The organism is Stappia sp. BW2 (genome assembly GCF_008107695.1).
Lineage (GTDB): Bacteria > Pseudomonadota > Alphaproteobacteria > Rhizobiales > Stappiaceae > Roseibium.
The window spans coordinates 1-57,671 of the sequence record NZ_VIRG01000052.1; the positions used below are offsets into that span (position 1 = coordinate 1).

A 57,671-nucleotide genomic window follows, 5' to 3' on the forward strand; every position below is an offset into this window, starting at 1 on the left:
TCAAGAGGAGGACCATGAAACAGCGGCGCTTGCAGCACGCCAAATCCGCTGCTTAACTGAAACCCAGATGTGCCAGACCCTCCTTTAGTCAGGCCGCTTGATGTCTCAATTTACCTGACGACGGACAATCTCTCAAATAAAACCAGCAGAATTCTCGAAGGCGACGAACTTACATTTGTGACGTTCTGCTCTGTCGGGAACCAATCCGAATTCAAATCTCGGAAAAAAGGGCCTCAAGATCGTCCCACAGGTCTGCTGGGTCTTCGGTGCCTATGCTGATCCGCAGTATTGTCCGGTCGTACCAAGGGGTCACAAATTGTCGGGTGTTGCTTACGCTCATAGGGGCAACAAGGCTGCGTGTTCCACCCCAACTGGCACCAATGGCGAAGATGCGCAATCGGTCGAGGCCACGATTGAGGCCAGCTTCGGAGTCGGCAGGCAGAACAACAGAGAACAAGCCATTTGCGCCGGCAAAATCCCGTTTCCAGATATCGTGACCTTGATTGCCGGGAAGGGCAGGATGTAGAACCTCGCCGATATTCCCCTTTGCAGATAGCCGCTCGGCAAAATCTAGCGCTACTTTGCCGGCATGGGCCATGCGTATCGCCATGGTCTCCATGCCCCGAAGCGCAAGCGAAGCCTCGTCGGGTGAAACGCCCAACCCAAGCATTTGCATTGTACCGCGCAATTTTTTTCGGAGATCCAGGTCGGAAACGCTGATTGAACCAAGCAGCAAGTCTGAGTGCCCGCCTGCATATTTGGTCAGCGCCTGCATCGAAAAATCGACGCCGTGTTTCAGAGGCTTGAATAGCAAGGGTGTTGCCCAGGTATTGTCAATGCCGGTTTTGATGCCATGACGTTTGGCCTGGGAAACAACATAAGGCACATCCTGAACTTCCATCGTAGTTGAACCCGGACTTTCCAGCCAAATAAGTTTGACTGACGGGTCGATGAGATCTTCGAGATCGGAACCGTCAGGATGGTAGACACGGACCGAATTTCCCCGAGGCTCCAGAAAGTCCATACATAGGCCCTTCACAGGAGGATAGACGGAATCTGGTATCAGAACCGTATCACCAGGCTTGAGGACGGTGAGCATAATGACCGCGATTGCGGTTTGGCCTGACGGTAGCAGAACCGTTCGAACGCCGCCTTCAAGCGCCGTCAGTTGGGCTTCGAGAGTACGTGTCGTCGGGGTTCCGTGCAGACCATAGGAGTATCCGTCCAGGTTGCGTTGTCCACGGTCGGCATATGCTGCAGCGCTGTCGAATACGATGGTTGATGCCCGATATGTGGCGACCGCCAGACTAGAGAAGCCCTCCTCGGACACATTTGGATGAATGGTGCAGATTGACGCGTCACGCATGGAAATCTCCTGATTGATCTCACGCTATGGCATCAAATACAGTGTAGAAAATCTACTGATCTAACGGCATATGTATATGCGTGGATGTAATAGGTAGTTCATGAACTTCAGGCTTCTCGAGGCGTTCCATACGGTGATGATCTCCGGCTCAACGGTACGTGCCGCCGAGCTAATGAGAATAACTCAGCCAGCGGTGAGCCGCAGTATTGCCGAACTGGAAGTATCCCTTGGCTTCAGTCTATTCGACCGTGTTCGCGGTCGACTTGTTCCGACACCCGAGGGACAGTTGTTTTTCCGTGAGGTCAATGAGAGCTACAAAGGGTTGGATCGGCTTCGTGCGGCTGCGGCGACAATTCGCGACTTTGGTTCCGGGACGCTGCGCATCGGCTCGCTTGCTGCGATGAGCACATCGCTCCTGCCGCGAGCCATACAGCAATTCAGAGTGAGTAACCCGAAGATCAAGATTACCTATCAAGTCTCCAGTTCAGCTACGATCCGAAACATGGTGGCCGACGGAAATCTCGATATCGGTCTTGCGGCTGACGAAATAGACACCGCTGGAGTTGATGCTCAACTTTTTGCCAGCTCACCCGGTCTCATCGCCATGGCGCACGACAATCCATTGACACAGAAGAGTGTTGTCTCCCCGGAGGATCTTGCATCCGTGCCCTTCATCGGTCTTTCACCAGAAGATCGCGCTCGGCGTCGCCTGGAAGATGTGATGCGGGATGCAGGTGTGGATCTGAGCGTCATCGTTGAAACTCCAAACTCCTCCAGTGCCTGCGCCTTGGCTCTGAGCGGAGAGGCGGTCGGTCTGGTACATCCGATGGCCACGGAAGGATTCATAGAAAAAGGGGGGGTACTTCGACCGTTTTACCCCGAGGTGCCGTTTCGCACCTATATCGTCTTCAGGCCTGACGCCCAAAGAGCAATCCTGGTACAGAAATTCACGACTATTCTCTACGAGATGCGCAATCAATTCGCTGTTGTGACTTGAAGATTTTGCATAAACTGAACGGTGCTCGGGTTTCTTGATTACTATGCCTCTTAGAAATGACTGCTAGAAACCGGACAGGGCCCCTACCTGCCGTTCATCAGCTTATATGGCGCTGCGATGCAACCCGTCGAAGCCGCCATTCACTGCACCCGCGAAGATGGGTGGCCGCCAGGTGCCGGCAACGCGGACATTTATGCCGTTGAGAAATCTACAAGATTTTGTGCTATCGTCAGGTTTTCGAGGGTTGGAGAAACCAAAATGACGTCTACCCAAGGTGGATGCCTGTGCGGAGAGCTCAGGTACGAGGTTCAAAAGCAACCAGCGAGAACGACCATGTGCCACTGCAAATTCTGTCAGCGGGCCACCGGTGGCGCATACTTGGTCGAACCGGTTTTCGAGAGCGCGGATTTCACAGTAATCCGAGGCACACCAAAGCGTTACACACATCTATCCGAGGGTAGCGGAAAGAAAGTTTATATACATTTCTGCGACAACTGCGGAACAAAGTTGTTTTTGACTTTCGAGCGTTTCGAAGGTTTCGTCGGCGTTTACGGTGGAACGTTGGACGACCCCAACTGGCTGAAAATTACCCCGGAGAACTCCAAGCATATATTCTTGGGAGTTGCTCAGAGGGGTACAGTAATTCCGCCGCATTTCGACACCTTCGACAAACATGCAACTGAAAATGATGGCACTCCGATAGCCGCGACTGTCTATGACGAACCTCACATCATTGGGAAGATGTGACGCGGTTCTACTTCCGCTTCGGGCTCCAAGCGGCCTTGCGGCCGCGCGGCGGGCCTGCCATATCCGGTTGATACGGTTACGTCGCTTCCGGCCCGGAGCTGTCGTTCGCCTGGTTCCACTTCGCTGTGGTGCGGCCAGTGGCAGGAGACATTCACTGCAACTGCTCAACCAGGTAATTCGGCAAGGTCGGCAGCGCGAGACAAAGCGATCATTCCAACGTGGAGCCTGATGTCGGCTTACAGTAACGCGGTACCAAGCATGATAATCGCATGCGTCCCCCACCGGCCGTTCGTGATCTTCGCCGCTATCTCGACTTTAATCCGTCCATGAAGATGTTGACGACGCGCCTGGTGTGATCGGGGCGGGCAGTTCTGGCGGGCATGGACAGGTTTGCGACTGCGCTGATGATGTCGTCGGCATCGAGGTCCGTGCGGATTTCACCAGCTTTTGCGGCACGTTCGAGAAGCTGGCTTAGCGCAGGTCGCAACCGCGCATCAAAATAGGCGGGCAGCGTCTCAAAAGCAGGATTGCCCGAATGCAGTGCGCTGGCCAACCCGCGCTTGGTAGCTATGAACTCCGAATATCGATGCAGCCATGCCGCAAGAGCCTCCAAAGGTGGATGGTTTTCCGCCAAGGCGGGCGCGGCGTCGGCGCAGGAATCGACCTCGTTGCGGAAAACGGCGGCGATCAGGTCACCGCGCTTTGGGAAATGACGGTAGAATGTGCCGGTGCCGACACCCGCCTTGCCCGTAATATCGCGAACCGGCGCATCTACCCCCGAGCTTGCGAAAACGTCCCTCGCTGCCTGTACCAGGGCGTTGAAACTGCGCTTCGCATCGGTCCGCCTGGCCCGGTCTTTGGTGTCCGACCCGTCCGGTTCGGTTGGGTGTTCAGATGACATAGGCCATCACCTCTTGATAAACGGAACATTGTTCCATATATGGTGGACGGAACAATGTTCCGCTTTCTTGGATACCGCATCGCGATGGCTTTGGCCACAGCTTCACACGGCAAGGAGATCGTCATGCCAAATAAGGAAATTGCCCTCGTCACCGGAGCCAATAAGGGCATCGGCCTTCAGATTGCGACGGAGCTCGCCGCAATAGGTCTGACAGTGATCATTGGCGCGCGAGATCCAGAGAAGGGAGCAAAGGCCGCCAATAGCATCGAAGGCGACATTCATGTCGTCCAACTCGACGTCACCGACCGAACCTCTGTCGAGGCCGCGGCTGCGTATATCGGCGCAGAGTTCGATCATCTAGACGTGCTGGTGAATAATGCCGGGATCGTGCGGCCCGGTTCGTCCAGCGATCCTTTCCCGACCGACTTCAGCTTCAACGATCTGACCAAGGCACCGATGGATGCGGTTCGCGAGGTCTGGGAAACGAACGTCTTTGGTCTTATCACCGTGACGCAGGCGATGTTGCCGCTGCTGCGCAAGAGCGCGGCGGCGCGGATCGTCAACATAGGCAGCACAGGCGGATCGCTGTCCTGGAATTCCAGACCCGACAACGATCATCGCAAAATGTTCGGCACCTATTCGACCTCGAAGTCGGCGGCGCATGCGGTATCGCTCGCATTTGCGTTCGCGCTTGAAGAAGAAGGTATCAAGGTCAACATCGCTTGCCCCGGCCATACGGCGACGGCGCTCAATAACTTTTCTGGGGCGCGCAGTATCCAGGAAGGCGCGCGCGAAGCGGTGCGATTGGCGATGGTGGGACCGGATGGACCGACTGGCACATTTTCGGACGAAGACGGTCCGGTCGAATGGTAGTGGTGCATGCAGCCGTTCGCTGCGCCGAAGAACTTAGGTAGTTTGGACTCTAAGCGGACTTGCGGCGCCACAGCATCCCGATCCTGACCTTGGCTGGTGTCTGGTCGACACAAAAGGCCCACTGCTGCCGTTCGACCGGTTCCACTTCGCTGCGATGCGGCCAGTCGAAGGAGACATTCGCTATAACTGCTCAACCAGGTAATTCGGCAAGGTCGGCAGCGCGGACATAGTGTGAGTTCGCTGTGCCTGCGCCAAAGACTGCTTTGAAGTTTCTTCTGCATCAAAGTCGGCCAACCCTGACAGCAACGCGGCTCTTATTGTCATCTCGTCGCAATTGGCTTGGCAATCTGTGAAATACGTTGGAATTTTCTTCGATACGCAGCGGGTGAAATGCCGACGCCCCGCTTAAATACCCGACGGAAGGAAGCAGGGTCTTCGTAACCAACTGCACCACCAACATCGTCTACAGCTTGGACATCGGTTTCAAGCATCTGCTTCGCTTCTTCTATCCTGAGCGCCTGAACATATTCTATGGGGGCAAAACCAGTTACGGAACGGAATCGGCGTGAGAAGGTCCGAGGGTTCAGGCCGGATCGTTGAACCATTTGCTCGACCGGTTTAGTGAGGGCGTAATTGTCAGCTATCCAAACCTGGCAGTCAGAAATTTGCGCATCCGAGGTTTCCATTGGACGCGTCATGACTGAGTAAGGTGACTGGCCTTCGGAGTGGCCACTGATCAGAAAAACCTTGGCGGTTTCAATCGCATGCTGGTATCCGCAAAACTTGGCGATCAGGTAGACAGCCAGGTCGTGCCACGCGCTGACCCCACCCGCCGTGACAATGCGGTCAGCTTCGGCGGCCAAACACAAGATGGATTCATTGCGAAAAGCGACTTCCGGATAGTTGCGTTGAAACATATCACGGTACGCCCAATGCGCTGTCGCCTCTTTCCCGTCCAAGAGCCCAGCTTCCGCAAGAAGCAGAGATCCTGAACAGACGGATGTAAGCATAGCCCCATCCATGTGCATCTTTTGCAACCATGAAATTTCGCGGGGGTATCGACCCTTGGGTACATCGTAGATCGACGTGTACATATCACAAATAACAACGGCATCAGGTGTCGCTTGATTGTTGGCCGACATGTGCGGTTCAACCGGAATATTCCCGATACAATGAAACGGTTTGCCGTCTGCCGACGCAATCTTGATGTCCAACAGTTCGTCGCCTGGCGACCCTGACACCATGTCGGAATAAACGGCACCTACAGATTGCAAGACATCATATAGCCCATAGAGAACGGATGCTGATGTTTCTGGTGCGGCAAGCAGCACGATCAGGGGCTTCTCAGAGCGTTTCATTTCTCACCTTGTCAAATTCGGCACGGTATTGACAGATTTTGCATAGTCATCTGTCCAGTATGCCTTGTGCTTGACCGTAATGCCACTCCGCACAGCCATTTTGTCGGGATAGCCTGATCTCACGTTTTGAAAAGGAAGAACAAAATGGATGACTCCATGACCAGGTTGGATACGCCGACACATAAGTTCGGTGGTGAGATGATTGGCCCAGAAGACGCACGGTTTGATGATGCGCGGGGTGTTTGGAATGCGATGATTGATCGCCGCCCTGCGCTGATCGCCCGGTGCAAGACAACTGACGACGTGCAGACTGCGGTCAAGCTCGCGGTTGCCCGTGAGCTGCCCATTGCAATTCGTGGTGGTGGACACAATGTTGCGGGCCATGCCGTCTGTGACGGTGGCGTCGTGATCGACCTTTCGCATATGCGCGGAGTGACGGTCGATGCATCTGCACGGGTGGCAAAGGTGCAAGGCGGCGCGTTGTGGCGTGATGTGGATGCCGCCACGCAGGCACATGGCCTGGCGACACCGGGTGGCTTGATTTCAGACACTGGCGTCGCGGGATTGACGCTATCGGGTGGCATCGGATGGCTGCGCGCTCAGCATGGTTTGGCAATCGACAATCTGGTTGCCGCTGATGTGGTCACCGCCGATGGATCTTTGATCCATACAAGTGCGGACGAGAACCCCGAGCTGCTATGGGCGTTGCAAGGTGGTGGCGGCAACTTTGGTGTCGTGGTCCAGTTCGAGTTCAAGCTGCACTCTATCGGTCCGGAGGTCATGTTCGCGGCCCCGATCTACCTGGTCGAAGACGGCCCCGAGCCAATTCGCGCATGGCGCGACTTTCTTGCCGAACATGGCGATAGAGTTGGGTCGCTATGCGAATTTTCCACCGCAGGGGGCGAGGATTTCCCCGAGGAGCACTGGGGCAAGCGGGTCTATACGCTGGCGTGCGTCTTCAATGGGGACGCCGCTGAAGGTGAAGCGCTCCTTCAGCCCCTTCGCGAGCTTGGCGAAATGTCGACCGATTTTTCCGGGCGAATGAACTACTGTGATGTGCAACAACTGTTCGACGCGCTCATGCCCGCCGGAGATTTTCGCTGCTACTGGAAAGCCCGCTATCTGACTGATCTGAAAGATGAGATGATTGACCTTGCCATGGCCAACGCTCTGGCAGCGCCTTCGGATAACTCACTTTCATCGCTTTGGAACTTTGGTGGAGCGACTGCGAAAGTAGCAGCGGACGCTACTGCGTTTGGCGACCGATCCATGGGGTGGATGTATTCACTGGATGGCGTGTGGTCCGATCCCGGTGACGATGATGCGAACATTGCCTGGTCTCGTGAAGGCTGGTCCAACTCCGAACGATTTGGCCATCATGGTCGCGCTTACCTTAACTTTCCAGGACATGGTGAAGACAACGCGGCGCTGACACGGACAAGCTTTGGACCAAGCTATGAACGGCTTGTTGAAATAAAGACCAAATACGATCCGCAAAACCGGTTCCGCTTCAACCAGAATATCGCACCGGAGACTTAAGATCAGCGCACCTCCTCGCCAACGACACACATCTCGAAGAAGGCAAGCCTGACGAACTGGCACACCGGCAGGTTGATATTCGGGCGGCCTTCTCGAAAACAAATGTCTTTGGCGACTGTTGTGGCACCGATTACCGGCAGGTGTCGCAGGTTCGTAGCGCGATATCGCGGCCAATTGTTGCGACAAGGGTCGAAACCGGGACCACAGCGCGCGCTATCCAAGATTCAATCGGCAATAGAGGAGGCGTGAAGCGCGCGCCTCCGCGCCTTCAATTCCAGTAACGGAGACCGCCATGCTTCGCGCATTCATCATGATGTATGCCATTGCATCCTACGTCGCCTTCCTGGCGGTATGCCTGTGGCTTATGGCATTTCTGCTTGATGTCGGTTCTATCCGAACCAACGAAACCGGCACACCAGCGATTCATGCCGCGGCAATAGATGTTCTGCTGATTTCGCTGTTTGGCTTGGTCCACAGCGTGATGGCGCGACCGGCGTTCAAGCGGCATTGGACAAGGATCATCCCAAAAGCGGCCGAACGCGCCACCTACGTTTTGCAATCCTCAGTGCTATTGGCGGTGATCATGCTGTTCTGGCAACCAATTCCTTTCGTGATCTGGAACGCTGAAGGCGCGGCCAAACTCTTGATGCTGGCCGTCTTCTTTGGTGGGTGGGGGTTGATCGTGATCGCCATCTTCGCCCTTGACCATTTTGAATTCACCGGTCTGCGCCAAGCCTGGAGCCATTTTGACGGCTCCGCGATACCCACTCCCCTGTTCCGCACACCGCTGCTCTACCGGATCGTGCGCCACCCGCTGCAACTCGGCATTGTGCTGGTGGTCTTTTCCGTGCCGGAATTGACCGGCGGCGGTCTGCTCTTCGCGAGCTCAATGCTGGCCTACACCCTGATCGGTCTTCGGTTCGAAGAGCGCGCCCTTCTGCGCGAATTCGGTGAGGAATACGCCGTTTACCGCCGGCGCGTGCCGATGCTGGTGCCGCGCCTGCCAGTGATATCGAGCGCAATTGCGAAACACCGCACGTGACAATTTCAACGAGGCGCGTCGGTGTGCCTTATTTTCTGAAAGGAACATAACATGTCTAATACACAGACCCGTTTACCACACCAAACGGACTGCATCTTCCTGACCGACGGCGGATCAGAAACTTGGCTTATGTATAAGCGCGGGTTCGAACTTTTGAATTTTAGTGCCTTTCATTTGCTGAACGACAAACCGGCAACTGCAGCATTGCGGGAATACTACGCCGCATTCGCCCGTGTGGCGGTGAAGCTTGGAACGCCCTTCATCTTTGACAGCCTGACCTATCGCGCAAGTCGAGACTGGGGGGCATTGCTTGGATACTCCACCGAAGGGTTGGCAGAGATAAACCACAAATGCATCGAACTCTATCGCACATGCGCCGCCGAGGCAGGTTTGGCGAGGGAAAACATAGTCCTAAGCGGCTGCATCGGGCCAAAGGGCGACGCCTATAAGTTATATAAAGGTCTCTCGGCCGAGAGTGCCGAAAGCTACCACCGAGAGCAGGTTGATACGTTCAAGGCTGCTGGTGCAGATATCATCACAGCGCTGACGCTAAGCACGACGGCCGAGGCGATTGGCATCGCAAGGGCCGCAGCCGAAGCTGGTATGCCATCGGTCATAGCCTTTACGATTGAAAAAGACCGCAAGCTTCGCAGTGGCGAAACGCTTAAAGAAGCGATCCAGACAGTCGATGCTGCGACGTGCAATGCACCCGCTTACTATATGATAAATTGTGCGCATCCCGTGGATTTCGGCCCCTCACTGACGGGCGAGCCTTGGGCAGACCGCATCCGCGGCCTGCGGGCCAACGCATCCTCTTTGGATCATGGGACTTTGTGCAAGTTGGGTCATCTCGACGAGGGCAACCCGGATGAGCTGGCTAGGCAGTATGTTGGCATCCGCTCCGCGCATCCGAAAATGAATGTCTTTGGCGGGTGTTGCGGCACGGATCATGTTCATGTCGAGACAATCGGCCGGGCGCTGTTGGCTGCTTCATAAGGCGGTTTTGACCCAATCCTTGGATCCCGCCCTGTTGGGATCCGTTCCCCCGATAGCCCTGAAAGGCTATCTTTGAAAAGAACTTCACAATGACTTTGATGAAACAGCCTTGGTTGCGACGGGAACGTTCATTCGCTTATTCGAATGTTCTGAGGTTGGGCGTATCTGGTGTCCGGATCGCGCTGACGGTAGGAACAGTTTTCGAGGCCGTTCTCACCCCTCTAGCTTTGCGCCGACACGGATTCACCACCGTTTTCCTGCCCCGAGCGAAGGGGTACGCAGTGTAACAAAGATCCGGGCAACCGTATTGGGGTTTGGCGCTGTGTTGATGTGGGCATTGCTTGCGCTATTCACGGTCAAGACTGTTCCGCTTCCCCCTTTTCAACTGACCTCAATGGCCTTTGCGATTGGTGGAACGCTTGGCCTGTGCTGGATCGTTGTCAGGGGTGATGTACGGTCTCTCAGTAAGGTGAGCTGGAAGGTCTATGCCTTTGGGACTGGGGGGGTGTTCGGCTATCATTTCTTTTATTTCTCGGCTTTACGCCTTGCACCGGCCGCAGAAGCGGGGCTTATCGCTTATCTCTGGCCGCTCCTGATCGTGTTGTTGTCGGGCCTTCTCCCCGAAGAGCGCCTCAAATCAGGGCATATTGTTGGTGCTCTGACTGGTTTTGCAGGGGCGGCCATCATTGTCACTCAAGGCGGAACACGTTTTGAAGCGAGCGGCGCATTGGGGTACGTGTTGGCTCTTTTGTGTGCTTTCACGTGGTCCAGTTACTCTGTCATGTCTCGGAGGTTTGGCCTGACACCGACTTCTAGCGTTGCAGTGTTCTGCCTGGCAACGTCGGTCCTGTCTGGCATCGCTCATGTGGGTCTTGAGACGACAATCTGGCCGGTTGAACCAACTGCCTGGCTTGCTGTCATTGGCTTGGGCGTCGGCCCTGTCGGACTGGCATTCTTCGTGTGGGACGTGGGTGTGAAACACGGCGATATTCAAATATTGGGCGTCGCGTCCTATGCTGCCCCGCTGCTTTCAACATTTGTTCTCGTGGTCGCCGGTATCGCCGACATGACGTTGGCATTGCTTTTGGCAAGTGTGTTTATCACACTTGGGGCTGTCCTGGCCGCGCGTGCTAGCCGATCCAAGGCATAAGGGATGGCGTCATTTCTGACATTCGCCATGTCGCTGAGAGTCGGCAAAAAGGGCTCGGAGTTGCCGTGTGCTACATCGCCCCCAAGGTCAGCAGTGGGCCGTGACTTGCCTTGCCGCTTTGCGTCCCCATTCGCGTCATTCACAAATTTACATCAAGGTCCTGAAACCGGTCATTCAATTTTGCTCTTATCGGCACCGAATCATATAGTCCGCGTCACATCTGCGTAGCTCGACCGCGCCGGGTGCCGGGCGTGAAGGCTGGAATTTGATTGGAATTGAGCTTCTCAGCTCTTCAAGGGCCTTCGTCCGTCGCGATAGGCATTGCCGGCCGATATCTGTGAGCCGGTCATGAAGCTTGCGAAGATCGGTAGACACGCAGCGCCCAGAACGCCGGAATTCGTTCCGAGGGTCGAGGCCTTGAACGGGGCATTGGGAAGCCCGCGGGAAGGACCGGGGAGGCTGATGTCGGTGAGCCGATCCACGAGGGCGGTGTTGAAGCGATCGGGCAAACGCCCGCCGACAAAGATCACTTCGGGATCAATAAAGGCGGTTATGACACGCCCAACCTCGGCAATCTGGCCTGCCGAACGATCGAGCCAGTTCTCGACAAGTGGTTCGGTATCTTCGCAAAGTGCTGCAAGATCGAAAATGTCGGCGATGTCGATACCGTTGTGCTGCAGATACTCGACCAAGTCCTGTCCGGAAGGGCGCGGCGTGTCATAGGGAAAGAGCACGCCCGGTTTCGAGGCATTGCCATGCGCGCCGCGAAACAGCTGACCATTGAGGACGGCGCCACCGCCCACGCCGTGGCCAATATGGAGAAGAAAAAAGGTGTCGTATGCAGAGGCTGCACCGTAAAGAAACTCGCCAAGCGTAGCACAGACGCCATCCGTATCGACATTGCAGGGCATGGCGAGGGCTTCGCAAAAGGCCGGCGCTAACGCGTGTCGGTCAAGATCCGGGAAATACTCGTGCGCAAGCAGCACTTTGCCATCGGGTGCGAAACCGCCGGGCAACGAGATGCCGGCACCAACCACGCGCCGGGTCGGGATACGGCTGGCCCTCAAGGCGGCTGCCGCTCGCTCGCTCGCAAGTGCTGTGATCGAATCGACAGTGATCCTGTCGATCCGCACGCTGTCTACCGCAACGATATCGCCCGCAAGATCGACGATCGCCAGATCGAAGCGGCCGCGCATGAAGTTGATTCCGATCGAATAGGCCTGCCCCTTGCGGATCGACAGCGTCTTGCGCGGCTGGCCCTTCTGGCCGGCCCGGTCGGCAGTTTCCGTCAGGAGGCCGTTTTCCACCAGGCTGGTCACCAGGCGCGAGACCGTCGGCGGTGTCAGTCCCGTCGCATCCGCGATCACGGCGCGGGATGTCCCTCTGCCGCGCAGGACAAACTCCATCAACTGTCGCTCATTAAACGTCAGGGGCAATCTGAGATCGGTCATTCTGCTTTGGTAGCCGAAGTCATGGCCGGCTGCCAGAGGGGGATGGAAAAATATTAAAGTGCGCAATGTAATTTAAATGTCATCGAAGGGCGCTATCCCTTCCCATGCCCTGCAACGCACCAATCGTTTCCCATCAAGCTGTCGAAAGGACATGACCAATGACTGCGATTGTCAAGTTTACCGGGCTTGCTGCCCTTTGCCTTACGGGTCTTGTAACCCATGCCATTGCCAAGCCGCTGATCGTCTACACGCCGCAAGCCGTCGATCGCCTGCCCGAAATCGAAGCCTTTGTCGAAGAACACGCCGATATCGACGTCGAATTCGTCAATATGGGTGGCGGCGCCGTTTATGACCGCGTTCTCGCCGAGCGCAACAATCCGCAGGCAGATGTGATTTTCGGGCTGATCGATTTCCTCACTGCCGGCCTGAAGCTAGAAGGCGTTCTTCAGCCCTATGAACTCGAAAACCTTGAAGGCCTTCCGGCCATCTACCGCGATCCTGACGGCTATTTCTATGGCTACCGCCAGACCCCGATTACCCTGAGCTACAATGCCGATCTGCTGTCTGCCGAAGATGCGCCCCAGTCCTGGGAAGAACTGGCGGATCCAGAATGGAACGGCAAGTTCATGATAGGTGCTCTGACCTGGCAGACCACGCGGGCGATCCTCGCCGGTCTCTTCACCCGCCAGATCGATTCTGACGGTCAGATGACGGACGAAGGCTGGGACTGGTTCAACAAGTTCTATGACAATGCCGTAATATATGAAGACGGCATGAACCGCGCCGAGCTGATGGCGTCCGGCGAGAATGTCGTGTCGCTCAATCACTATCAGGGCGTTCAAAGTGATGCCGCCAATGGCGGTTATGACTATGCCTATGTCAACACGGTGGGCGGCACCCCGATCGTTGTTGAAAGGAACGCCATTCTCGCGGGAACCGACAATCTCGAAGATGCGCTGGCCTTCCTCGAAGTGGTGCAGTCCGTGGAGTTTCAGGTCTGGAATGCCGAGACCTTCGGCGTGATCCCGGTTCACCCTGACGCTGTTGCCCAGTCCCCCGCCGAAATCCGCGCGGCCGCTGAAATGTTCACCACCCAGGCGATCGACTGGGACCTGATGGCGGAAAATCTCGACGGTTGGCTGGAGCGCATCCAGCTGGACATGCTCTGAGCCTCAACCGAAACCGACCGCCGGTGAACGAACGCCGGCGGTCATCCGGGACTTTGGATATGATCGAACTGCAGGAAATTGACGTCACCTTCGATGGCAAAAGAGTGATCGAGAAGCTTTCGCTTTCTGTCTCTGATGGAGAGTTTTTCACGCTTCTCGGCCCGTCAGGTTGCGGAAAGACAACGCTTTTGCGCACGGTTTCAGGTTTCGTTAATCCGAGCGCCGGGAGGGTTTACATCAATGGCCAAGACGTCAGCGCGCGCCCTCCGGAAGATCGCGGCATCGGCGTCGTTTTTCAGAACTACGCGCTGTTTCCGCATATGAGCGTCTACGACAATGTAGCTTACGGCTTGCGCACCGCCGGCGCGTCCCGGGCAAGGATCCGCGACGAGGTGCCCCGCGCGCTGGAGCGGATCGGCGTGGCGGATCATGCGCGCAAGAAGCCTGCCGAGCTCTCCGGCGGTCAGCAGCAAAGGGTCGCCATCGCCCGCGCGCTGATCCTCGGCACGAAAGTGCTGTTGTTTGACGAGCCGCTGTCAAACCTCGATGCCAAGCTGCGCGAGGTCATGCGCGACGAAATCCGCGATATCCAGACACGGCTCGGGCTGACCGTCATCTATGTCACCCATGATCAGCAGGAAGCGCTGGCGATCTCTGACCGGATTGCGGTTATGAATGCCGGAAAAATCCGCCAGATCGGGTCACCACGCGCGCTCTATACGGCGCCGGCAGACCGTTTCGCCTGCACCTTTATCGGTGAGACCAGCCGTCTGCCCTCGCATCTGCTTCCAGGCCATGCGGATGTGAAAAAGGAGGCCTATGTGCGACCGGAACATATCCGGATCGGCGCTGCCGAAAAGAACGACGATCTCGGCTTTGAAACAAGTCTCGAGCGCGTCACTTTTCTGGGAGCACGGCAACGCCTCCAGCTGCGCCACGGGAATGCAAGACTGATTGCCGAAGCGCCGTCCGACTTTATTGCCGGCGCACCCGACGCCGTCATCGCCGTTCATGTCCGGCGCTCCGATCTCCTGTTGTTCGATGAGGCATCTGCATGAGTGCGCTTGTAAACGCGGTGGCCAGGTCGCAGTCGCGCCTTTCCTGGCCGCAGCCCGGCCGCATCCTTTACCTGTGTGCGCTGGCCGCTCTTGCCTGGGCGATTATCACCTTTCTTTACGTGCCGCTCGGCAGTGTGTTTACCACGGCCTTTCTGCAGGAAGACCATACGGCGGGCGAGACCATTGCCCGTCTGGCAGGCGCGCGCAACGTGCGCTCGGCGCTTTGGAACACATTCTGGATGACGGGCGCGACCGTCATCACGGTCAATATTGTCGGCCTGTTTCAAGTCGCCGCGCTCGAATTCTTCAAGGTGCGCGGATCGGGAATCTTGAAGATCGCCTATGCCACGCCACTGGTTTTCGGGTCCGTCACGGCGATCACCGGCTATAATTTCGTCTACGGGTCTTCCGGCGCGGTAACGGATCTGCTTGCCTATGTCTTTCCCGGCATTGATCGCAACTGGTTTCACGGCTGGCCGGCGGTGCTGATCGCGCACACCTTCTTGATGACACAGTACCATTTCCTGTTTCTGCGGGCGGCCATCCGCCGCGTCGATTTCGCCACTGTGGAGGCGGCTCGCTCGCTCGGCGCTTCTCCGATGCGCGCACTTGTGCAGATCGTCTTCCCGGTTATTCTGCCAACCATTTTTGCCGTATCCCTGCTGGTGCTGCTCGCCGCCCTGACGTCGCTTGCCGCGCCGGCCATTCTTGGCGGACGCGAATTCCGCATGCTTAACCAGATGATTCTGGGCCTCAATTCCATTCGCCGGCAGGATATGGCAGCCATGCTCGCCCTGCTTTTGGGGGCGATATCGCTCGCGGTCTTTCTCGCCTTGCGCTGGATCGAAAGAGGCCAGCGCTACGTCGGGGGCGCAAAGACGCCGATTCCGATGCAGCGGATCGTTCTCAAGAATCCGGTTGCCAGTGCTCTGGTCCAGTCTTTCGCATGGTTGCTGTTCGTCATCTACGCAACACCAGTCCTGTTCACGATCCTGTTCTCCTTTGCCCCCTCAAGGTCGATCGCCACCGACATCTTTCCGCGCAACCTCACACTTGAAAATTACCGCGCGGTTTTTGGCGCACAGCAGACGCTGGAACCACTTGTCAACTCCGTGATCATGTCGATCATGGCAATCTTCGCCGTATTGCTGCTGGCGCTTTTTGCCGGACGGTTGATCACCCGGACGCGTTCGCTGATCGGCGGCGTAGTCGAATTCTCGCTGTTCATACCCTGGATCCTGCCGTCATCTCTCGTCGCCATCGGCATCATACTCGCCTTTGATGCACCCAATCCGCTGATCGGCGGGGAGGTTCTGCTTGGCTCCTACGCAATTCTGCCGATTGCCTATGGCATCTTGATCGTACCGATGATGGTGCGCCTGATCAGCGCCAGCATGGTCGGTCTGGATCCGGCTCTGGACGAGGCAGCCCAGGCTTTGGGAGCCGGCCCGCTGCGCCGCTTTGCGAGCATCACATTGCCGCTTCTCGCCCCGGTCCTGATTCTGGTTTCGGCTTTGGCTTTCAACGACCTCGTCAACGAATATACCGTCTCGGCTTTTCTCTATAACCCGAATAATCGCCCTCTTGGCATCGCCATCGCCGTTTTTGCCACGGCCAATGATCCCGAAGCGCTGGCCAAGGGTCTCGTCTATGCGACGCTCGTCATGGGTGTCTCCTTCATCATCATCATGACCGCTGACCGCTTCGGTCTCGGCCGTGCCCCGATTACCGCTGCCTGACCATCTGAAAGGATTTTCCCATGGAGACCTGTATCACCTGCTGGTATCTGCCCAATCACCCGCGTTGGTATGACGAGGGGATTCGTCACACGCTGAATGAAATCCGCGCCGCTGGTTTTACCCATGTGAACTGGAACCCTGACGCCGGCTACTCCTACGTTTACGCAACGTCAGAAATGGACTTCATCGCGAGGATGCTGGATGATGCGGGATTGCGCGCCTGGTGCGTGCACGGTTCTCACGGCAAGAACGGCGTCACCGAAGTCGGCGGTGGCATGATGGAAACCCGCAAGGATTTTCTCTCGTCCCATGAATGGCAACGCCAGGCCGGCCTCGACCTGATCCGCAACCGGTTGGCGTTTGCCGCCAGAATCGGTTCACCGTCCGTGGTCATGCATGTCGACCTCGACGAGACGGAACTGCGCGACCCGGCCGCTCACGCCGCCTTCTACGACCGTTTCCACCGCTCCTTTGATGAGATCGCCGAAGATTGCCTACGCACCGGCGTCAAGATTGCGGTTGAGAACCTCAACGGCGCACCGATCGAGCGCAGCCTTGAAATGTTCGGCAAGCTGTTTGAGCAGCATTCGGCGGATACCGTCGGGCTTTGCTATGATTGCGGCCATGCCGAGCTTTCCGAGCCCGGCCAGTTCCGCATTCTCGAAAATCACGGCGACCGCCTGATCGCGACCCATCTTCACGATAATCGCTCGGTGCGCGATGATCATCTTCTGCCGGGCGACGGCGATATCGATTTCGACCGGCTGATCCGCCTAATTGCCGCGACCGACTACGCGGCGCCACTGACCTTCGAAACGCCACATCGGGCGCACGGCATGGGCTACAGCCTGGGCGATGCCGCCTTCTTTGAGCGGGCGCAGTCGCGGATCGCTCCATTGGAGAAGAAGCTTGCCGAATTGAGGGCCAAAGGAGCAACTTCATGACAGCAAGGCCGCCGCTCGATGTTGCCCGGGAGGTCGCCGAGGAAGTCGGCGCCTTCTGCCTGTCAAATTGGGGCCACGTCGATCCTGCCGACATCGAGGCGAAGGCACCGCGCGACTTCGTCAGCACCGTTGACCGGAAGGCCGAAGATATCGCCCGTGACCGGTTATTGCATTACTATCCCGACATCCCTGTCGTGGGCGAAGAACGTGGCGGCAAGGCGGAGGGCACGTTCTGGATCGTCGATCCGCTGGACGGCACGTCGAATTTCCTCTCCGGCCTGCCGCTCTGGTGTGTTTCGATCGGACTGGTTCGCGAGGGTGTGCCGGTTTTGGGCGCTATCGTCGCTCCGGCCCTAAAGTTTTCTGTTTCCGCAACGACACAGGGTTCAGGTGACGTGACGACCATCTCTCCGTTTCCCGGCGGCTTCAATCGCTGCATCGCCGTTGGTAGAAATCCCGGAAGCTCCCGAGCGCGACGGGAGACCCGCGAGGTCGATCTGGAAGAAGCAGGCTTTACGCTGGTCAATCTTGGCAGCTGCGCCCTCTCACTGGCATTCGTCGCAACTGGCCGGCTGGGCGGCTATGTCGAATTTGGTACCCGGCTTTGGGACTGTGCAGCAGGCGCCGCCATTTGCAAGGCTGCCGCTCGTCCCCTGCGGCTTGGTTGTATAGCCGAAGAATTCCGCATTGACATTGAAGCGGGCTTTGGCGTTCTAGATTGACAAGAAGCAACGCCCTTTGGCTGAGAGCCAATCGCTTATTTCCCGGCTTCGCCACTGGCCGTTATACGAAAATTGCCCCCCCAACCTTTACGACAGAAAACCGTCCAAGTGTGGCCTCACTCACAGGCGAATGTCCATTTTTGAAGAAATCAGACCAAGACCCACAAGTCCGGTTGCGGCCCAAAGCAGACCTTGATTACGTGTTTGGATTGCGACTATGCAGCCCGCCGAACCGGACTTTAATCGAATCCGCAGAATTCCGCTGAAGAACAGGGGGAGCCGAGCGGATTTGGCTGATTTTTCTATGTTCTGAACGAAGGTAAAGCCCACCTGAATTCACCGACTGATAACTTGCCTTCGCTGCGGGTTCCCTAATGGATCGAACGGGCGAGCAATATGACGGCGGAAAGCGTTGCGAGGCCCAAAGCCCATGGTCGAATCGATCTGCGCTCGAACCGCGCGACGAGGGGGCGGGATGCCCGGAGGGCCAACAGACCAAACGGCACAAGAGTGACTGCGAGCGCAAGCTGTGGCGCACGGATCAACCCGGCCAGGCTCAGGGCCCCGATGGATAACGCCATGCCAAACCCGAAGAACGCGTTTTGGGTTGCTGCCGAACGGCGGGCGTTTACCGTCGAGTAGAGAATGGCCATCGGGGGCGCACCGATGCCACTGAGCGTTCCCATCAGGCCTCCGGTCACACCCGCGATGAACAGGCTGCACGGTGAGATCCGGATCGACAGCCCCGCAACCGTCAGTGCGACAGCAAGAAGCACGATGATCGCAATGACGACCGGAAGCGCGTCTGAGCCCACAACCACGCTGGCAAGGCTTGCGGCGATCACGGCGCCCACGGCACGACCCGCCAGGCCCGGAGGCAGATCGGAACGGACCACCGCATCCCGTCCGCCGAGAAGGGAGCCAATCCCGATCACAAACCCCAGGACCAGAACCGTTCCGGGCACCCATTCGGGCGCAACAAGCGTCATGACCGGCGCCGCGATCATTCCGAAGCCCGCCCCGGAGAGTTTCTGGAGGATCGTGCCGCAGGTGACGGCTGCCGCGCAGGCGCTCCAGTGCAGAAATGGCGGAAGCAGGTCGTCGGTGTTTGAGAACATCAGCGATACAAACGACCAGATTGAAGAGGGGTCTATGAGCGCACAGGTCATTGCGGACCTGCTCTTTTGACCATCTGCGGCGCGAAACGACGCCCGATCCTGAACGCGAGTGCAAGCTCCACCGCGCCAGCGAAGATGATGCCCACGATGAGGGCCTCCACTCCGAAGCTGACAACGATCCAACCGCCGAGGAAGGGAAAGCCGAACAGGCCCGCGAAATAGAAGATCACGAACCAGGTCAGGGCCGCGTTCTGCAACGCCGGGTCCCCAACATCGTTCACCGCGCGGGCCTGGATAAGCGGATAGGCCAGTCCGTAGCCGAGCCCGAAGAGCGCTGCCGATCCGAAATGCGCAGCAGAGCCGATGACGTCCGATCCCGCCCCGAAGAGAAGACAGAGGCCGACGACCATGGTCGCAATCAGCGCTGGGATGCTGATGCGGGACGGCAAGCGATTGACGGGAGCGGCCAGCAGCCATCGTGCGATAACGACCGTGACGGTATAGACCGCGAAATAAGTGCTGGGGGACAGTGCGGCGCCTCTCACGATCGAGGACTGAAATGTCATCACCCCTCCAAAGGTCGCCGCCCCAAGCGCGACCATGACAATGGGTGTGATTGACGGGCTTCTGAACACTGCGCCTATGGCCCGCAGCCATGACAGGTCTGCTCTGCGGCCAGTGGGGCCCATGCGCCGGGTCCGCCGATCAAATGCGAAGAGCAAGAGACAGGCCAGACAACAGCTTGCCGCGACTACAAGAAAGTAACCCCGTGTGCTCATGCCAAGCCGCGTCACCATAAATTCGCCGAAAACCGGAGAAAGGCCGATCCCCGCCATTTGAAATGCGCCAAAGCGAAGGAACCAATAAGCCCGGTCTGTGTCCTCGGCGAGCCGGGACAGGGCCATCGGGGCGGCGAGGTAAAACGTACCCCAGCCGCAGCCGAGCGCGAAGCCTCCGAAAAGGCACAGAGCGTCCAAAGTCTCAGATTGCGCCAGAAGGGCAAAGGCCAATGCGACGAGACCGACACCGATCGCGGCACAGCGCGCCGCTCCGAAAGAAATCGCAAAGCTTCCGGTCATGGGCAGGCTTACGAACGTGCCAACCACTGCGACTGCGAGCACGTAGCCCGTGTCAATTTCCGAGCCTCCGAAGGCGATGAAATGGCGGGTCAGCACGAAAGTCGCGCCGTAGCCTGCCGCGGCGAGCAGCGCGCCCCAGAACAGGGCGAAGACCCATGGAATGTGCCGGGAGGGTTCTGTTTGCATCATGACATGTGACCTTTGCGGAGCGGACGCGTTTCACAGCTTCGGCATGGCGGTTAGGCGAAGCGATTGGATTGACATGAGGCGATATTGGGCTCAAAACTGGATTGAAAAAATATCCAGTTATAGAAATGTTTCGCAGTCCAGTTTGGCTGACATCCGTCTGCCATCTCTCCGAAGAGCGCTCGGAACCGCTCCCGACACAGCTCTATCACGATCTCGTCCGGGCCGTTCGGGACGGTCGCATTGGCGACGGCGACAGGCTGCCGTCGAGCCGACGTGCCGCAGAAGACCTCGGGGTCTCGCGAACGACCGTGACCTCGGCCTATGAGTTGCTGGCCGCCGAAGGCATCATCACGGTGCGACAGGGGGCAGCGCCGCGCGTGATCTCGCCCGAACATTCGATTCAGGACCAGACATGTCGCCATGGCCCGACCCCGTCCCTGAGAGGGGAGGCGTTGAGTGCGGATTTTCGTCGCGAGGTCTTGCCAACCTCTGGTGGGGCGCTTGCGCCCGGGGAGCCGGACGAAACCCTGTTCCCAGCAGATGAATGGGCGCGCCTCCTGCGGCGGGTGTCGCGCAGACGGCTTGGCGCACCCGCGCTCTATGGAGACACCTATGGGGTTGAAGACCTGCGCCTGGCCCTGAGGGATCGGTTGGCCTCTGACAGGGGCGTTCATGTCGATGCAGATCAGATTGTCATCGTGCCCGGAAGTCAGGCCGCCATGGCGCTGCTCGCGCAGGTCCTCACCGATCCCGGCGATCTCGCCGCGATAGAGGACCCAGGTTGGCTTGGCGCGCGCGCCGCATTTCTCGGGGCGGGACTGCGCCTCTCGCCGCTTCGGGTCGATGCGGGCGGGGCGGATCCCGCGGGCCTGCCCGTGGAGGCGCGGTTGGCCTATCTTACACCTTCGAACCAGTATCCTCTTGGCAAACGGCTTTCGCTCTCCCGTAGGCTGGAGTTCATCGCCCGCGCCAAGGTGACGGGCGCGGTTCTGATCGAGGACGATTACGACAGCGATTTTCATTGGTCAGGCCGCACGATTCCCGCTTTGGCGGCGCAGGATCATGACGGGCACGTCGTGCTGATCGGTTCCGCGTCAAAGGCCCTGCTGCCTGCCTTGCGGATTGGCTGGATTGTGGTGCCACCCGGCCTGATCGACACCGTGCGCAGGGCCCAGCGGAACCTTGGAATGATAGCGAACCTTCATGCCCAGTTCGCTCTGGCGGAGCTGATGCAGTCCGGGCGCTATCGTGTCCAAATCCGACGTATCGCGCGGGACTATCAAGGACGTGTTCGCACGCTTGTGGAAGCTTTGACCGCGATCTCTGAGGTGACAGTTCATCCGCCCGACGGGGGGGTGCAGGTCACCCTACAATTTAGGAGTGATTTGGATGAAGAACCTGTTCTGGCGGAATTGGCACGTCGCGGTCTGCATCCGGGACGGCTCTCCGGCTACTGTCAGAGAGGCGACCTGCGAGGGCTAGTGATTGGTGTGGGCAGCGCCACGCCCGAACGCATCACGATGTTGCGCGACGGCCTGAGAAATCTGTTCGATCAGGAAACGAAACATGTGTGAAGCTTGGCAAGTACTTCAGGTCGAAAACAACCCAGACCTAACCGGCCATTCGCACATACTGCAGCCAACGTCCGCTCCCCGCCCATTTGGGTTGTTCAAAAAGCGAACAGCCAACGACTGCTTTACAGATGAGGCTGAAAAAACAGGCGCGACCGACTTGAGGGGACGCGAAGCGGACATTCTTCAGTGTGCGCTCCACGCGTCCTTCCGGACAAATGCAGCGCTGCTGCTCTCCGCCCGGAAGGACGGCGTTGGGGGTCGCGCCTCAATAAAAAACGCCCTCGTCCGGTAGGAGAGGGCGTTTTTGTTTGTTGGGGCGTTGGCTAGCAATCAGTCGATGGTTGAGCTTTCCTCATCCTTCTTCATGTGGCGCATGCGGGCTTTCAGGACCCGGCCGAAGATGATCGGCAGGACGAAGCCGATGATGGCCAGGCTCCACAGCCCGATGGAGAGTGGGCTGCCGACGAGGACGGCCCAGTCGCCGTTGCTGATGGTGATGGCGCGGCGCAGGTTGTTTTCCATGGCGTTGCCCAGCAGCGTGCCGAGGATGATGGGGACCAGCGGCACATCGAGCTTGCGCAGCACCCAGCCCAGAACCCCGAAACCGACCATGACCAGAAGGTCGAAGGAGGAGCCGGAGATGCCGTAGATGCCGACGAAGCTGACCATGGCGACGATGGGCATCAGGATGCGCGGCGGGACCAGGAGAACGCGGGTGAACAGGCCGATCATCGGAATGTTCATGGCCAGCAGCATGAAGTTCGCGATGAAGAGCGCCGCGATCAGGCCCCAGACCACATCCGGCTGCTGGGTGAACAGCAGCGGGCCCGGGGTGATGTTGAGCGCCAGCAGAACCGCCAGCAGCACGGCCGTTGTTCCGGACCCGGGAACACCGAGCGCCAGCATCGGCACCAGCGCCCCACCGGCCGCGGCGTTGTTGCCGGCTTCCGGTGCGGCGACACCGCGCGGATCGCCCTTGCCGAAGGTGCCTTCCTTGTCGACGAGCTTCTTTTCGAACGTATAGGAAACGAACGAGCCGAGCGACGCGCCGGCACCGGGCAGAACACCGGCCACGAAGCCGAGCAGGCTGGTGCGCAGCATGGTCGGGGTGCAGTATTTCAGGAGCGCGAAGCTGGGCATCAGCCGGCCGACGGACACCTTGCTGGCGTTGGCTTCGGCATTGCCATGGCGGTGTTCCAGAAACAGGAAGACCTCGGACAGGGCGAACAGGCCGACGATGGCGACCAGGAAGTCGATGCCGTCGTAAAGGTGCACTTCGCCGAAGGTGAAGCGCGGAACGCCGGTCTGGGTGTCAACGCCGACGGTGGCCAGACCGATGCCGAGCGCCGCGGCGAAGGCGGTCTTGGCCTGGTTGGTCGAGGCAACGCCGCCCAGGGTGGCGAAAGCCAGCGTGAACAGGGCGAAATATTCCGCCGGGCCGAACAGAAGCGCGATCTTGACCAGCTGCGGCGCCAGCAGGATCAGGCCCCAGGTGGCGATGAACGCACCGACGAAGGAGGCAACGCCCGAGAGCGACAGCGCCTCGCCGGCGCGGCCCTGCTGAGCCATCGGATACCCGTCGAGACAGGTCATCATCGCCGGTTCGTCACCGGGAATGTTCAACAGGATCGACGAGATACGCCCACCGTACATGGCGCCGTAATAGACCGATGTCAGCAGGATCAGCGAGGGTGTTGCGCCGAGGCCGAGGGTGAAGGCCAGCGGGATCAGGATGGCGACGCCGTTGGATGGGCCAAGGCCCGGAAGGGCACCCATGATGGTGCCGAGAAAACAGCCGAGCAGGGCCAGCAGAAGGTTCTGCCAGGTCAGCGCGATGACGAAGCCGTCGGCCAGTGAAGAGAGAGTGTCCATGCCGATGCTCCGTTAAAACCCGAACGGGCCCTTGGCCAGAGACAGGCCAAGCACGAGGTGAAAGACAGCGTAGATGCCGACCGACGTCAGGCAGCCGATGAGCACCGACCCGATGGGCGCGGACCCGAGGCGCCAGGTGAGGTAGCTGGCGGCGACAGCCGTTGCCAGGATGAAACCGGCTTCCGGCAGCAGGATCGCGTAGAGGATCATCGCCAGCACAGCCAGGGCGACTTCGAGAAGGCGCGGCAACGACGGCCATTCCGGCGCGGCGTCAGGCTTCAGGAAAATCGCAAGGGAGGCAAGGCCCAGAACTGCGGCGATGATAAGGGGAAACGCCTTCGGGCCGACCGCGTCGGACAGAAAGCTTTCTTCGATAATGAGAGCGGCCCAGGCATATCCCAGCGCGAGAAAAAGCCCGACCGCGCCAAAGATACGGTCGCTCATGGTTTCCTTCCTGAGAGCGGCTCTTTTCCGATACCGGCCGCCGCCCCGTGCGTTTTCTGTTGTTTTCCGGCACTTGAAGTCTGCCACCGCGTTTGCCGGCAATCCGGTGCGCCCGGTCATGACTTATGCGGTCGGCGTGACCTCGGTGCGCGGTAAACCGGATGAGGCCCGCGTTGGGGCGTCATCCGAACAAAGAAGGGGGCACAAGGACTGCGCCCCCCAAGTCGGCACAACCGCTTTTTTTATTTGATGATGCCGATTTCTTTGGAGATGTTCTGGATCTGCTGCACGGAGTTGGCAACGAATTGCTCGAATTCCTCGCCCTGCAGGTCGAGCGGAGCCAGACCGTTTGCAGCCATGATGGCTTTCCACTCGTCGCTGGAGTAAAGGTCGGAGACCTTGGACACCCAGGCGTTGTATGCCTCGTCGGACATTTTGCCCGGAGCGTAGAAGCCGCGCCAGTTTGCACCGATTGCGTCGATGCCCTGTTCCTTGGCGGTCGGGAAGTCGGCGAATTCACCGGGCAGACGCTCGGGCGCCAGAACGGCGATCACCTTGATGTCGCCGCTGTCGACAAAGCCCTTGGCTTCGGAAATGTCGCCGGTGAAGGCCTGCACGGAGCCGGCCAGAAGCTGGGTCACGGCTTCACCGCCACCGTCGAAGGCAATGTATTTCACCTTGCGGACGTCTTCGATGCCGTAAGCGTTGGCCGCGATCAGAACCTTCAGGTGGTCCCAGCCGCCAACAGCGGAACCGCCGGCAACGGAAATGGATGTCGGATTGTTTTTGATCTCGTCCAGAAGTTCCGGCAGCGTGTTGATCGGGCTGTCGGCGGCAACGGCGATCACGCCGTAGTCAGCGCCAACGGAGGCCACCCAGCGGACCTGGTCCATGGTGTTGCCCGGGTAAGCGCCCTGAGCCAGACGGGTCGCGGTGGCCGAGGACGCTGCCACGATCAGGTCGTTGTCGTCGTCGCGCTTGTTGACCACTTCAGCAAATGCCACGCCGCCGCCGCCACCAGCCAGATTCACCACCTGCATGGTCTTGTCCAGAAGCTTCAGGTCCTGAAGGGTCTTGCCGACCTGGCGGCAGGTGAAGTCCCAGCCACCGCCCGGGTTGGCCGGTGCGATGCATTCCGGGTTTTCCGGCTTGAAGTCGGCAGCGGTTGCACCGAAAGCGGACGCGCCAAGGAATGCGGCCGCCAGCAAGAGGCGGGTCGTTTTGAATGTCATGTTGTCGTTCCTCCACAAGAGCAGGGCTATTGGAAAGCCCCTTGTATCCGCTGTGTCGCAATTGCGAGTCCTCCCAACGGATGTGAGGAAGAGCCTAGCGGCAAACCCTGTCATCAACCTGTCAACACGGTGCACATTGCTTGCGCGCGGCGAAATTGCGGGGCAAGACTTGGGGCGGGAGGAATGAATCTTTGCGTCTTTTGCTTGTTGAAGACACGTTCGACATGGCCGAAGCGATCATGATCCGGCTGGGCCGGTCCGGTATCGCCTGCGATCTGGCCAAGTCCCTGGAAGAGGCGCGGGCCTGCGTTACGGTCCAGACCTACGACGTGATCGTTCTCGATATCAATTTGCCGGACGGACTGGGCACCGAGCTCCTGAAGGAACTGCGCACCCGGGGCGAACGCACGCCGGTGCTGATGCTGACGGCCGAGTTTTCCGTCGATGACAGGGTGTCCTCGCTCAATTCCGGGGCGGACGATTATCTGGTCAAACCGTTCGACCACCGCGAACTGGAGGCCCGCATCCGCGCGCTCCATCGCCGGGAGCAGAAAGACAAGTCGGAGGAGCTGACGCTCGGAACACTTTCCTTCAATGCCTCGGCGCGGGTTGTCCGGCAGGGCGGCAACCCGATCACCCTGACGCGGCGCGAATTCTCGCTGCTGGAGATCCTGGTTCACAATCGCGGCAAGACCGTCAGCAAGGAACGCCTGTTCGATGGGGTGTTCAGTTTTCAGGATGCCGATGTCAGCATGAACGCGCTGGAGCTCTATGTCGCGCGGCTGCGCAAGAAACTCTCGGGCGGGTCTGTCAGGATCGAGACCCAGCGAGGGCTTGGCTACAAGCTGGAAGTCGATGACTGATCTGTTCCGCAAGGTGGCATTGTCCTCGCTCACGGCGCGTGTTGCCTTCGGTATCGCCTTTCTGCTGATCTTCGGCGGGGTGATCGTTTCCATCGCCGCCTTTGCCTATGGCCGGGAAGCGGCCCGAAGCGCCTATGACCGGCTGCTTCTGGGGGCGGCGACCGGGATCGCCTCGTCGATCACCGTGCAGGACGGCCGGCCCGTCATCGAGCTGCCGGTTTCCGCGTTCGAGCTGCTGGCCCTCGCTCCCGATGACAGGATCGGCTACCGCATCATCGGTGCGGAAGGGGAAACCCTGACCGGCTACGACGAAATTACCCTGCCAACGCGGCGCAGGGATTTTCGGGATGGGTTTTTCGACAGTTCCTTTTTTGGTGAAAAAGCCCGGTTTGCCGTTGTCTCGCGCCGGTTTGCCGAGCGCACGCTCAACGGCACGGTCAAGGTGGTTGTCGGCCAGACACTGCGCGCCCGCAATGAAATGGCCTATGACATCACCCGCAAGGCGCTCTACGTGCTTGCTGCTTCCGGGCTTGCGATGGTGCTGTTGTCGGTGGTCGTCGTGCGTTCCGTGCTGCAGCCTCTGGAGCGGATCGCCGGTGGTCTCGCCGCACGAGATCCGCACGACCTGACGCCGCTGGATACCTCGGTTCCGCGGGAAACGGCGGTCATGATCAACGCCCTCAACGGCTTCATGGCCCGGCTCGACCGGCAGATGAACTCCATGCGGCATCTGATCTCCGACACCGCTCATCAGCTTCGAACACCGGTGGCGGCGCTCAGGGCGCAGGCGGACCTTTTCACCGATGAACCGGAGCTTGCGAGAAAGGAAAAGATCGTCGAGCGGATCCAGACCCGCACGGCCAGCCTCGGCCGTCTTCTCGACCAGCTTCTCAGCCAGGCGCTTGTGATCCACCGGGGCGACAGCGCCAGACGGGAGCGGGTGGACCTGCGCGACATTGCTCTTGATGTTTTCGAGGAAGGCGATCACGCAGTTCTCAATCCGGAGTTCGACGTCATCCTGGATATCGGGGAGGATCCCGTCGAAGTACTGGCCGATGCGCAGTCCCTGAAGGAAGCCTTGAAGAACCTTTTGAACAACGCGCTTAAATACGGCCGTTCGCCGGTGCGGGTCGGCGCCTCGTCAGAAGGCCGCCGGGCCAGTATCTGGGTGGAAGATGCAGGCGGCGGTCCGGTGGACGGCGTTCTTGCCGAACTGGGGTCCCGCTTCAACAAGGGGGCCTTGTCACGGCAAAGCAGTTCCGGTCTCGGTCTTGCGATCGCGCATGCTGTCGCCCACTCCTTCGATGGTGAATTGCGGCTGGAAAAAACCGACAGCGGTTGCTTTCGCGCCGCCCTTGTTTTTGCAGCCCTGCCGGAGGGACGCGCATGAAGCTGGTGACTTTTCTGAAGGGCCTGGCTGTCCTCGCCGCTCTCTTCACCACCGGCCGGGCCGTTTCAGCCCAGGAGCTGGTGGAGGTTTTCGGGCCGCAGATCACCAACAGGGTGCTGGTGCTGCGTTCGACCACCGATATTGCCGTCTTCGGGCCCGTGGTCGAGACCTTCCTGCGCACCCAGCCGGGTCTGCAGGTGCGGTATGAACAATGGGGATCGAACGAGCTCTACCGGCTGACCCGCCGGGACTGCCGTGATGGGGTTGCCGGTGCTGACATCGTCATCAGCTCCGGTGTTCACCAGATGGTGCAACTCGTCAACGAGGCCTGCGCGGCGTCCTATCGTTCGCGGTTGACCGAACGGTTGCCAGAGGCGCTGCGCTGGCGCGACGAATTGTGGGGCATCACCCGCGAGCCTGCGGTGATCGTCTATAATCGCGAGCTGGTGCCGGCGGAGGATATTCCGCAGAGCCGCTTCGACCTGCTTGATCTGCTGAGGCCCGACGGCACCCCCTATGCCGGGCGGGTCGCGACCTATGATATCGAGCAATCCGGGCTCGGCTATCTGTTCGCGTTCGCCGATGCGCAGGAAGCGACAACATTCGGCGCGTTGCAGGAATCCTTTGGCCGGTCGCAGGCTGTTTCCACCTGCTGCTCGGTCGACATCATCAAGGGCGTTGCCGAAGGGCGCTATCTGATTGCCTACAACGTGCTGGGGTCCTACGCCCAGGGCTATCAGCTCAAGGACAAGCGGATCGGCATCGTGCTGCCGTCCGACTACACCCTGGTGCTGTCACGAACCTTCATGATCCCGAAACAGGCAGACCACAAGGCCGAGGCGGAAGCGTTTCTGGATTTCCTTCTGTCTTCGGAAGGTACGCTCGCCCTCAGGACCGCGTTGCTGATCAGCCCGCTTCTGGAAACGGAAGAAGGCAACGAGGGCGAGGGGCTGAGTTCCACCGCGCTGCGGCCTATCGGGCTGTCGCCGGCGCTCATGGTCGCGCTCGATGAACTGACCCGGGAAACGTTCCTGCGCCGCTGGCGGTCGACGTTTCCAGGGCCGTAACTATTTTTCTCCGACGGGCAACCCGCCGCCCGCGGGGACAGGCGGCGGGTCATGGGTCAGAACTTCTTGGCGAAGCTCAGCTTGAAGCTGCGGCCAGCACCTTCGTCGTCGCTCAGGTGGTTCCGGTAGGACTTGTCAAACACGTTATCGACGTTGAAGCGGACCTCGCTGTCCGCCATGAAGCCTTCTTCCGGTTTCCAGGCGGCATAAAGGTTATGCAGCACATAGCCGGCGGTTTCCTGTTCGTCGGACCCCACGCGGTCCTGGGCGGCGTAGAAGTCGCCCTTCCAGCCGAAGTCCAGGTTCCATGGCCGGTAGACATAGCCGATCTTGAGGAAGGCGCTGTCGGCGGGAATGGCATTCAGGTAGCCGCCGGTGTTGACATTGTTGCCCCGGATCAACGAAGCGCCAAGCGATCCGTAGACGCTTTCCGTCCAGTAGGAGGCTTCCAGTTCCAGCCCTTCGTAACGGGCTTTCGGAATGATTTCCGTTACCACCGTCGAACCGTTCCAGTAGCTGGCGTAGTAGTTGGTGACGTTGTTGCGGAACGCCGTTCCCTTCAGGCGGAAAGCGTCGCCGCCCATTATCAGATCGTCAAAGGACAGGGTGATGCCGGCCTCGAAGTTGTTCGACAGTTCCTTGTCGAGATCGTTGACGACATAATTCGAGAATACCTCGTCGAGTGACGGCAGGCGCTCTGTATGGGCAACGGAACCGAAGACGCCGAGCCACTCGGACATCTTGATCATCGCCGCAAGCTTTGGAGAGTAGCCGACGGCGCTCTTGTCCTCGTCCAGGTCGACGGTCGCACCCCTGCTGTTCACATAGTTGCCGACAGACACATTGCTGTAGTCGATCCGCATACCGGGAATGAGGGTGATGCGGTCGTTCCAGACCAGTTCGGCCTGCGCATAGCCGCCGACGTTGACCGTTTCGCCTTCCGGGTGAGAGCCCGAACCGGATTGGGTATAGTTCGCAAAATGGCGTGGATTGAGCCGTTCCTGATACTGGCCGTCGATGCCGGTCGTGACATAGGCCATCCAGTCTTCCCCCAGCTGGAACGTGGCGACGTTGTCCGCCTTGCCCTGCCAGGTTTCATATGAGTATTCCGAACTGATGCCGAAGGGGTAGGTGCAGGTAAAGGGACCGAAACAGATCTGGTTCTGGTTCTTCTGCTCAACCCGGGTGTCGGACCAGCTGACCTGGGCCTTCACATCCAGCAAATCGTTGCCGGTGAAGGCGTTTTGATAGCCGATGATCGCGGTCTGGTCGGTAACTGTGCGGTCGACGTCTCCAAAAGTGTTCTCCCAGGAAATCTGGTCGTAGTTCTGGTTGTCCTCGTCGCTCGACCAGTTCTGATAGCTGGCGAAAACGGATTGGTCGTCGTTCTCCCCGAAGGTGTAACGGGCCTTGATCAGGCCGTTGATGGAGTTGAAATCCGTGTCCGGAACCTCGTTGCCCTGGCCATCCGTGATGTCCTGAGACTGCCTGTAGTTGAGGACGCCCAGCAACTCGAGGTTCTTGACCGGCTCCGTGGCGATGATCGCGCTGCCCAGCCAGCCGTTGCCGTTGGAATCCCAGGATGTTTTCAGCCGACCGCCGATCAGGTCGCCCGGATCGAGGAAGTCGCTGGCATCTTTCGTGGTGAAGGTGATCACACCGCCCATGGCGCCAGCGCCATAGAGCGTCGAGGACGCCGGTCCGCGCAGAACCTCGATCTGCTTGTAGAGTTCCGGATCGGAGAAGAACGATCCCATCCGGTACTGTTCGAAGAACTTGTTGACCCCGTCGACCTGCATGATGATCCGGGTCTCGTCGCCCGAAAGCGCTTCGCCGATACCGCGGATATTGATGCTCTCGCCGAGAACCGAGTTGCTGCCGATTGGCGTCACGCCCGGAATTTCCTCGAAAACGTCACCGATCGTACGCGGTTGCAGATCGTTGATGCTTTCCTGGTCCAGCACCGTGACCGCCTGCGGTGTGTCGATGGCGACTTTCGGTACGCCGGCACTGACCACGATCTGCTGCAACAGCGACACCGGCTGATCCTGTCCCACGGCAGCAGGTGCCGCCGACGCGGCATCTGGTTCCAGATCCTGTGCCGCTGCCCCGCAATTAAAAGCCAGAACCCAAAGGGCAACACCCCCCATCAAGCGGGAGTTGCCGGTCTTTTTTAGCCCCATAAAAATTCTCCAAGAGTGCGCGTTGTTCGCGTCCTTTTCGCTGCCTCTCACACAGCGTTATAAACATGAGTCAGTGACTCAGGTATTGTGTTCCTAATGAAATATGAATATAGGAGTCAAGTATAAGATTGCGGCCTTTGAGGAAAACCGTTTCTTTGGAATGAATCCAAAATTCCTAATGATCCCATAATGTTACGTGACGGGATGTTGGGGGCGGGAAACTGAAGATGCGCTGCAGGAAGACCACAGCGATTAGGGGCAAAACTCATGAATGCCGATCAGATTTCCTCTGAACCCAGGCAAAGCGCTGCCAGCATCCGGGCGGCACGCGCGAACAATCCGAAGATGCGCGAACGGGATCTGGCGCAGATGCTCGACATCACGGAAGCGGAGCTGGTGGCCAGCTTCGTCGGGCATGGTGCGCGCCGGATCGAGCCGCGATTCGACGACCTGTTTCCGGGGCTGCAGAGCGTTGGCACGGTCATGGCATTGACGCGCAACGAGAGTGCGGTTCACGAGAAGATCGGACCGTTCGAGAAATTCGTGAACGGCAAGCGTGCGGCCCTGATGCTGGGCGAGCAGATCGACACGCGCATGTTCCCGGCCAACTGGGTACATGGTTTCGCGGTTGAAAAGGCTGACGGCAACGATATCCGCAGGTCGCTTCAGTTCTTCGATGCCCATGGCGATGCGGTGATGAAGATCCACACCCGCGCGGAAACGGACCTGGAAGCCTGGAACACTCTGGTTGAAAAGCTGGCGCTGGAAGACCAGGCACCGGATGTCCTGCCTGACGTGAGCAAAGCCGAGCCGTTCAGCCGAAAGCTGCCGTCACAGGGTGCTGAAGCGGTGCTGCGCGACCGCTGGCAGGCCATGACCGATCCGCACCAGTTCCACGGACTGTTGAAGGATCTGGACCTCGACCGGGTCAGCGCCTTCGAACTTGCGGGCGATGCGTGGGCCTGGCCGCTTGATCGGGGCGCCGTCCCGGCCTTGTTGCGTCTTGCCGCCTCGGAAAGAATTCCGATCATGTGTTTTGTCGGCAACCGCGGCTGCATCCAGATCCATTCCGGCCCGGTGGAAAACGTGATGGACAGGGGGCCATGGATCAACATCATGGATCCGACGTTCCATCTGCATCTGCGCACCGATCACATCTATGAGGTCTGGGTGGTGCGCAAGCCGGCGGATGTCGGTCATGTTACCTCGGTCGAGGCTTATGACAGCGAAGGCCAGCAGATCATCCAGTTCTTTGGCGTGCGCGGTGAAGGCAACCGGGAACGCACCGACTGGCGCGGCCTTGCCGAAAACATGCCGAAACTCGACGGTGCGGTCAGGCTGGGAGCTGCGGAATGATCGGGTCTCTCTCGCGTTTTTGCGGTGTTTCTGTGGCGGTCGTTCTGACCGCCGCTGCCCTGGTGCTGTCCGCAAAGCCCTTGTTCGCCGAAGAAACAGGCTTTCCGAAAAGCCATCAGGTGGTCGCCATCGGCGGTTCGGTGACGGAGATCGTCTATGCCCTTGGTGAAGAGGAGAGGCTGATTGCCCGCGACACCACAAGCATCTATCCGGCGGAAGCTTCAAACCTGCCGGATGTGGGTTACATGCGCGCGCTTTCGCCGGAAGGCGTGTTGTCCGTCAATCCGGATCTGATCCTCATGCTGGAAGGCAGCGGTCCGCAGGAAACGCTGGACGTGTTGCACAAGTCCGGTGTGACGATGGCGGATGTGCCGGAGGCCTACACCGCCGAGGGGATCCTCAGGAAAGTGCGTGTCGTCGGTGAAGTGCTCGGTGTGCCGGTTAAAGCTGAAGCTCTTGCGGGCAAGCTGGGGGACGATCTCGCCGAGGCGCAGCGTGCTGCGGAAAGCAGGACCGAAGGGGTGCGCGTTCTGTTTGTTCTGTCGACAAAAGCCGGGCGTATCCTTGCTGCAGGTTCGGATACGGCCGCCAACGGCATTCTGACACTGGCGGGGGCGGAGAACGCCACCACCGGCTTTTCCGGCTACAAGATCCTTAGCGATGAAGCCATTATCAGCGCGGCCCCCGACGTGGTGCTGATGATGGACCGGCACGGCGACGGTGACAGCGGCGCGAGTGCCGAAGCGATCTTCGATCATCCCGCGCTGGCGCAGACACCGGCAGGCCGCAACAAGCGGTTGATCCGGATGAACGGACAGCTCCTCCTCGGGTTCGGTCCGCGTACGGCCGAAGCTGTCCGCGACCTGTCGAACCGCCTGGCGGACACGGCAAGCTGATGGCCTTGATGAGCGAAACGGCGCTCGCGGGCAGAAGCGGGCGGCTTTCCGCGCTTCTCGGGCTTGCCGATCTCAAGCATGGAGACCGGGCGCCCCTCGCGCGCGCGGTCATTGTGCTGCTTGCCGCGTTCACCTGCCTCGTCATTCTGGGAAGCCTTGCCATCGGTCCCATATCGATCCCCGTTCTGGAGCTTCTCCCGCATGTGCCGTCCTATGTCGCAGGAGCGGGCGAGCATGTTCCGGACGGGGTATCGGCCAGGGACTGGATCGTGCTCATGCATATCCGCTTGCCGCGTGTCACGCTGGGAGCGCTGATCGGGGCGGCGCTGGCGGTTTCCGGCGCGGTGATGCAGGGTCTGTTCCGCAATCCGTTGGCGGATCCCGGCATTGTGGGCGTTTCCGCCGGGGCGGGGCTTGGCGCGGCTGCCTTCATCGTTCTGGGCAATTCGCTGCTGGCTCCGGTCATGGCGCTCCTGGGCATTTACGCGGTCCCGTTGGCGGCCTTCGGTGGTGGTCTGGTGACGACGCTGATCCTTTACCGGATCGGCACGCGGGGCGGCATCACTTCGGTCGCGACATTGCTTCTGGCGGGTATCGCGCTTGGGGCGCTCACCGGTGCGATCACCGGGTTGCTGGTCTATGTGGCCGATGACCAGGAACTGCGCGACCTTCAGTTCTGGGGCCTGGGCTCGCTCGCCGGTTCCAACTGGCAAAAGGTCGCTTCCGCCGCGCCCATCATCCTGGTCATGCTGGTCTGTGTACCGTTTCTGGCGCGCGGTCTCAACGCGCTGACGTTGGGCGAGGCCGCGGCCTCTCACATCGGCATCAAGGTGCAGCGGCTCAAGAACCTCAGCATTCTTCTGGTGGCGGCCGCAACGGGGGCCTGCGTGGCGGTCAGTGGCGGCATCGGCTTTGTCGGCATCGTCGTGCCGCATCTGCTTCGCCTCACCATCGGGCCGGACCACCGTTACATGCTGCCTGCCGCAGCGCTTCTTGGCGCCTGTCTGCTGATTGCCGCCGATACGCTGGCGCGTACCATCGTGGCACCAGCGGAAATGCCCATCGGCATCATCACCGCCTTTGCCGGTGCGCCGTTCTTCCTCTGGATCCTGCTGCGTAAGCGCGGCCTGACCGGCCTTTAGGAGCGGGACTCATGTTGCACAGTACAATTGAAACCGGCACGGCATTGACGGCGGATCTCGTTGTCGAACAGGTTTCTGTTTCAGCGGGCAAGACCCGGATCGTGCAGGATCTCTCCTTCCACGCAAGGGCAGGCGAGGTGCTGGCGATTATCGGGCCGAGCGGCTCCGGCAAGACCACCTTGATGAAGGCGATGACAGGGGACATGCCCTATTCCGGGAAGATCGCCCTTGCCGGGCTCGAGGTTCGCGGCCTGTCGCCGGAGGTTCTGGCGGCCAGGCGCGGGGTGCTGCCGCAGGCAAGCCAGATCTCGTTTCCGCTGAATGTGGCCGAAGTGGTTGGACTTGGTGTCACAGGCGTGCGCCGGGACAGAAGCTTCCGCGCCCGCCGTATCGCCGAGGCGCTTGCGAAGGTGGGCCTTACCGGGTTCGAAGGGCGCAGCTATCAGGACCTCTCCGGCGGAGAGCAGCAACGGGTGCAGCTCGCGCGCGTCTTGTGTCAGGTCTGGGAGCCATTGCCGCAGGAAGGGCTGCCGCATTGGCTGTTTCTGGACGAGCCGGTGTCCAGTCTCGACATCAAGCATCAGGTCCAGATCATGCAGCTAGCGGCGGACTACGCCAAGCGCGGCGGCGGCGTCGTGGCCGTGATGCATGATCTCAATCTGACCGCTGCCTTCGCCGACCATGTGCTGGTCATGCAGGGTGGACGTCGTCTCGCCTTCGGCGCGCGCGACGAGGTGATGCAGGCCGGGCTTTTATCGAAGGCTTACGACTTTCCGCTGGAAATCCTGACACGTCCGGGCGGAGGGCGGCCCGTGATCGTGCCCAAGGACAACGGCTGACCTCTGCCATCGCAGTGGTCGCAGCTTTGCCGTCAGGTGCTTTTCAGCGTGCGCAGCGCAGAGATCATTTCGTCCGAATCCCACACCCGGTCCCCGATGGCGGCAAGGATAACCTTGCCGGTGCCGTCCAGAATGTAGGTCACCGGCAGGCCGCGCAGAAACCAGGTGCTGGGCATGGCCTTGTCCGTGTCCATCAGGACGGTGAGGCCGTCATGGTCGAACTCATCCAGAAAGCCTTCGATCCGGTCCTGCCGGTCGCCGACGTTGACGGCAAGCACCTCGAACCCTTCGGGGCCAAGTTCCTGGCCAAGACGCGCCAGCCCGGGCATTTCCTTTCGGCAGGGTGGGCACCATGTTGCCCAGAACGAGACCAGCAGGACCTTTCCGGAATAGTCGGAGAGCGTGTGAACGGTGCCGTCAGGGTCGGGCAGGTCGAGTTTTGGTTGGATGGTAAAGCCCGGTTCGGCCAAGCCAAGCCGGAAGAATTTGTCGCCTGCCGCAAACGCTGTTCCCGGCAGCAAGGCCATTGCCGCGCTGCCTGCCAGAAGATCCCGTCGATTCAAGTGTGTCATGCCCGTAGTCTCGCCTTACCGCGTTCCAGTACAGGCGAACGTAAGCGGAGCAGGGCAAATTGAAAGGCAAATGGGATCACATTGCGCACACAGTGGCGCGAGTGTGATCCCTTGTCAGTGAGTGGGGCCTTGTCTGGAACGCGGCCGTGCCGCTTTAAAACCGGCCGTCGATATAGGCTGTCAGCGTTTCGGCAACACCCTTCTCGGCGATCATCTTTGCAGCAAAGCCAAAGGCCTTCAGGAAGGTTGCCTCGGAGGCAAGGCCGCCGAAGAGCTCCGGTATTTCGCTGTCATTCGTGTTGCCGGTATAAACGCTATTCGCCCAGGACTTCAGGAGGTCTGCGTTGTTGTCTTCGATGACATGCGGCTCTCCAGCCTCGTTGTGGCCGAGACAGTAGCGGCACCACAGCGCCGTTTCGAGGGCCAGTCCCGCAATTGGCAGTCCCTTGTCGAGGCGGTCCTGGATCGACGGCAAGATGAACTTCGGCTGCCGGTTGGAGCCGTCAAGGCAAAGACGGGGGATCGTGTCCCCCACGGCCGGATTGGAGAAACGCTCCATCACGGTGGTGAGGTAGGTCTGAAAACTGACGCCAGGAATTTCCGGTACCGTGGGCAGGATTTCGTCTTCTTCCAGCTTTTTCAGAAAGGCGCGGATCAGCGGGTCGGCCATGGCATCGTGGACGAAGTAGTGCCCCAGCAAAGCCCCCGGATAGGCAATGGCCGCGTGGCCACCATTGAGAATGCGCAGCTTCATCAGTTCGTAAGGGGCGACATCATCGACGAATTCGACGCCGACCTTTTCCAGAGCCGGACGGCCGGCCGGAAAGTGATCCTCCAGCACCCATTGGCGGAAGGGTTCGCAGACGACGGGAGCGGCATCGGTCAGGCCGAAACGCTCCTGCACCAGGGTGCGTTCGCGGTCACCGGTCGCCGGCGTGATGCAGTCGACCATCCCGTTCGGAAAGGCGACGTTGTCGGCAATCCAGCTTCCGGCTTCCTGTGACAGCGCCTTGGCGAACCCGGCAACGGCCTGTTTCGCCATGTGGCCGTTTTCCGGCAGGTTGTCGCAGGACATTACGGTGAAGGGGGCAATACCCTTGTCGCGGCGCGCCAGCAGGGCGGCCACAAGCACGCCGAAAACCGTTTGAGGGGCATCGGGCGAAGCCAGATCCGCCTGAATGTCCGCGTGGTTGACATCAAACCCACCGGTGTTCGGATCGACAAAGTAACCGCCTTCGGTGATCGTCAGCGAGACAATGCGGATATCCGGGTCGCCAAGGCGCGCGATCAGCGCTTGCGGGTCCACATCGACAAAGTCGATCATGGCACCGCAGACCTGCGCGCTCAGGCCGTCCGGATCGAGTTCGACCACGGTCGTCAGCCAGTCCTGGCCTTGCAGGCGTTCGCGCATGGCCTTGTCATAGGGCTTCAGGCCTGCGCCGACGATGGCCCAGTCATGGCCTTCGCCGAGATCGAACAGCTTGCTCAGGTAGATGGCCTGATGCGCGCGGTGAAAATTGCCGACACCGATGTGAAGGATGCCGGGGGAAAGGTCCGACCGGCTGTAAGCCGGGGCCTTGACGGTTTCGGGAAGACTGGTGAGCACAGTTTCATCTAGTTTTTGGGTCATTGGTCAGCTCATCCAGTTGCCGCCATCGACGTTGTAGGTCTGGGATACGATGTAATCCGCGTCTTTCGACGCCAGGAAAACGGCCATACCGGTGAGGTCTTCGGCGGTGCCCAAACGCCCGAACGGCACGGAGGCTCCAACCTGGGCTTTCTTTTCGCCGGGCTGCAGGCCCTCGTACTTCGCGAACATCGAATCCACGTGGTCCCAGTGCTCGCCGTCGACGACGCCGGGAGCGATGGCATTCACGTTGATGCCATGTTCGATCAGGTTAAGGCCCGCCGACTGGGTCAGGCTGATGACGGCGGCCTTGGTGGCGCAATAGATGCCCACCAGCGCTTCGCCGCGCCGGCCCGCCTGGCTGGCCATGTTGATGATCTTGCCTCCCTGACCGCGCCTGATCATCGATTTCGCCGCGGCCTGCATCATGAACAGTGTTCCGGCGACGTTTATGTCGAACAGGCGCTGGTAGCTTTCGCGGGTGATCTCGACAATCGGTGCGAGATCGAACAGCGCTGCGTTGTTGACCAGGATGTCGAGCCCGCCGGTCTTCTCCTCCACGGCCGCAATGGCCGCGTCGATGGAGGACTGGTCGGTGACGTCCAGCTGAATGGCATAGGCGTTTGGGCCGATGTCGCGCGCTGCGGCTTCGGCGCCCTTCAGGTTGATGTCGGCAATCGCCACCTGAGCCCCTTCTTCCACAAACCGCGCGGCAAAGGCCTTGCCGATCCCCCGGGCCGATCCGGTTATCAGCGCTGATTTCCCTGCAAGTCGGCTCATGCGATCCTCAAGTCCTGATTGTCGAAGCGGTGGATCTTGTCCGCGGTCGGGGTCAGGTGGACGGTATCGCCGTGGCGGAAACCGATCTCGCCGGTCGAGCGCACGGTGACCGGTTCATCGACGCCGTCCATGTCGACATAAAGGAAGGTGTCAGAGCCCAGGTGTTCCGAAACGGCGACCTTGCCGACCCACTTGCCGTCGCTGTGCGACACGGTCAGATGTTCCGGACGCACACCGATGGTGGCTGCATCGAATTCGGTGGCAAAGCGCCCCGACAGGAAGTTCATCTTCGGTGAACCGATGAAGCCGGCCACGAACTTGTTGCGTGGTGTGTGATAAAGCTCCAGCGGCGAGCCGACCTGCTCGATCCGTCCGGCATGCAGCACCACGATCTTGTCGGCCATGGTCATGGCTTCCACCTGGTCGTGGGTGACGTAAATCATGGTCGTCTTCAGGGACTGATGCAGTTCGGAAATCTCGAGCCGCATGTTGACACGCAGTGCCGCGTCCAGGTTCGACAGGGGTTCGTCAAACAGGAAGGCAGCGGGTTCGCGCACGATGGCGCGGCCGATGGCGACACGCTGGCGCTGGCCACCGGAAAGCTGGCCCGGGCGCCGGTCCAGATAATCGGTCAGGTTCAGCACCTTGGCGGCCGCAGCCACCTTGGCGTCCTGGGCCGCCTTGTCGATGCCGGCCATGCGCAGCGGAAAGGCGATGTTCTTGCGCACCGACATATGCGGATAAAGCGCATAGGACTGGAACACCATGGCAAGACCGCGTTTTGCCGGTGGAACCTCGGTGGCATTCCTGCCGTCGATGTTGATGTCGCCGGACGAAACGTCCTCCAGGCCTGCGATCAGCCGCAGGAGTGTGGACTTGCCACAGCCGGAGGGCCCGACGAAGACCACGAACTCTCCATCATCGATCTGCAGGTCCAGCGGCGGAATAACCTGAACGTCGCCAAAGCTCTTGGTAATCTGATTGAGGGTTATCTGACCCATGTTCAGGTCTCCTATTTAACCGCGCCGAAGGTCAGGCCGCGTACGAGCTGTTTCTGGCTGAACCAGCCGATGATGAGGATCGGGGCGATTGCCATTGTCGAGGCAGCGCTCAGCTTTGCGTAGAACAGGCCTTCCGGGCTGGAATAGCTTGCAATGAAAGCGGTGAGGGGGGCGGCGTCGACTGCCGTCAGGTTCAACGTCCAGAACGCTTCGTTCCAGGACAGGATGATGTTGAGCAGCAGGGTCGAGGCAATACCGGGCACCGCCATGGGTGTCAGCACATAGATGATCTCGGACCAGAGCTCGGCACCGTCCATGCGCGCGGCTTCCAGGATTTCGCCCGGAATTTCGCGGAAGTAGGTGAACAGCATCCAGACGATGATCGGCAGGTTGATGAGGGTGAGCACCATCACGAGGCCGACGCGTGTGTCGAGAAGCCCCGTATCCCGGAACAGGAGATAGATCGGGATCAGCACGCCGACCGGCGGAAGCATCTTGGTGGACAGCATCCACATCAGGACGTCCTTGGTGCGCTTGCCGGGCACGAAGGCCATGGACCAGGCGGCCGGTATCGCGATCAGCAGACCCAGCAGGGTGGAGCCGAAGGAGATGATGACCGAATTGGAGAAGTGCCGGAAATAGTCCGAACGCTCCTGGACCGTGCTGTAGTTTTCCAGAGTCCAGTCGAAAAACAGGAAGCTGGGAGGAGACGCAATGGCTTCTGCTTCCGTCTTGAAACTGGTCAACACGGTCCACAGGATCGGGAAGAAGATGGCGATGCCGACGGCCCAAGCACAGATGGTGACGAGGGCCTTGCGGCGGTTGGAGACTGCTCGCGCCATGGGTCAGGCCTCCAGGTTCTTGCCGATCATCCGCATCAGGAAGATCGCAACGATGTTGGCGAGGATAATGGCGACCACACCGCCGGCCGATCCGCCGCCGACGTCAAACTGCAACAGCGACTGGGCGTAGATCAGGTAGGTGAGGTTGGTCGAGGCATAGCCAGGACCGCCATTGGTGGTGACGAGAATTTCAGCGAAAACCGACAGCAGGAAGATCGTCTGGATCAGGATCACAACGGTGATCGAGCGGGCCAGATGCGGCACCATGATGAAGACGAAGCGGTTCAGGAAGTTGGCGCCATCCATTTCGGCCGCTTCCAGCTGTTCGCTGTCCAGCGACTGCAGGGCGGTAAGCAGGATGAGCGTTGCAAAGGGTAACCACTGCCAGGCAACGATCAGGATGATCGAGAAAAGCGGTGCGTGGGACAGAAAGTCGAACGGCTGCAGACCGAGAAATTTCGCGAAGTAGGCGAACAGGCCGTTGACCGGGTTCATGAACATGTTCTTCCACACCAGCGCGGAGACCGTCGGCATGACGAAGAACGGGGCGATGACCAGAATGCGCACGATCCCCTGGCCCCAGAAGGGCTGGTCGAGCAGCAGGGCCAGAAGCACACCGCCGATAATGGTGATCAGAAGGACGCCCCCGACAAGCAACAGGGTGTTCGTCAGCGCTGCGAAGAAGGCCGGATCTGTGAGGAAGAACTCGTAGTTGGTCCAGCCGGTCCACTCTTCCATTCCCGGAATGAGCAGGTTGTAGCGCAGGAAAGAGAAATAGAGCGTCATCGACAGCGGGATGATCATCCAACCCAGCAGCAGCAGAACTGCCGGGGAGATCATCAAACGGGCCGCCGCCCGTGAGTGTTGGGTAGCCATGGTGTGACCTTTGCTCGGTCAGAGCTCACGCGGAAGAGGAGGAGACCGGCGGGACGGGCAGACGCCCGCCGGTCCGCGAAGGCTTCTACTTAATGTAACCGGCCTTCTTCATTTCGCGTTCGGTTGCAGCCTGGGCTGCGGCCAGGGCGGCGTCAGCGTCCATGGAGCCTGCAAGGGCAGCAGAGAACACCTGTCCGGTGACCGTTGCCATGCCCTGGAATTCCGGAATAGCCACGAACTGCACACCGACATAGGGAACCGGCTCGACAGTCGGGTTGTTCGGGTCAGCGGAGTTGATGCTGTCCAGGGTCATCTTGGCAAAGGGAACCTTCTGGTATTCCGGGTTCTCATAGAGAGACGTCCGGGTTCCCGGAGGAACGTTCGCCCAGCCTTCTTCGGCTGCCACCAGTTCCAGGTATTCCTTGGAAGTTGCCCAGTCGATGAACTTCTTCGCCGCGGCTTCCTTCTGGGTGCCGGCCGGAATGGCCAGGGTCCATGCCCACAGCCAGTTGCTGCGCTTGCCCAGGCCGTTGTCCGGTGCCAGGGCAAAACCGACCTTGTCGGCAACCTGGCTGTCCTTCGGGTTGGTCACGAAGGAGGCCGCCACGGTGGCGTCGATCCACATGCCGCATTTGCCGGTCTGGAACAGCGCCAGGTTTTCGTTGAAGCCGTTGGAAGACGCGCCCGGAGGGCCTGCTTCGTTCATCACGTCGAGATAGGTGGTCAGGGTCTCTTTCCACTCCGGCGTGTTGAACTGCGGGTTCCAGTCCATGTCGAACCAGCGCGCGCCGAAGGAGTTCGACATGGCCGTCAGGAACGCCATGTTTTCACCCCAACCGGCCTTGCCGCGCAGGCAGATGCCGTAGATTTCGTTTTCCTTGTCCGTCATTGCCTTTGCGGCTTTGACGATAAAGTCCCAGGTCGGGGCTTCCGGCATTTCCAGGCCGGCTTTTTCCATCAGGTCGGTGCGGTACATGACCATGGAGCTTTCGCCGTAGAACGGGGCTGCATAGAGCTCGCCGTCAACGGTCAGGCCGCCGCGAATAGCCGGCAGAAGGTCATCCACGTCATAGCTTTCCGGCAGGTCGTTCAGGGAAACGAGCCAGCCCTGCTTGCCCCAGATCGGAACCTCGTAGGTGCCGATGGTCATGACGTCGAACTGGCCACCCTTGGTGGCGACATCCGTGGTGACGCGCTGGCGGAGAACGTTCTCCTCCATGGTCAGCCATTTGACTTCGATGTCGGGGTTCTTGTCGGTGAAGTCCTTCGTCAGACCCTGCATGCGGATCATGTCGCCGTTGTTCACGGTTGCGATGGTGATGGTTTCTGCAGATGCGGATGCGCATAGCGCCGCCATTGCACATGCGCTGAGCAGCGCACGGGTATGAAATGCCATATTTTCCTCCCAGGCGAGATTGGGCAATTGCCATTCTTGCGGGCAAATATTCGCTCGATTGCTGACCTTGAGTCAAGGCGTGAATCGCCTAAAATTAAAAAGGCTTCTCGCTGCGCTGCGAAAAGCCTTTTAAATACAATTCGTTATGTGAAATGGGAAAAAGCTCAGAGCTTGAGCAATTGCTCAGCAGTCGTCTCGTTTGTGATCAGGCAATTCACAAATTTGCCGTTCAAGGCCCCCAGCATGGCAGGCACCTTGCCGTCGCCTGCCGCGATCCCGTAAACCGGTTTTTCCCCCGCCGGAAGCAGAGGAGCACTGGCCACAAGGTCGTTGGTAAGTCCTTCGACAAGCGCGCCTTTCCGGTCGTAGACCCAGCTCGTGATCTCGCCGATGGCGCCGGCTTTTTCCAGGGCGCGCATTTCGTCGTGGCTGACGAATCCATCAACCGTCAGCGGTGCGGTCGGACCCATGTTGCCGATGCCGACGAAGGTGACGTCCGCCTGACGGATGAGATCGAGGATATTGTGCACCGCTTCCTGATTGTGCAGGAGCTGCAGCTCCTCGCGGGAGCGGGCGAACACGGGCAGGGGCATCGGGTAGTGCCGGGCATTGATACGGTCGGCGAGCCGGATGATGACGTTGTAGGCCGAGGCCGAGCCGTCCGACATCATGTTGCCCAGAAGCGAGACGATGCGGTGCTGCGGACAGTCCATCAGCGGCAGCTGGTCGACCGAGGCACGCAGCGCGCGCCCTGTTCCGTAGGCGATGATCTTCGGTGTCTGGGAGCGAAACTGACGCTCCATCTCGGCTGCCGCCGCCAGCGCAATGCCGACTGTGGAGGACGGGGCGTCAGGGTCACTGGGAACGACTTCGCAGCTCTGCAGGCCGAAACGGTCGGTCAGGCGGCTGCTCAATTCCATACAATGGGCAATCGGATGATCGAGCCGCACCTTGATCAGCCGCTCGCTGACGGCAAGCGAGACCAGCCGCTGCGCCGATTGCCGGGAAACGCCAAGCTTGCGGGCGATTTCGTCCTGGGTGTTGCCGGCAACATAGTATAACCAGCCGGCGCGGGCGGCATCATCGAGACGTGATGCCTCGGCAGGAATTTTATGTTTCATTTCAGGTGCCGTTCTTCTTCAGATCCGGCCTAAGCTGAAAGAATTCGCCGAAAGATGCAAACAGTTGCGCGGCACCAGCCCCGGCGTCGGGGGAATTCGCGAGGCCTGTCAGGTGTGATCCGCCAATGAAACGATAGACTTCCATACCGGCGGCCAGCCCGGCCTTTATGCCGTTTTCGCTGTCCTCGATCACCAGGCAGCGCTCGGGCGAAACGCCATGTTTTTTCGCCGCCAGAAGGAACAGGTCCGGTGCGGGCTTGCCGTGGGCAACCTCGGAGGCCGTCGTGGTGCGCCCGGCAAACAGGTCCGTCAGCCCGGTGATTTCCAGCGACTTGGCAAGCCGCGGCGGACTGGAACTGGTGGCAAGGCAATAGTTCACGGCAAGACCCTCGATCACTTGCCGCACACCCTTGACCGGCCGGAGCTCCGTTTCAAAGGCGCTGAGAAGATTGGCCCGGTAAGCGGTTTCGAATTCCGGCGGCAAGTCGACGCCGAATTCCTGGCGGATCTGCTGCAGGACAACCGGATAGCTTCGGCCCAGGAAATGGTGAGCGACATAGTCCATGGTGATATGAACATTGCGCGTCGCAAGCTCCGCCACCAGCATGCGCGCACTGATGACCTCGCTGTCGATGAGGACACCGTCACAGTCGAAGATGACAAGGTCGATTGGCTGATTCAAGCTCGGGGTTCCTGGCTTACGATTGTTTTTGGTGTCTAGAAGCAAGTCCCCCTCATCCTGAGGAGGACCGTCAGGTCCGTCTCGAAGGATGGGCAGCACACTCGGGAGCAAGCGGCCCATCCTTCGAGACAGCGCTGTCGCGCTTCCTCAGGATGAGGAGGGGCATTGGAAAGTGCATTGATCCTGCACGCCGTCGCGGCCGCGTCAACCGAACCAGCGCTTCAGCCAGCGGCGGAACCCGCTTGTGGCTTCGCTCGCACGGCGGTGGGCGCTGGCGCGGGCCTGTTCGGCGCTGTCGCCGACGTCGTCCATGAAGTCGTCGATACCGTCGACCACAGGGTCGATCCGCCTTTTCTTGAAGGCATTGACGGTCTTGATGATCAGGTAGGCCAGGACCACCAGCACCAGAATGAACAGGATGTTGAACCAGGGGATCAGGAACACATCCGGCCCGGAGACGACCTCGATGCTGATCGCATTGGGAAAGATCGTGAACAGTTCCACCCGCCAGCCGTAATGGGTGACGGCGATCCAGACATCGTCGCTTTTCTTGGCCAGATCCTGTGCCTGGGCGGTTATGTTGCTGCTGTCGAACTTGAAATAGGGCGGCCAGCCCCAGTCGGTGTCCTCGTTGCGGTAGACCCTCGGCTTGCCATTGGGCCAGACCGTGTTGATGAAGCGGACGTCCCTGGTCCAGTTCTGGTTGGTGCCCGCGTCGGGGGCTGCCCAGAACAGGGAGGAGGAGCCGATGTCCATGCGTTTGACGTCAGTGCCGACAATCCGCACGACGTCGCGGCCGGGCAGCGTGTAATGGAGGAAAGCGACAAGGATCAGCAGGAGCGGAATGCCGATTATCCATTTGATCCATTTCATCGTGCGCCGTCCTCACCGTCTCGTTCCCCGGGGATTGCGCCCCACGGACCCATGTTCCTGCCAAAGCCGTAATCGGCCTGGTCTTCCTCCGCCATGCCGGCCTCCGGCCCGAAGAGTTCCAGCCGGGTGCCGACCTTGTCGACCATATATTCTTCCGCCAGGAACTGGGCTGCATAGTCCTTCTTGGACTCGCCCCAGGTGCGGTACTGGTCGTAGAAAGCGTCCTTGTGACAAATGAAAAGCTGGCGGAAGTCAAGCGGTGTCAGCTCGGACAGCAGCATGTTGACGAGGTTCTTGTCGCGGTGATTGCGTGAGCGCAGCAGGTAGAAGTAAGCCGCGTTTTCCGGTTCGACCCAAAGTTTTTCGGGTTTCAGGTCCAGCCTCTGCACGATCTCGTTGAGCGCATGATATTCGGCCGGAAGCTGCTGGTGATATTTGCGCCTGAGCGCGCGCAGATCGCGCCGCGAGACATCCGACAGGTCCTCGCCATGGCTGGCAGCTGTGTCGATGACGATGAAGTCGAGCTTCTGTTTCAGAAGGCTCCTGGCAACGCCGCCGCCTGCGTCGAGGATCGGTTCCACCAGCTGGTTGCGGTTGAGGAAATCGGCGACTTCATGCCGGTCTTCCAGGCTGAAGACATGTTTCACCGGCAGGTCGATGACAGCTTCCGTTAGCTTGGAGGCAATGCACGCGGTTTCCTTCACATCGCGGAAGACATACAGCCCGCCAAAGTGCGACGTGTAGAAGTTGCCCTGCTCATAGCTTTTCGAACCGATCGACAACGGGGTGCGGATGATGTCGCCGGTTTGCTTGGAAAGCTCGATCATCTCCGCAATCAGGACATCGTCCCACCAGGCATCCGGCTCGCTCATGAAGGCGTCGATCTTGTCGGCCAGTTCCTCGCCCGCTTCCGAATGCCCGCCAACAGTATCGGCTTCCACCTCGATGGCGCGGATATAGAAAAGGTCCTGCGGCGAGGAAATGGAATAGATCGAGTTGACCAGTTCGCCGACCACACAATCGCGGATCGACAGGGCAAAGAGCTGCTCCTCGTTGTCATCGATGAAGCGTCTCAGGATCGAACGGGATGTCGAGAACCTGGCGTTCAGCAGCGGTCCTGTCTTCTGTTCGATCGACAGCAGGATGAATTGCCGGTTGCAGCCATGCGGATTGAGGTAATGAATATCGTCCAGCTCATCGCCGATCTCGGGTGAGTATCCGGAGATGTCGATGTGAAAGGCCTCAAGTGCCGTCCGTTTGCCGGTCAGATGTTCCAGCGCACGGTTGTAACGGGCCACCATGGACGGTGCGGACACCTCATAGAGGTTGCCGAACATCAGGTGATGTTTGACGAGCCTCATCATGGGCGTTTGATTTCCATATACCGGCGCTTGGCTTCTTCCATGCGCTGCATTTCACGCACAGCGTTTTCGATGGCGACTTCGTCGGACTTGTCCGCGTAGCGGAATTCGCTGTCCGCGTAACGGTTGATTTCCTGAATGACCATGTCGACGGTGATCGGCTGTGCCAGTTCGGCGATCATCGCCTTCTTGGTGTCGTAGTCCTTGAACAGGAACAGTTCCGGATCTTCCATCCATTCGTCGGGCAGTTCGAAATCCATCGCCCGCACCTTCACCGCGTCGGTGATGTTTTTGATCGCGCGGCCGGTAAAGCGTTCGTCCGCCTGCTGGATGGCCTTCAGATAGGTGCCGAGCTTGGCGATCGTGTCCAGGTCGCCGGTTTCCGCCTGCACCGCTTCGAACACCTTGAGCAGTGCGTCTTCCTGCGGCCGGGAATGACGGTCGTAGGAGGCGGCAACGGCTTTCTTCAGGGCCTGGGCTTCGAAAAGGTCATGGTCGCCAACCGGGATCGAGTGGTTCTTGCCCATCAGCAGATGCAGGATGTCGATGTAGTCCTCTCGGCTCTTCGGGCCATCGACCAGAAAGCGGGCGCCGGCGCGCTGGCGCAGGGCATCGTCGACGTTTTCCGGATAGTTGGAGAACATGCCGAACGTGCAGTTGCCGCGCACCACGGTGTTGGCACCGGCAAAGCTTTCCATCAGAACGGCGGTGATTTCCAACTGGCCGGCAGACGACTGGCGGTCGCCGCGTTTGCCAGCAAGCTGGTCGATGTCGTCGATGGTGCCAAAGCCGATCACATTCGGGTCGGTCACGTTGCGGATGAAGGCCTTGGCGTTCTGGGCCGACTTGCCCTGATAGCTGTCGATGCTCTCGGTGGAGAGGTTCTGGTAGCGGAAGGGATAACCGGCGACCTGACAATAGTCGTTGACCATGCCGGCCATCATCTGGATCAGCGTGGTCTTGCCGGTGCCCGGCTTGCCGTCGCCCATGAAGGTGAAGATGAAGCCGCCAAGTTCCGCGAACGGGTTGAGCTTGCGGTCGAAATCATAGGCCATCAGCATCTTGGCAAGCTTCATCGCCTGGTATTTGGCGATGTGGTTGCCGACGACTTCTTCCGGCTTCTTGAACGCCATGGCGAGCGTCGTGGAGTGCGCGCGCCCCGAGGGCGTAAAGCCGGTGATCTCGAAATTGTCCGCTTCCACCCGGTAGCGGCTTTCGGAGAAGGGCTGCAACACGCTGACGCCTTCCGCGCGCAGCGTTACCTTTTCCATCAGCTGTTCGCAGAAGGAGGTGACGAGACTGATAAGCTGGGCGTCGGTTCCAATCGCGGCCGCGGCGATCTCCTGATCCAGTTCCCAGAGAATGCCATGAAGCGCAAGCTGGTCGTTGTCGAAGAGGATTTCCTCGACCTCGCCGCACTGGATGTCGGTTTCCCCCGCTTCGGCAGACAGGCCGGACAGGAGGAAATCCGTCATGTTGGCAAAGACATGTAGGGCGATCATGGCGGTTGCCGACAACAGGTCCTGGAACCGCGTCTTCTGCGAGGCGTCCAGCGTTCCGGCAAGGTTGGCGCGTTTCAGCTCGGCAAGGCCGCTTTGCTCGGCAAACTGGTCGGCGGTTACCTGGGCCACGGCCAGTGCCCGGCGCAGGGACCGCAGGACACTGGCCTGCAGCGGTGTGGTCAGGGCGTCGTCGTCACACTCCAGAATGCGGGTCGAAAGCTGAACGCCTTCCGGGCGGGCGGTGGAGCGTGTGACGAGGCCGGGTGTCGTGGAGCGGAACCGCCGGCGCGCGCCAAGGCCGGGAGAGCGCTCCTGGGCAACGGGCGCTTCAGATTTCCTGGCGATGCGGGGCGTGTGGTCAAAGCCCTGCAGCATCGTTTCAGCAAAGACATATTTCTCGCGGATCTTGTCTTCTTTCAGTTCCATGAGATCGTTGGAAAGGGTCACGCGGAAAACCTATTTGTAACTGAGGATCTTGCCCGAAGGGCTGACGGCATACTTGCGGATATTGGCAAAGCCTGGCGGGTTGCGCTCTTCCAGAACCTGATAGGGGCGCTGGGGCAGGATGAGCGAGCGCTGCTGGTGGGTGTGGCCCGCCACGTCCTGTGACACGGGGCTCTGGGCCGACAGCGGATCGAGCTGGTAGACCTGCCGTTCGACGGACGAGAAAAACCCGGCGGCTTCGAACTCGGAGCCGGAGGCAACCAGCGTTTCGGTCGTCCAGGCAAGTGCCCAGTCCTCGCCCGGCCGGCCGGCAACTTCGGCCAGCACGTCGCGCAAGGGGCCGGACTGCTGGGTGAACGCGTGGCTGTACATGGGGCCAAGAAAGAACCGGCGCAGGCGCTTGGGATGGAGGTCGTCGAAGTCACGGTCGAAACCGCGGGCAATCGTCACCAGCTTTAGGGAAGCGGCGGATTGCGCGGTCAGATGGCTCTGGACGCGCGGCCACCGGCGCTCGTCCTTGGCCAACGGCCACTTGCCGCTGTCTTCCAGGTCGAGAATATAGATCAGCGGAATATTTTGCTGGCTGTCATAAACCGCCCAGTGCAGCCGGTACAGACGCCGGTTGTCGGCGACGTTGCCCATCCAGGCCAGACGCGGGTCGTTGCGCGCCCAGAACAGCGTGCCCTTGGCAAGCTCTTCGTAATACTGGCGCTGCGACGCCGCGAATTGCAGGTTGGTCGGCGAGGACTGCTCGCGCAGGATATGGTTGACCATTTCCAGCTTCAGCTCACGCATCGTTGGCAGCGAGCGCAAATGCTTGTCCGCCTGCATGGCATCGTTGGCCATCTGCAGCAGCTCCTGATAGATCGGGAAGCCGCTGTCCTGACGGTCGATGTTCAGGAGTGAGGGCAGCATGTCAGAGACACGGCCCGCCAGCAGGTATTTGTAGGAAAGCGCTGTGAAGGTTCCCGACAGCGCTTCCAGATATTCCTTCAGAACCGGAATTTCCGTGGGAAGCGCCGTGTTCTCGTTGATGACGCTTTCCGCGACACCCTGCAAGTGCGAGATGATCCGCTCGAACTTGGCAAAGTAGCGCCGTGTTTCATGCGCTTCTTCCAGGGTTCTGTGGTCCAGGGTCAGATCCACCGTTCAGACCCTCAGGCCCCGTACGTGTTCTTGTCGTGTTTCTCGACGATCTGCTGGAACCGGCGTGCGAAGCGCTCGTCGGACTTGGCCTTTTCTTCCAGCACCTTGCGGGCGAACACCATGTGGTCCTCGTGGGCTTCCATCATGTCGGCCATGCGCTGGTTGGTTGCCGAGCCGATGGCAGCCATGGCGGACTGGGCTTCCTTGTCGGTGGCCACGCCGATCTCGTTGATCTTGTGGGCGATGTCCTGTTGCTGCGCCGTCTTGAGCGACTTCACAAGGGCATCGTAAAGCACGACGCGCTGCTTGGTGTCCGTCTGCAGCTTGTTGATCAGCACCATCTGGGTGGCCGCCTGGTTCTGCAGGCTGTCGACCCAGGTCTTGCCCTTTTCGATGTAGCGTTCCAGCGTCTGGCTTTCGGCAAGCTTGACCTGTTCTTCCTGGGCAAGGCGGTTGTATTCGGCGTTCATCTCGGCAAGCTGGCTTTCCAGCTTGGTGCGGGTGGCTGCGTCGGTTTCCATGGAGATCTTGTTTTCCAGGGCAATCACGTCCGGGTCCATCGCGATCAGCTTGGCCTTGATGTCTTCCAGCGTGCTGACGGTCTGTTCGCGCTGGTTCAGCGTCTCGCTGAGGTTGGCTTCCACGCGCTTGGAATGTTCGTTCAGCGTGTTGAGCTGTTCCTGTAGCAACTGGCCGATGACATTGGACTTGGAGATCAGGTCCTGCAGCTTGTCGTCGATGCTGGCGGAGCGCATGCGTTCCTGGCGGATGCTGTCGGAGCGCTGCTGGGAAAAGATGCCGATGAAGCTTTCCCATCCGGTCTTCGTGCGCATGGCATCGAAGTCCTTGGAGAAGGTTGCGGTGACATCATCGAGACCCATGATCAGCTCGGCGATATTGGCCCCCATGAGTTCGGTGTGCTTGTGCACATCGTCCAGAGACGCGTTCTCGATGTCGATTGAAATATCCTGGCCGGTGTTCAGTTTGGACTTTGCGGTTTCGATCTTCGAGGTCAGCTCGTCGATCTTCTGCCTTGCCGTGGCCACTTCCTTTTTTGATTTCTCAATCTGAGCGCTGAAATCCGCCATGTGCCTCTTCCGGATAAAATTTTTGTAATGTGGGTCTTATTTAGCAAGTCTGTGTGGAAATACAATTACAACGCGCTTGCCGAAACGTTATGGCTCCGGTTGCTTGCGGAGGCTGGACAGTCAGCGGTGACCGAGGCCTTCCCGGCCTGTCTGCCTGCCTTGAAACGGAAACGGGGTCGCTTGGCCCTGGCACTCCCGGCGAGACGGGGAGCGGGCAGGTCCATTCTTCGAACGCCTGAACGGCCAACAGCATGATATCGGTTGAGCCTGTCGCTCGGACCGCATGTGGTGATCCTCGACAATCCGGGCTGCGTGATACCGTAGAAAATGTCAGTGCTTTTCTTATCGGCAAGACGCGACAGTTCATTTTGCCTGCCTGACTTTTCTTTGCGGGATTTGGCAGGGTTGAGGATATCGGCGTTTTTTGTCCATTGTTCTTGTGGAGAGTCTTGCCTTTGGAAATGAGCCGTCACAAACTCCGGCAAGTTTTACAGGGTGTTGTGATGCTTTTGCGGCTGACCAGAATGTATAACTTTCGGAATGGCTGCGTGCATGCAAAGCTGACCATGGAGGGAATGAACTGACGTCAGAAATATAGCTTGAAAAAAGTTATGAAGTATAACTATTATAACTCATCATCTGATCGGAGGGAGGATTCCGGTCGGATCTTGAAGTTGATCGAACAGGGAGGAAACCAATGATCAACTTGCATAAGCAGTTTGCCAAACTGGCTGTGGCTGCGACTGTATCCGCAATTGCGCTTGCAGGCACCGCATCGACCACGCTGGCGCAGGAAGTCACACTGCGCCTGCACCAGTTTCTGCCGGCACAGGCCAATGTTCCCAAGAACGTGCTCGACCCCTGGGCCGACAAGATCGAAGCCGAATCCGATGGACGCATCAAGATCGAGCGCTATCCGGCCATGCAGCTTGGCGGCAAGCCGCCGGAGCTGATCGACCAGGTCGTCGATGGTGTCGTGGATATTGTCTGGACCGTTGCCGGTTATACGCCGGGCCGCTTCCCGCGCGCCGAGGTGTTTGAGCTTCCGTTCACGATGACGGATGCGGAGACCATGTCCCGCGCCTACTGGAAGCTTGCCGAAGAAACCATGATGGACGAGGACTTTGCGCGCTTCAAGCCGCTGGGCCTGTGGGTTCATGGTCCCGGCGTGATCCATTCCAGCAAGCCGATCGAAACCGTGTCCGATCTCAACGGCGTCAAGCTTCGAGCACCGACCCGTGTGACCAACAAGCTGTTTTCCAACCTCGGCGCAACGCCGATCGGCATGCCGGTTCCGGCCATTCCGGAAGCGCTCAGCAAGGGCGTGGTCGATGCAACGGTCATCCCGTGGGAGGTTGTCGGCGCGCTGAAGGTGAACGAGCTGGTCAAGAACCACACGGAGTTTCCGGGCAAGGCGCTCTATACCACGTCCTTCATCTTCGCGATGAACAAGGACAAGTATGACAGCCTGCCGGATGACCTGAAGGCCATTATCGACGCGAACTCCGGAGAGGAGTTCTCCGCATTTGCCGGCAAGCAGATGCAGTCGGACGATGCCGGCCCGCGTGCGGCTGCCGTGGAGATGGGTAACAACATCATCACGCTGACGGACGAGCAGGCTGCCGAATGGGAAGCCGCCGCACAGGGCTCCATTGACGAATGGTACGCCGAAATGGAGGCCAAGGGCATCGATGGCAAGGCGCTGAAGGCGCGTGCCGATGAGTTGATGGCCAACTGACCGTCATGAAGCAGTTCTCCGGAAACACAGTTTCCGGAGAACGTTCTTCGACAGGATACATGAAAAATGCTGCTCACTCTGGTGGAGCGTCTCGCGCGCTTCATGGCGATACTCGGCGGTCTGGTTCTGACGGCGCTGATCGGGCTGACCTGCGTCAGCGTGCTCGGCCGCGGGCTGAACACATTCGGTCATTCCGAGTTTCTGACCTCTTTGTCCGAAAGCGCCGCCAACGCGCTGATCGCGACCGGCGTCGGTCCGGTCTCCGGCGATTTTGAACTGGTCGAGGCGGGGATCAGCTTCACCATTTTCGCCTTTCTGCCGATCTGCCAGCTGAAGCGTGGACACGCCACCGTGGACGTTTTCGCCGGCAGCTTCCCTAACTGGCTGAACCGGGGCCTTGAAGTGCTCTGGGAGATTCTCCTCAGCTTGCTGGTCTTCCTGATCACCTGGCGGCTGTTCGTCGGTATGGAAGACAAGATGCGCTACAACGAAACCACCTTTTTGCTCCAGTTTCCGGTCTGGTGGGCCTTCGCGCTCAGCTTTGCCGCTGCTGCCGTTGCCTCCGTCGTCGCGCTCTATTGTGCGGTTGCCAAGGTGCTTGAACTGTTTACCGGCCGGCGTTTCACGCCCGATGCCGAGGGAGGGGTCCATTGAGCCTGCTTGAACTCGGCTATCTGTCGTTTCCCGTTCTTCTGCTGCTGATCTTCCTGCGCGCGCCCATCGGCCTTGCCATGATGATCTGCGGCCTGGGTGGTCTCTATCTTGCGACCGGCAGTCCCAACATCATTCTCGCCAAGCTGAAGTCGGAAACCTATTCGACCTTCTCCAGCTATTCGCTGACGATCATTCCGATGTTCCTGCTGATGGGGCAGTTCGCGACCCATTCAGGCATGTCATCGTCCCTGTTCAAGGCTGCCGAAAGCTGGCTCGGCCACCGCAAGGGCGGTGTCGCCATGGCGGCTGTCGGGGCCTGCGCAGGCTTCGGCGCGATCTGCGGATCGTCGCTGGCGACCGCCGCCACCATGAGCCGTGTCGCTCTGCCGGAACTGCGCCGCTATGGCTATTCCGGCGGTTTCTCGACGGCAACGCTGGCCGCCGGTGGAACGCTCGGCATTCTCATTCCGCCGTCGGTCATCCTGGTGATCTATGCCATCCTGACCGAGCAGAACATCGCCAAACTGTTCCTGGCCGCCTTCATTCCGGGCCTGCTGGCCGCCATCGGCTACATGATCACGATCTCCATCTATGTGCGGCTTCACCCCGGCTCCGCCGGAACGCGTGAACCGGTGCCCTATGCCGAGCGGATGCGTGCTCTGATGGACGTGTGGCCGGTTCTGCTGGTGTTCGGGCTTGTGGTCGGAGGCATTTACCTGGGCTGGTTCACGCCTACGGAAGGGGCTGCGGTCGGTGCTGCGGGAACGGGTGTCATCGCGCTCATCTCCGGCAACCTGACCTGGAAGATCTTTGTCGACAGCATGATCCAGACCGCGTTGAGCACGGCGATGATCTTCTTCATCGTGCTCGGCGCCGGGTTCTACAACAGCTTCCTCGCGCTCAGCCAGTTGCCGCAGGAACTTTCAGGCTGGGTCGTCGGCCAGGGCTTCAGCCCGCTGACGGTGTTGACGCTGATCCTGCTGTTCTATCTGGTCTTCGGCTGTCTCATGGACAGTCTGTCGATGATCCTGTTGACCATCCCGATCTTCTTCCCGGTGATCAGCGTGCTCGACTTCGGCATGAGCCCGGAACACGTCGCGATCTGGTTCGGCATCCTGGTGCTGATCGTTGTGGAGGTCGGGCTGATAACGCCGCCCGTTGGCATGAACCTGTTCATCATCAACGCGATGGACCGATCAACGCCGATGAAGGAGACCTACAAGGCCGTCCTCTGGTTCGTGACGTCCGACATCGTCCGCGTGATCCTGCTGGTCCTGTTTCCGTCAATCACCCTGTTCCTTCTGGCTGGTTAACCCCAGCCGGAAGGCGTGCGCCGTTTCGGTGTATCAAAATAGGTATGAGATATAACAATGATGACTAAAACCAATTCAGAGGCTGTGCCATGCTGATATCCGGACAAGCGGCGCTCATCACAGGGGGCGGCAGTGGACTTGGCGCTGCAACCGCACGCTATTTTGCAAGCCAGGGCGCGAAGGTCGCGATCCTTGATTTCGACATCGACCGGGCCCGCACTGTTGCGGAAGACATTGGCGGGATTGCCGTCCAGGCCGATGTCGGCAGCGAAGCGGCAGTCGCTGCCGCGCTCGACGAAGCGACTGAGCTGCTTGGCATGACGCCCCGCATCATCGTCAACTGCGCCGGCGTCGGTTTTGCTGCCCGTATTGTCGGCCGGGAAGGCAAGCTGTCCTTCGATACCTTTGAAAAGACGCTGAAGGTCAATCTCTTCGGCACGTTCAACGTCATGAGCCATGCCGCCAGGCGCCTCATGGACGAGGAGCCGCTGGAAACCGGCGAACGCGGCGTGATTGTCAACACCGCATCTGTTGCCTTCGAGGACGGGCAGCTTGGCCAGGCCGCCTATTCGGCGTCCAAGGGGGGCATCGCGGCCATGTGTCTGCCAGCGGCGCGGGAGTTCGCCCAGCACGGCATCCGCGTGATGACCATTGCGCCGGGCCTGTTCCGCACACCGATGATGGAAGGCCTGCCGGAAGAGGTCGCGGCCAAGATCACCGCCAACATTCCATTCCCGCCGCGCCTGGGTGAGCCGGAGGAATACGCCCTGCTTGCCGGTCACATCGTGACCAACCCGTTCCTGAACGGCACGACCATCCGCCTGGATGGCGCCGTACGTCTGCCGCCGCGCTGAGGAGACCCCCATGACAGAACCGATCCTGAAAATCGAGATTGCCGATAGCGTCGCGACCCTGACCATGAACCGTCCGGACAAGCGCAATGCCATGTGCGACGAGTTGCTGGCAGCCATCGACGGATTTTTCCTGGCCCCGCCTGCCGAGGTGAAGGCGGTGGTCATCACCGGCACGGCCGGGCATTTCTGCTCGGGCCTCGATCTTTCCGAGCACGTTGCCCGCGACGCGGAAGGCACCATGCGCCACTCGCGCGGCTGGCACCAGGTGATGGACCGGATCCAGTTCGGCGGTTTGCCGGTGGTCTCCGCCATGTTCGGGGCCGTCATTGGCGGCGGGCTGGAACTGGCCAGTGCCACCCATGTGCGTGTCGCCGAGCCGTCCGCCTTCTTCCAGTTGCCGGAAGGGCGCCGGGGCATCTTTGTCGGCGGTGGGGCCTCCGTGCGGGTCGGCCGTATTCTGGGGGCGGACCGGATGACCGAGATGATGCTGACCGGGCGCAAATACAGCGCGAGCGAAGGTCTTGCCCTTGGGCTTGCCCATTACACCGTCGAGGAGGGAGAGGCGTTGGCGAGAGCACAGGAGCTGGCTGCCCGGATCGCCTCCAATGCACCGCTCTCCAACTACATCATGATCCAGGCTCTGGCGCGGATTGAGGACATGTCCAAGACGGATGGTCTGTTCACCGAAAGCCTGTGCGCCGCCATCAGCCAAACCAGCCCGGATGCGCAGGAAGGCCTTGCCGCCTTCCTGGAAAAGCGCAATCCGACCTTCAGGTGACCTCATGAGGAAAACCGCGATGGAACCGGAGACAGAGACCGGAGTTGTGAACGTCAGCGACAGGTCCCTTCGCTCGCTCTACGGCTATCAGATGAAGCGGACGTTCAACGTCATTCAGTCGGACCTGAGCCGTACCCTGAAGCCGTTCGACCTGCGCATGCTGACCTACACCGCCCTTGTCCTGATTGTCGACAATTCGGGCCTGCGCCAGTCGCAATTGGCCGAGGCCATGGATATCGAACGGCCCAACCTGGTGGTGATTGTCGATGAACTGGAGCGGCGGGACCTGATCATCCGCGACCGGCTGCCGAGCGACCGCAGGGCCTATGCCCTGAAGCCGACGCTTGCCGGACGGCGGCTTTGCGAAAAGGCGATGGCCGCGGTCCTGGCACACGAGAAGATGCTGCTGGCGGGCATCAGCCCGGATGCATTGAAGGGGGCCACCAAGGTGATGCAGATGATCGAAAGCAACCGCCAACGGGAAGACTGACAAGACGTTTCGGGAGGAGACGATCATGAAGCGCACGAAAGAATTTTTGCGCCATTCGGTCGAGCGGGAAGACCGGCCGGATGGAACCATTTTGCTGCGGTCGACCTATCCGCTCGGCCCGGTGGCAGAGCGCACAGGCGACTGGCTGCATAAATGGGCCGAGGAGGCCCCGGAGCGGGTGTTCCTGGCCGAGCGCAGCGGAGCAGGCTGGCGGGAGGAGCGCTATGCCGGTGTTCTGGAAAAGGTGCGGGCGGTTGGCGCTGCGCTTCTGGCAAGGGGCATGGGAGCCGATACACCGATTCTGATCATGTCCGGCAACGGCGTCGATCACGGCATTCTTGCGCTTGCCGCGCAATACGTCGGGGTGCCGGTGGTGCCGGTGGCCGAGCAATATTCGCTCATCCACGGTGCCCATGGCCGGCTGCGCGAGGCGATCAACCTGATCAAGCCGAAAATGGCCTATGTGGTCGATGCCGACCAATATGGCGAAGCGTTGAACCTTGCAGAACTGGCACCGGTCGAGATCGTTGCCAGCAGGACAGGAAGCCGGAACGTCACTGCCTTCGAAGATCTTCTGAAGGGGGACGGCAGCGTTGATGTCGACGGCGCCTTTGCGGCTGTCACGCCGGATACGGTCGGCAAGATCCTGATGACCTCGGGTTCGACCTCCAGCCCGAAGGGCGTTCTGACCACACACCGGATGATGTGCGTCAACCAGGTGCAGCTGGCTGACTCCCTGCCGTTCCTGCGCAAACGTCCGCCGGTGATCGTTGACTGGCTGCCGTGGAACCACGTTTTTGGCGGCTCGCACAATTTCAACATGATGCTGGCCAATGGCGGCAGCTTCTATATCGACGACGGCAAGCCGGTGAAGGGCTTGTTCGAGCGCACGGTAGAGAACCTGAAGCTGAAGACCGGCACGCTGGTGTTCAACGTGCCGCTGGGGTTCGGCATGCTGCAGAAGGCGCTGGAGGCGGATGCGGATCTGCGCCGCCGCTTCTTCGAGGATCTGGACCTTGTCTTCTACGCCGGCGCGTCCCTGCCGCAGGAGGTCTGGTCCGGGTTCGAGCGCATGGCGATGGAGGTCAAGGGCGAGGTGCCGCTGATGACATCTTCCTGGGGGCTTACGGAAACCGCTCCCTCGGCCATGATGCAGCAGGAGCCGGCAGCGCATTCCGGCATCGTTGGTGTTCCGGTGAACGGGGTGACCGTCAAGCTGATCCCGGATGCGGACATG

General features: G+C 59.7%; 51 protein-coding genes (1 of these 51 running past the window's edge). 27 read left to right on the plus strand and 24 right to left on the minus strand.

Annotated features, from left to right (window positions below):
- Positions 1 to 211 precede the first annotated feature (211 nt).
- Positions 212 to 1,366, minus strand: a complete 1,155-nt coding sequence (locus tag FMN63_RS03640) for a trans-sulfuration enzyme family protein (protein ID WP_148582594.1) — start codon at positions 1,364 to 1,366, stop codon at positions 212 to 214.
- 100 nt (positions 1,367 to 1,466) lie between these two features.
- On the opposite strand from FMN63_RS03640, the gene FMN63_RS03645 reads away from it, so the two are divergent.
- Complete coding sequence (locus FMN63_RS03645; RefSeq protein WP_148582595.1) at positions 1,467 to 2,363, plus strand: LysR substrate-binding domain-containing protein; 897 nt, start codon at positions 1,467 to 1,469, stop codon at positions 2,361 to 2,363.
- 258 nt (positions 2,364 to 2,621) lie between these two features.
- Positions 2,622 to 3,110 carry a GFA family protein gene (locus tag FMN63_RS03650; RefSeq protein ID WP_148582596.1) on the plus strand — a complete coding sequence of 163 codons (489 nt, stop codon included), beginning with the start codon at positions 2,622 to 2,624 and terminating at the stop codon, positions 3,108 to 3,110.
- A gap of 304 nt (positions 3,111 to 3,414) precedes the next feature.
- Here FMN63_RS03650 and FMN63_RS03655 read toward each other — a convergent pair whose 3' ends face one another.
- Entirely contained in the window at positions 3,415 to 4,011 is a 597-nt protein-coding gene (locus FMN63_RS03655) for a TetR/AcrR family transcriptional regulator (protein ID WP_148582597.1), read from the minus strand.
- Between the two features lie 54 nt (positions 4,012 to 4,065).
- On the opposite strand from FMN63_RS03655, the gene FMN63_RS03660 reads away from it, so the two are divergent.
- Complete coding sequence (locus FMN63_RS03660; protein ID WP_205513854.1) at positions 4,066 to 4,884, plus strand: SDR family NAD(P)-dependent oxidoreductase; 819 nt, start codon at positions 4,066 to 4,068, stop codon at positions 4,882 to 4,884.
- Between the two features lie 320 nt (positions 4,885 to 5,204).
- Here FMN63_RS03660 and FMN63_RS03665 read toward each other — a convergent pair whose 3' ends face one another.
- Positions 5,205 to 6,242, minus strand: a complete 1,038-nt coding sequence (locus FMN63_RS03665; RefSeq protein WP_148582598.1) for a GlxA family transcriptional regulator — start codon at positions 6,240 to 6,242, stop codon at positions 5,205 to 5,207.
- Positions 6,243 to 6,386: 144 nt separating this feature from the next.
- On the opposite strand from FMN63_RS03665, the gene FMN63_RS03670 reads away from it, so the two are divergent.
- From FMN63_RS03670 to yddG, 4 genes are all read left to right on the plus strand, one after another.
- Positions 6,387 to 7,781, plus strand: a complete 1,395-nt coding sequence (locus FMN63_RS03670) for an FAD-binding oxidoreductase (protein WP_148582599.1) — start codon at positions 6,387 to 6,389, stop codon at positions 7,779 to 7,781.
- A 292-nt stretch (positions 7,782 to 8,073) separates the two neighbouring features.
- Entirely contained in the window at positions 8,074 to 8,823 is a 750-nt protein-coding gene (locus FMN63_RS03675; protein ID WP_148582600.1) for a methyltransferase family protein, read from the plus strand.
- A 51-nt stretch (positions 8,824 to 8,874) separates the two neighbouring features.
- Positions 8,875 to 9,819, plus strand: coding sequence for a homocysteine S-methyltransferase family protein (locus FMN63_RS03680; RefSeq protein ID WP_148582601.1), 945 nt, complete (start codon positions 8,875 to 8,877; stop codon positions 9,817 to 9,819).
- Between the two features lie 241 nt (positions 9,820 to 10,060).
- Positions 10,061 to 10,969 (plus strand): aromatic amino acid exporter YddG, encoded by a 909-nt coding sequence (gene yddG / locus FMN63_RS03685; RefSeq protein WP_286192541.1) that lies wholly within the window; start codon positions 10,061 to 10,063, stop codon positions 10,967 to 10,969.
- A gap of 284 nt (positions 10,970 to 11,253) precedes the next feature.
- Here the strand turns inward: yddG and FMN63_RS03690 are convergent, their stop codons facing one another.
- Entirely contained in the window at positions 11,254 to 12,420 is a 1,167-nt protein-coding gene (locus tag FMN63_RS03690) for an ROK family transcriptional regulator (protein WP_148582603.1), read from the minus strand.
- 158 nt (positions 12,421 to 12,578) lie between these two features.
- Between FMN63_RS03690 and FMN63_RS03695 the strand changes: the two genes are divergently transcribed.
- The 5 genes from FMN63_RS03695 to FMN63_RS03715 are packed head-to-tail and all read left to right on the plus strand — an operon-like array spanning position 12,579 to position 18,052.
- The gene (locus tag FMN63_RS03695; RefSeq protein ID WP_148582604.1) at positions 12,579 to 13,589 is read left to right on the plus strand and encodes an extracellular solute-binding protein; all 1,011 of its coding nucleotides are present in this window, start codon (positions 12,579 to 12,581) and stop codon (positions 13,587 to 13,589) included.
- A gap of 59 nt (positions 13,590 to 13,648) precedes the next feature.
- A complete protein-coding gene (locus FMN63_RS03700; protein ID WP_148582605.1) occupies positions 13,649 to 14,647 on the plus strand; it encodes an ABC transporter ATP-binding protein in 999 nt (332 codons plus the stop codon).
- Positions 14,644 to 16,386, plus strand: coding sequence for an ABC transporter permease (locus FMN63_RS03705; protein ID WP_148582606.1), 1,743 nt, complete (start codon positions 14,644 to 14,646; stop codon positions 16,384 to 16,386). Before FMN63_RS03700 ends, FMN63_RS03705 begins: the two co-directional genes overlap by 4 nt.
- Before the next feature lie 20 nt (positions 16,387 to 16,406).
- A complete protein-coding gene (locus FMN63_RS03710) occupies positions 16,407 to 17,330 on the plus strand; it encodes a sugar phosphate isomerase/epimerase family protein (RefSeq protein WP_148582607.1) in 924 nt (307 codons plus the stop codon).
- Complete coding sequence (locus FMN63_RS03715) at positions 17,327 to 18,052, plus strand: inositol monophosphatase family protein (RefSeq protein WP_148582608.1); 726 nt, start codon at positions 17,327 to 17,329, stop codon at positions 18,050 to 18,052. Before FMN63_RS03710 ends, FMN63_RS03715 begins: the two co-directional genes overlap by 4 nt.
- Before the next feature lie 371 nt (positions 18,053 to 18,423).
- Here the strand turns inward: FMN63_RS03715 and FMN63_RS03720 are convergent, their stop codons facing one another.
- Both FMN63_RS03720 and FMN63_RS03725 read right to left on the minus strand, forming a co-directional pair.
- Positions 18,424 to 19,221: a sulfite exporter TauE/SafE family protein gene (locus tag FMN63_RS03720; protein WP_209000921.1), complete on the minus strand. Its 798-nt coding sequence runs from the start codon at positions 19,219 to 19,221 to the stop codon at positions 18,424 to 18,426.
- Positions 19,218 to 20,438, minus strand: coding sequence for an MFS transporter (locus FMN63_RS03725; RefSeq protein ID WP_148582609.1), 1,221 nt, complete (start codon positions 20,436 to 20,438; stop codon positions 19,218 to 19,220). The genes FMN63_RS03720 and FMN63_RS03725 overlap by 4 nt, the downstream gene beginning before the upstream one ends.
- 125 nt (positions 20,439 to 20,563) lie before the next feature.
- Here FMN63_RS03725 and pdxR point away from each other — a divergent pair, with 125 nt between their 5' ends.
- Positions 20,564 to 22,012: a MocR-like pyridoxine biosynthesis transcription factor PdxR gene (gene pdxR / locus FMN63_RS03730; RefSeq protein ID WP_148582610.1), complete on the plus strand. Its 1,449-nt coding sequence runs from the start codon at positions 20,564 to 20,566 to the stop codon at positions 22,010 to 22,012.
- Between the two features lie 330 nt (positions 22,013 to 22,342).
- Here the strand turns inward: pdxR and FMN63_RS03735 are convergent, their stop codons facing one another.
- From FMN63_RS03735 to FMN63_RS03745, 3 genes are all read right to left on the minus strand, one after another.
- Entirely contained in the window at positions 22,343 to 23,884 is a 1,542-nt protein-coding gene (locus FMN63_RS03735; RefSeq protein WP_148582611.1) for a tripartite tricarboxylate transporter permease, read from the minus strand.
- A 12-nt stretch (positions 23,885 to 23,896) separates the two neighbouring features.
- The gene (locus FMN63_RS03740; RefSeq protein WP_148582612.1) at positions 23,897 to 24,328 is read right to left on the minus strand and encodes a tripartite tricarboxylate transporter TctB family protein; all 432 of its coding nucleotides are present in this window, start codon (positions 24,326 to 24,328) and stop codon (positions 23,897 to 23,899) included.
- Positions 24,329 to 24,570: 242 nt separating this feature from the next.
- Complete coding sequence (locus FMN63_RS03745) at positions 24,571 to 25,560, minus strand: Bug family tripartite tricarboxylate transporter substrate binding protein (RefSeq protein ID WP_148582613.1); 990 nt, start codon at positions 25,558 to 25,560, stop codon at positions 24,571 to 24,573.
- Between the two features lie 191 nt (positions 25,561 to 25,751).
- Between FMN63_RS03745 and FMN63_RS03750 the strand changes: the two genes are divergently transcribed.
- From FMN63_RS03750 to FMN63_RS03760, 3 genes are read left to right on the plus strand one after another with little or no spacing between them, the layout of a single operon-like run.
- A complete protein-coding gene (locus tag FMN63_RS03750) occupies positions 25,752 to 26,423 on the plus strand; it encodes a response regulator transcription factor (RefSeq protein ID WP_162854986.1) in 672 nt (223 codons plus the stop codon).
- Positions 26,416 to 27,813, plus strand: a complete 1,398-nt coding sequence (locus tag FMN63_RS03755) for a sensor histidine kinase (protein WP_148582614.1) — start codon at positions 26,416 to 26,418, stop codon at positions 27,811 to 27,813. The genes FMN63_RS03750 and FMN63_RS03755 overlap by 8 nt, the downstream gene beginning before the upstream one ends.
- A complete protein-coding gene (locus tag FMN63_RS03760) occupies positions 27,810 to 28,880 on the plus strand; it encodes an ABC transporter substrate-binding protein (protein WP_148582615.1) in 1,071 nt (356 codons plus the stop codon). The genes FMN63_RS03755 and FMN63_RS03760 overlap by 4 nt, the downstream gene beginning before the upstream one ends.
- Before the next feature lie 56 nt (positions 28,881 to 28,936).
- Here FMN63_RS03760 and FMN63_RS03765 read toward each other — a convergent pair whose 3' ends face one another.
- Positions 28,937 to 31,063 carry a TonB-dependent receptor domain-containing protein gene (locus FMN63_RS03765; protein WP_148582616.1) on the minus strand — a complete coding sequence of 709 codons (2,127 nt, stop codon included), beginning with the start codon at positions 31,061 to 31,063 and terminating at the stop codon, positions 28,937 to 28,939.
- A gap of 282 nt (positions 31,064 to 31,345) precedes the next feature.
- Between FMN63_RS03765 and FMN63_RS03770 the strand changes: the two genes are divergently transcribed.
- From FMN63_RS03770 to FMN63_RS03785, 4 genes are read left to right on the plus strand one after another with little or no spacing between them, the layout of a single operon-like run.
- Entirely contained in the window at positions 31,346 to 32,419 is a 1,074-nt protein-coding gene (locus tag FMN63_RS03770) for a hemin-degrading factor (protein WP_502706264.1), read from the plus strand.
- Entirely contained in the window at positions 32,416 to 33,315 is a 900-nt protein-coding gene (locus FMN63_RS03775) for a heme/hemin ABC transporter substrate-binding protein (protein ID WP_162854987.1), read from the plus strand. The genes FMN63_RS03770 and FMN63_RS03775 overlap by 4 nt, the downstream gene beginning before the upstream one ends.
- Positions 33,315 to 34,457, plus strand: coding sequence for a FecCD family ABC transporter permease (locus tag FMN63_RS03780; protein ID WP_148582618.1), 1,143 nt, complete (start codon positions 33,315 to 33,317; stop codon positions 34,455 to 34,457). The genes FMN63_RS03775 and FMN63_RS03780 overlap by 1 nt, the downstream gene beginning before the upstream one ends.
- Before the next feature lie 11 nt (positions 34,458 to 34,468).
- Complete coding sequence (locus FMN63_RS03785; protein WP_148582619.1) at positions 34,469 to 35,296, plus strand: heme ABC transporter ATP-binding protein; 828 nt, start codon at positions 34,469 to 34,471, stop codon at positions 35,294 to 35,296.
- Positions 35,297 to 35,328: 32 nt separating this feature from the next.
- Here the strand turns inward: FMN63_RS03785 and FMN63_RS03790 are convergent, their stop codons facing one another.
- The 14 genes from FMN63_RS03790 to FMN63_RS03855 form a co-directional block, all read right to left on the minus strand.
- A complete protein-coding gene (locus FMN63_RS03790; protein WP_148582620.1) occupies positions 35,329 to 35,868 on the minus strand; it encodes a TlpA family protein disulfide reductase in 540 nt (179 codons plus the stop codon).
- 154 nt (positions 35,869 to 36,022) lie between these two features.
- The gene (locus FMN63_RS03795; protein ID WP_148582621.1) at positions 36,023 to 37,498 is read right to left on the minus strand and encodes a mannitol dehydrogenase family protein; all 1,476 of its coding nucleotides are present in this window, start codon (positions 37,496 to 37,498) and stop codon (positions 36,023 to 36,025) included.
- A 3-nt stretch (positions 37,499 to 37,501) separates the two neighbouring features.
- Positions 37,502 to 38,275 (minus strand): L-iditol 2-dehydrogenase, encoded by a 774-nt coding sequence (locus tag FMN63_RS03800; RefSeq protein ID WP_148582622.1) that lies wholly within the window; start codon positions 38,273 to 38,275, stop codon positions 37,502 to 37,504.
- Complete coding sequence (locus FMN63_RS03805; protein WP_148582623.1) at positions 38,272 to 39,276, minus strand: ABC transporter ATP-binding protein; 1,005 nt, start codon at positions 39,274 to 39,276, stop codon at positions 38,272 to 38,274. Before FMN63_RS03805 ends, FMN63_RS03800 begins: the two co-directional genes overlap by 4 nt.
- An 11-nt stretch (positions 39,277 to 39,287) precedes the next feature.
- Positions 39,288 to 40,118, minus strand: a complete 831-nt coding sequence (locus FMN63_RS03810) for a carbohydrate ABC transporter permease (protein WP_148582624.1) — start codon at positions 40,116 to 40,118, stop codon at positions 39,288 to 39,290.
- 3 nt (positions 40,119 to 40,121) lie between these two features.
- A complete protein-coding gene (locus tag FMN63_RS03815) occupies positions 40,122 to 40,994 on the minus strand; it encodes a carbohydrate ABC transporter permease (protein WP_148582625.1) in 873 nt (290 codons plus the stop codon).
- Between the two features lie 85 nt (positions 40,995 to 41,079).
- Complete coding sequence (locus tag FMN63_RS03820) at positions 41,080 to 42,390, minus strand: ABC transporter substrate-binding protein (RefSeq protein WP_148582626.1); 1,311 nt, start codon at positions 42,388 to 42,390, stop codon at positions 41,080 to 41,082.
- 164 nt (positions 42,391 to 42,554) lie between these two features.
- Positions 42,555 to 43,511, minus strand: a complete 957-nt coding sequence (locus FMN63_RS03825) for a sugar-binding transcriptional regulator (protein ID WP_148582627.1) — start codon at positions 43,509 to 43,511, stop codon at positions 42,555 to 42,557.
- Between the two features lies 1 nt (position 43,512).
- Entirely contained in the window at positions 43,513 to 44,193 is a 681-nt protein-coding gene (locus tag FMN63_RS03830) for an HAD family hydrolase (RefSeq protein ID WP_209000922.1), read from the minus strand.
- Between the two features lie 204 nt (positions 44,194 to 44,397).
- The gene (locus FMN63_RS03835) at positions 44,398 to 45,066 is read right to left on the minus strand and encodes a DUF1523 family protein (protein WP_148582629.1); all 669 of its coding nucleotides are present in this window, start codon (positions 45,064 to 45,066) and stop codon (positions 44,398 to 44,400) included.
- A complete protein-coding gene (locus tag FMN63_RS03840) occupies positions 45,063 to 46,430 on the minus strand; it encodes a DUF6638 family protein (protein WP_148582630.1) in 1,368 nt (455 codons plus the stop codon). The genes FMN63_RS03835 and FMN63_RS03840 overlap by 4 nt, the downstream gene beginning before the upstream one ends.
- Positions 46,427 to 48,376 (minus strand): AAA family ATPase, encoded by a 1,950-nt coding sequence (locus FMN63_RS03845; protein ID WP_148582631.1) that lies wholly within the window; start codon positions 48,374 to 48,376, stop codon positions 46,427 to 46,429. The genes FMN63_RS03840 and FMN63_RS03845 overlap by 4 nt, the downstream gene beginning before the upstream one ends.
- 9 nt (positions 48,377 to 48,385) lie before the next feature.
- Complete coding sequence (locus FMN63_RS03850; RefSeq protein ID WP_148582632.1) at positions 48,386 to 49,519, minus strand: hypothetical protein; 1,134 nt, start codon at positions 49,517 to 49,519, stop codon at positions 48,386 to 48,388.
- Between the two features lie 11 nt (positions 49,520 to 49,530).
- Positions 49,531 to 50,607 (minus strand): coiled-coil domain-containing protein, encoded by a 1,077-nt coding sequence (locus FMN63_RS03855; RefSeq protein WP_148582633.1) that lies wholly within the window; start codon positions 50,605 to 50,607, stop codon positions 49,531 to 49,533.
- 697 nt (positions 50,608 to 51,304) lie between these two features.
- Between FMN63_RS03855 and FMN63_RS03860 the strand changes: the two genes are divergently transcribed.
- The 7 genes from FMN63_RS03860 to FMN63_RS03890 form a co-directional block, all read left to right on the plus strand.
- Positions 51,305 to 52,345, plus strand: a complete 1,041-nt coding sequence (locus FMN63_RS03860; RefSeq protein WP_148582634.1) for a TRAP transporter substrate-binding protein — start codon at positions 51,305 to 51,307, stop codon at positions 52,343 to 52,345.
- Between the two features lie 66 nt (positions 52,346 to 52,411).
- Complete coding sequence (locus FMN63_RS03865; protein ID WP_148582635.1) at positions 52,412 to 52,999, plus strand: TRAP transporter small permease; 588 nt, start codon at positions 52,412 to 52,414, stop codon at positions 52,997 to 52,999.
- Entirely contained in the window at positions 52,996 to 54,312 is a 1,317-nt protein-coding gene (locus FMN63_RS03870; protein WP_148582636.1) for a TRAP transporter large permease, read from the plus strand. Before FMN63_RS03865 ends, FMN63_RS03870 begins: the two co-directional genes overlap by 4 nt.
- Before the next feature lie 89 nt (positions 54,313 to 54,401).
- Positions 54,402 to 55,166 carry an SDR family NAD(P)-dependent oxidoreductase gene (locus FMN63_RS03875; protein ID WP_148582637.1) on the plus strand — a complete coding sequence of 255 codons (765 nt, stop codon included), beginning with the start codon at positions 54,402 to 54,404 and terminating at the stop codon, positions 55,164 to 55,166.
- 10 nt (positions 55,167 to 55,176) lie between these two features.
- The gene (locus FMN63_RS03880; RefSeq protein ID WP_148582638.1) at positions 55,177 to 55,944 is read left to right on the plus strand and encodes a crotonase/enoyl-CoA hydratase family protein; all 768 of its coding nucleotides are present in this window, start codon (positions 55,177 to 55,179) and stop codon (positions 55,942 to 55,944) included.
- A 19-nt stretch (positions 55,945 to 55,963) separates the two neighbouring features.
- Positions 55,964 to 56,434: a MarR family winged helix-turn-helix transcriptional regulator gene (locus FMN63_RS03885; protein WP_209000923.1), complete on the plus strand. Its 471-nt coding sequence runs from the start codon at positions 55,964 to 55,966 to the stop codon at positions 56,432 to 56,434.
- Positions 56,435 to 56,459: 25 nt separating this feature from the next.
- Positions 56,460 to 57,671 carry the 5' portion of a feruloyl-CoA synthase gene (locus FMN63_RS03890; protein ID WP_148582640.1) on the plus strand. 603 nt of this gene lie beyond the right edge of the window, so the window shows 1,212 of its 1,815 coding nt (coding positions 1-1,212); the start codon lies at positions 56,460 to 56,462; the stop codon falls past the right edge of the window.

Bases quoted from the DNA above. Each gene is read 5' to 3' on its own strand.
- FMN63_RS03640 (WP_148582594.1), bottom strand. From the start codon at position 1,366: ATGCGTGACGCGTCAATCTGCACCATTCATCCAAATGTGTCCGAGGAG.
- FMN63_RS03645 (WP_148582595.1), top strand. From the start codon at position 1,467: ATGAACTTCAGGCTTCTCGAGGCGTTCCATACGGTGATGATCTCCGGC.
- FMN63_RS03650 (WP_148582596.1), top strand. From the start codon at position 2,622: ATGACGTCTACCCAAGGTGGATGCCTGTGCGGAGAGCTCAGGTACGAG.
- FMN63_RS03655 (WP_148582597.1), bottom strand. From the start codon at position 4,011: ATGTCATCTGAACACCCAACCGAACCGGACGGGTCGGACACCAAAGAC.
- FMN63_RS03660 (WP_205513854.1), top strand. From the start codon at position 4,066: ATGTTCCGCTTTCTTGGATACCGCATCGCGATGGCTTTGGCCACAGCT.
- FMN63_RS03665 (WP_148582598.1), bottom strand. From the start codon at position 6,242: ATGAAACGCTCTGAGAAGCCCCTGATCGTGCTGCTTGCCGCACCAGAA.
- FMN63_RS03670 (WP_148582599.1), top strand. From the start codon at position 6,387: ATGGATGACTCCATGACCAGGTTGGATACGCCGACACATAAGTTCGGT.
- FMN63_RS03675 (WP_148582600.1), top strand. From the start codon at position 8,074: ATGCTTCGCGCATTCATCATGATGTATGCCATTGCATCCTACGTCGCC.
- FMN63_RS03680 (WP_148582601.1), top strand. From the start codon at position 8,875: ATGTCTAATACACAGACCCGTTTACCACACCAAACGGACTGCATCTTC.
- FMN63_RS03690 (WP_148582603.1), bottom strand. From the start codon at position 12,420: ATGACCGATCTCAGATTGCCCCTGACGTTTAATGAGCGACAGTTGATG.
- FMN63_RS03695 (WP_148582604.1), top strand. From the start codon at position 12,579: ATGACTGCGATTGTCAAGTTTACCGGGCTTGCTGCCCTTTGCCTTACG.
- FMN63_RS03700 (WP_148582605.1), top strand. From the start codon at position 13,649: ATGATCGAACTGCAGGAAATTGACGTCACCTTCGATGGCAAAAGAGTG.
- FMN63_RS03705 (WP_148582606.1), top strand. From the start codon at position 14,644: ATGAGTGCGCTTGTAAACGCGGTGGCCAGGTCGCAGTCGCGCCTTTCC.
- FMN63_RS03710 (WP_148582607.1), top strand. From the start codon at position 16,407: ATGGAGACCTGTATCACCTGCTGGTATCTGCCCAATCACCCGCGTTGG.
- FMN63_RS03715 (WP_148582608.1), top strand. From the start codon at position 17,327: ATGACAGCAAGGCCGCCGCTCGATGTTGCCCGGGAGGTCGCCGAGGAA.
- FMN63_RS03720 (WP_209000921.1), bottom strand. From the start codon at position 19,221: ATGACCTGTGCGCTCATAGACCCCTCTTCAATCTGGTCGTTTGTATCG.
- FMN63_RS03725 (WP_148582609.1), bottom strand. From the start codon at position 20,438: ATGATGCAAACAGAACCCTCCCGGCACATTCCATGGGTCTTCGCCCTG.
- pdxR (WP_148582610.1), top strand. From the start codon at position 20,564: ATGTTTCGCAGTCCAGTTTGGCTGACATCCGTCTGCCATCTCTCCGAA.
- FMN63_RS03735 (WP_148582611.1), bottom strand. From the start codon at position 23,884: ATGGACACTCTCTCTTCACTGGCCGACGGCTTCGTCATCGCGCTGACC.
- FMN63_RS03740 (WP_148582612.1), bottom strand. From the start codon at position 24,328: ATGAGCGACCGTATCTTTGGCGCGGTCGGGCTTTTTCTCGCGCTGGGA.
- FMN63_RS03745 (WP_148582613.1), bottom strand. From the start codon at position 25,560: ATGACATTCAAAACGACCCGCCTCTTGCTGGCGGCCGCATTCCTTGGC.
- FMN63_RS03755 (WP_148582614.1), top strand. From the start codon at position 26,416: ATGACTGATCTGTTCCGCAAGGTGGCATTGTCCTCGCTCACGGCGCGT.
- FMN63_RS03760 (WP_148582615.1), top strand. From the start codon at position 27,810: ATGAAGCTGGTGACTTTTCTGAAGGGCCTGGCTGTCCTCGCCGCTCTC.
- FMN63_RS03765 (WP_148582616.1), bottom strand. From the start codon at position 31,063: ATGGGGCTAAAAAAGACCGGCAACTCCCGCTTGATGGGGGGTGTTGCC.
- FMN63_RS03775 (WP_162854987.1), top strand. From the start codon at position 32,416: ATGATCGGGTCTCTCTCGCGTTTTTGCGGTGTTTCTGTGGCGGTCGTT.
- FMN63_RS03780 (WP_148582618.1), top strand. From the start codon at position 33,315: ATGGCCTTGATGAGCGAAACGGCGCTCGCGGGCAGAAGCGGGCGGCTT.
- FMN63_RS03785 (WP_148582619.1), top strand. From the start codon at position 34,469: ATGTTGCACAGTACAATTGAAACCGGCACGGCATTGACGGCGGATCTC.
- FMN63_RS03790 (WP_148582620.1), bottom strand. From the start codon at position 35,868: ATGACACACTTGAATCGACGGGATCTTCTGGCAGGCAGCGCGGCAATG.
- FMN63_RS03795 (WP_148582621.1), bottom strand. From the start codon at position 37,498: ATGACCCAAAAACTAGATGAAACTGTGCTCACCAGTCTTCCCGAAACC.
- FMN63_RS03800 (WP_148582622.1), bottom strand. From the start codon at position 38,275: ATGAGCCGACTTGCAGGGAAATCAGCGCTGATAACCGGATCGGCCCGG.
- FMN63_RS03805 (WP_148582623.1), bottom strand. From the start codon at position 39,276: ATGGGTCAGATAACCCTCAATCAGATTACCAAGAGCTTTGGCGACGTT.
- FMN63_RS03810 (WP_148582624.1), bottom strand. From the start codon at position 40,118: ATGGCGCGAGCAGTCTCCAACCGCCGCAAGGCCCTCGTCACCATCTGT.
- FMN63_RS03815 (WP_148582625.1), bottom strand. From the start codon at position 40,994: ATGGCTACCCAACACTCACGGGCGGCGGCCCGTTTGATGATCTCCCCG.
- FMN63_RS03820 (WP_148582626.1), bottom strand. From the start codon at position 42,390: ATGGCATTTCATACCCGTGCGCTGCTCAGCGCATGTGCAATGGCGGCG.
- FMN63_RS03825 (WP_148582627.1), bottom strand. From the start codon at position 43,511: ATGAAACATAAAATTCCTGCCGAGGCATCACGTCTCGATGATGCCGCC.
- FMN63_RS03835 (WP_148582629.1), bottom strand. From the start codon at position 45,066: ATGAAATGGATCAAATGGATAATCGGCATTCCGCTCCTGCTGATCCTT.
- FMN63_RS03840 (WP_148582630.1), bottom strand. From the start codon at position 46,430: ATGATGAGGCTCGTCAAACATCACCTGATGTTCGGCAACCTCTATGAG.
- FMN63_RS03855 (WP_148582633.1), bottom strand. From the start codon at position 50,607: ATGGCGGATTTCAGCGCTCAGATTGAGAAATCAAAAAAGGAAGTGGCC.
- FMN63_RS03860 (WP_148582634.1), top strand. From the start codon at position 51,305: ATGATCAACTTGCATAAGCAGTTTGCCAAACTGGCTGTGGCTGCGACT.
- FMN63_RS03865 (WP_148582635.1), top strand. From the start codon at position 52,412: ATGCTGCTCACTCTGGTGGAGCGTCTCGCGCGCTTCATGGCGATACTC.
- FMN63_RS03875 (WP_148582637.1), top strand. From the start codon at position 54,402: ATGCTGATATCCGGACAAGCGGCGCTCATCACAGGGGGCGGCAGTGGA.
- FMN63_RS03880 (WP_148582638.1), top strand. From the start codon at position 55,177: ATGACAGAACCGATCCTGAAAATCGAGATTGCCGATAGCGTCGCGACC.
- FMN63_RS03885 (WP_209000923.1), top strand. From the start codon at position 55,964: ATGGAACCGGAGACAGAGACCGGAGTTGTGAACGTCAGCGACAGGTCC.